This is a genomic window from Mycobacterium sp. SM1 (assembly GCF_018361265.1).
GTDB lineage: Bacteria > Actinomycetota > Actinomycetes > Mycobacteriales > Mycobacteriaceae > Mycobacterium.
On record NZ_JAFLNH010000004.1, the window covers coordinates 1 to 56,977 of the forward strand.

General features: G+C 66.1%; 54 protein-coding genes, 3 pseudogenes and 1 CRISPR repeat array (1 of these 58 cut by a window edge). Of the genes and pseudogenes, 42 read left to right on the forward strand and 15 right to left on the reverse strand.

Features of this window, described 5'->3' with window-relative positions:
• The first annotated feature begins 160 nt into the window (after positions 1–160).
• The 5 genes from cobO to MSM1_RS16465 all read left to right on the forward strand — a co-directional run bounded on the left by cobO (position 161) and on the right by MSM1_RS16465 (position 6,900).
• Entirely contained in the window at positions 161–775 is a 615-nt protein-coding gene (gene cobO / locus MSM1_RS16445; protein ID WP_213444572.1) for a cob(I)yrinic acid a,c-diamide adenosyltransferase, read from the forward strand.
• A complete protein-coding gene (locus MSM1_RS16450) occupies positions 772–2,205 on the forward strand; it encodes a cobyrinate a,c-diamide synthase (protein WP_213444574.1) in 1,434 nt (477 codons plus the stop codon). Before cobO ends, MSM1_RS16450 begins: the two co-directional genes overlap by 4 nt.
• Entirely contained in the window at positions 2,202–3,398 is a 1,197-nt protein-coding gene (gene cobA, locus MSM1_RS16455; protein WP_213444576.1) for a uroporphyrinogen-III C-methyltransferase, read from the forward strand. The genes MSM1_RS16450 and cobA overlap by 4 nt, the downstream gene beginning before the upstream one ends.
• Before the next feature lie 33 nt (positions 3,399–3,431).
• On the forward strand, positions 3,432–5,000 hold the full coding sequence (locus tag MSM1_RS16460; RefSeq protein ID WP_213444578.1) for an MFS transporter: 1,569 nt from the start codon (positions 3,432–3,434) through the stop codon (positions 4,998–5,000).
• Positions 5,001–5,112: 112 nt separating this feature from the next.
• Positions 5,113–6,900, forward strand: a complete 1,788-nt coding sequence (locus tag MSM1_RS16465) for a proline--tRNA ligase (RefSeq protein ID WP_213444580.1) — start codon at positions 5,113–5,115, stop codon at positions 6,898–6,900.
• Between the two features lie 42 nt (positions 6,901–6,942).
• Here MSM1_RS16465 and MSM1_RS16470 read toward each other — a convergent pair whose 3' ends face one another.
• A complete protein-coding gene (locus MSM1_RS16470; RefSeq protein ID WP_213444582.1) occupies positions 6,943–7,437 on the reverse strand; it encodes a ferritin-like domain-containing protein in 495 nt (164 codons plus the stop codon).
• Positions 7,434–7,868 carry a hypothetical protein gene (locus tag MSM1_RS16475; RefSeq protein WP_236056952.1) on the reverse strand — a complete coding sequence of 145 codons (435 nt, stop codon included), beginning with the start codon at positions 7,866–7,868 and terminating at the stop codon, positions 7,434–7,436. The genes MSM1_RS16470 and MSM1_RS16475 overlap by 4 nt, the downstream gene beginning before the upstream one ends.
• Positions 7,869–8,152: 284 nt before the next feature.
• Between MSM1_RS16475 and rimP the strand changes: the two genes are divergently transcribed.
• The 6 genes from rimP to MSM1_RS16505 all read left to right on the forward strand — a co-directional run bounded on the left by rimP (position 8,153) and on the right by MSM1_RS16505 (position 14,381).
• Positions 8,153–8,680, forward strand: a complete 528-nt coding sequence (gene rimP, locus MSM1_RS16480; protein ID WP_213444584.1) for a ribosome maturation factor RimP — start codon at positions 8,153–8,155, stop codon at positions 8,678–8,680.
• The gene (gene nusA / locus MSM1_RS16485) at positions 8,677–9,720 is read left to right on the forward strand and encodes a transcription termination factor NusA (RefSeq protein WP_213444586.1); all 1,044 of its coding nucleotides are present in this window, start codon (positions 8,677–8,679) and stop codon (positions 9,718–9,720) included. The genes rimP and nusA overlap by 4 nt, the downstream gene beginning before the upstream one ends.
• A gap of 71 nt (positions 9,721–9,791) precedes the next feature.
• Positions 9,792–10,157 (forward strand): YlxR family protein, encoded by a 366-nt coding sequence (locus MSM1_RS16490; RefSeq protein WP_213444588.1) that lies wholly within the window; start codon positions 9,792–9,794, stop codon positions 10,155–10,157.
• A gap of 67 nt (positions 10,158–10,224) precedes the next feature.
• The gene (gene infB, locus MSM1_RS16495) at positions 10,225–12,915 is read left to right on the forward strand and encodes a translation initiation factor IF-2 (protein WP_213444590.1); all 2,691 of its coding nucleotides are present in this window, start codon (positions 10,225–10,227) and stop codon (positions 12,913–12,915) included.
• Between the two features lies 1 nt (position 12,916).
• Positions 12,917–13,405, forward strand: coding sequence for a 30S ribosome-binding factor RbfA (rbfA, locus tag MSM1_RS16500; RefSeq protein ID WP_213444592.1), 489 nt, complete (start codon positions 12,917–12,919; stop codon positions 13,403–13,405).
• Positions 13,380–14,381, forward strand: coding sequence for a bifunctional oligoribonuclease/PAP phosphatase NrnA (locus MSM1_RS16505; RefSeq protein ID WP_213444594.1), 1,002 nt, complete (start codon positions 13,380–13,382; stop codon positions 14,379–14,381). The genes rbfA and MSM1_RS16505 overlap by 26 nt, the downstream gene beginning before the upstream one ends.
• 47 nt (positions 14,382–14,428) lie before the next feature.
• On the opposite strand, the gene MSM1_RS16510 is transcribed toward MSM1_RS16505, so the two are convergent.
• Positions 14,429–15,499, reverse strand: a complete 1,071-nt coding sequence (locus MSM1_RS16510; RefSeq protein WP_213444595.1) for a hypothetical protein — start codon at positions 15,497–15,499, stop codon at positions 14,429–14,431.
• A complete protein-coding gene (locus tag MSM1_RS16515) occupies positions 15,496–17,283 on the reverse strand; it encodes a DEAD/DEAH box helicase (RefSeq protein WP_213444597.1) in 1,788 nt (595 codons plus the stop codon). Before MSM1_RS16515 ends, MSM1_RS16510 begins: the two co-directional genes overlap by 4 nt.
• Positions 17,284–17,460: 177 nt before the next feature.
• Between MSM1_RS16515 and MSM1_RS16520 the strand changes: the two genes are divergently transcribed.
• Positions 17,461–18,900: a recombinase family protein gene (locus MSM1_RS16520; RefSeq protein WP_213444599.1), complete on the forward strand. Its 1,440-nt coding sequence runs from the start codon at positions 17,461–17,463 to the stop codon at positions 18,898–18,900.
• Positions 18,901–19,187: 287 nt separating this feature from the next.
• Here the strand turns inward: MSM1_RS16520 and MSM1_RS16525 are convergent, their stop codons facing one another.
• Positions 19,188–19,400, reverse strand: a complete 213-nt coding sequence (locus MSM1_RS16525; protein ID WP_236056808.1) for a hypothetical protein — start codon at positions 19,398–19,400, stop codon at positions 19,188–19,190.
• Positions 19,401–19,447: 47 nt separating this feature from the next.
• Here MSM1_RS16525 and MSM1_RS16530 point away from each other — a divergent pair, with 47 nt between their 5' ends.
• From MSM1_RS16530 to MSM1_RS22045, 3 genes are read left to right on the forward strand one after another with little or no spacing between them, the layout of a single operon-like run.
• Positions 19,448–19,759, forward strand: coding sequence for a transposase (locus tag MSM1_RS16530; protein WP_213444601.1), 312 nt, complete (start codon positions 19,448–19,450; stop codon positions 19,757–19,759).
• On the forward strand, positions 19,756–20,229 hold the full coding sequence (locus tag MSM1_RS22040; RefSeq protein WP_307857423.1) for an IS3 family transposase: 474 nt from the start codon (positions 19,756–19,758) through the stop codon (positions 20,227–20,229). The genes MSM1_RS16530 and MSM1_RS22040 overlap by 4 nt, the downstream gene beginning before the upstream one ends.
• A 3-nt stretch (positions 20,230–20,232) precedes the next feature.
• Positions 20,233–20,649 carry a DDE-type integrase/transposase/recombinase gene (locus MSM1_RS22045; RefSeq protein WP_307857271.1) on the forward strand — a complete coding sequence of 139 codons (417 nt, stop codon included), beginning with the start codon at positions 20,233–20,235 and terminating at the stop codon, positions 20,647–20,649.
• A gap of 30 nt (positions 20,650–20,679) precedes the next feature.
• Here the strand turns inward: MSM1_RS22045 and MSM1_RS16540 are convergent.
• Positions 20,680–21,006: pseudogene (locus tag MSM1_RS16540) on the reverse strand (IS607 family transposase); the annotation flags it as partial.
• 251 nt (positions 21,007–21,257) lie between these two features.
• Here MSM1_RS16540 and MSM1_RS16545 point away from each other — a divergent pair.
• From MSM1_RS16545 to MSM1_RS16555, 3 genes are all read left to right on the forward strand, one after another.
• Positions 21,258–21,539, forward strand: coding sequence for a type II toxin-antitoxin system Phd/YefM family antitoxin (locus tag MSM1_RS16545; protein WP_213444603.1), 282 nt, complete (start codon positions 21,258–21,260; stop codon positions 21,537–21,539).
• A 19-nt stretch (positions 21,540–21,558) separates the two neighbouring features.
• The gene (locus MSM1_RS16550) at positions 21,559–21,822 is read left to right on the forward strand and encodes a type II toxin-antitoxin system RelE/ParE family toxin (RefSeq protein ID WP_213444605.1); all 264 of its coding nucleotides are present in this window, start codon (positions 21,559–21,561) and stop codon (positions 21,820–21,822) included.
• Between the two features lie 121 nt (positions 21,823–21,943).
• Positions 21,944–22,807, forward strand: coding sequence for a pentapeptide repeat-containing protein (locus MSM1_RS16555; protein WP_213444607.1), 864 nt, complete (start codon positions 21,944–21,946; stop codon positions 22,805–22,807).
• 358 nt (positions 22,808–23,165) lie between these two features.
• Here MSM1_RS16555 and MSM1_RS16560 read toward each other — a convergent pair whose 3' ends face one another.
• From MSM1_RS16560 to MSM1_RS16575, 4 genes are all read right to left on the reverse strand, one after another.
• Entirely contained in the window at positions 23,166–23,378 is a 213-nt protein-coding gene (locus tag MSM1_RS16560) for a CopG family transcriptional regulator (RefSeq protein WP_213444609.1), read from the reverse strand.
• The gene (locus tag MSM1_RS16565; RefSeq protein WP_213444612.1) at positions 23,375–23,623 is read right to left on the reverse strand and encodes a hypothetical protein; all 249 of its coding nucleotides are present in this window, start codon (positions 23,621–23,623) and stop codon (positions 23,375–23,377) included. Before MSM1_RS16565 ends, MSM1_RS16560 begins: the two co-directional genes overlap by 4 nt.
• Before the next feature lie 581 nt (positions 23,624–24,204).
• Positions 24,205–25,605, reverse strand: coding sequence for an IS1380 family transposase (locus MSM1_RS16570; RefSeq protein WP_213439993.1), 1,401 nt, complete (start codon positions 25,603–25,605; stop codon positions 24,205–24,207).
• A gap of 48 nt (positions 25,606–25,653) precedes the next feature.
• Entirely contained in the window at positions 25,654–26,064 is a 411-nt protein-coding gene (locus MSM1_RS16575) for a hypothetical protein (RefSeq protein ID WP_213444614.1), read from the reverse strand.
• 208 nt (positions 26,065–26,272) lie between these two features.
• On the opposite strand from MSM1_RS16575, the gene MSM1_RS16580 reads away from it, so the two are divergent.
• From MSM1_RS16580 to MSM1_RS16600, 5 genes and pseudogenes are all read left to right on the forward strand, one after another.
• Complete coding sequence (locus tag MSM1_RS16580) at positions 26,273–26,515, forward strand: transposase (protein ID WP_213444615.1); 243 nt, start codon at positions 26,273–26,275, stop codon at positions 26,513–26,515.
• A pseudogene (locus tag MSM1_RS22540) lies at positions 26,512–26,619 on the forward strand (IS3 family transposase); the annotation flags it as partial. The gene MSM1_RS16580 and the pseudogene MSM1_RS22540, both read left to right, overlap by 4 nt.
• 586 nt (positions 26,620–27,205) lie before the next feature.
• Positions 27,206–28,468: a group II intron reverse transcriptase/maturase gene (ltrA, locus tag MSM1_RS16590; RefSeq protein WP_213444617.1), complete on the forward strand. Its 1,263-nt coding sequence runs from the start codon at positions 27,206–27,208 to the stop codon at positions 28,466–28,468.
• Positions 28,469–28,608: 140 nt separating this feature from the next.
• On the forward strand, positions 28,609–29,031 hold the full coding sequence (locus MSM1_RS16595) for an IS3 family transposase (protein WP_213444620.1): 423 nt from the start codon (positions 28,609–28,611) through the stop codon (positions 29,029–29,031).
• Positions 28,941–29,342 (forward strand): integrase core domain-containing protein, encoded by a 402-nt coding sequence (locus MSM1_RS16600; RefSeq protein WP_236056966.1) that lies wholly within the window; start codon positions 28,941–28,943, stop codon positions 29,340–29,342. Before MSM1_RS16595 ends, MSM1_RS16600 begins: the two co-directional genes overlap by 91 nt.
• Here MSM1_RS16600 and MSM1_RS16605 read toward each other — a convergent pair.
• The gene (locus tag MSM1_RS16605) at positions 29,277–29,786 is read right to left on the reverse strand and encodes a hypothetical protein (protein WP_213444621.1); all 510 of its coding nucleotides are present in this window, start codon (positions 29,784–29,786) and stop codon (positions 29,277–29,279) included. The two genes, MSM1_RS16600 and MSM1_RS16605, sit on opposite strands and share 66 nt — an antisense overlap.
• 22 nt (positions 29,787–29,808) lie before the next feature.
• A pseudogene (locus MSM1_RS16610) lies at positions 29,809–30,108 on the reverse strand (recombinase family protein); the annotation flags it as partial.
• Positions 30,109–30,186: 78 nt separating this feature from the next.
• On the opposite strand from MSM1_RS16610, the gene MSM1_RS16615 reads away from it, so the two are divergent.
• The 6 genes from MSM1_RS16615 (at position 30,187) to cas3 (ending at position 36,146) form a co-directional block, all read left to right on the forward strand.
• On the forward strand, positions 30,187–31,974 hold the full coding sequence (locus MSM1_RS16615; RefSeq protein ID WP_236056813.1) for a hypothetical protein: 1,788 nt from the start codon (positions 30,187–30,189) through the stop codon (positions 31,972–31,974).
• A 58-nt stretch (positions 31,975–32,032) separates the two neighbouring features.
• Positions 32,033–32,290 (forward strand): hypothetical protein, encoded by a 258-nt coding sequence (locus MSM1_RS16620; RefSeq protein WP_213444623.1) that lies wholly within the window; start codon positions 32,033–32,035, stop codon positions 32,288–32,290.
• Positions 32,291–32,515: 225 nt separating this feature from the next.
• On the forward strand, positions 32,516–32,788 hold the full coding sequence (locus MSM1_RS16625) for a hypothetical protein (protein WP_236056815.1): 273 nt from the start codon (positions 32,516–32,518) through the stop codon (positions 32,786–32,788).
• Between the two features lie 260 nt (positions 32,789–33,048).
• Entirely contained in the window at positions 33,049–33,195 is a 147-nt protein-coding gene (locus MSM1_RS22050; protein ID WP_374101737.1) for a hypothetical protein, read from the forward strand.
• Between the two features lie 22 nt (positions 33,196–33,217).
• Positions 33,218–33,778, forward strand: a complete 561-nt coding sequence (locus MSM1_RS16630; protein WP_213445650.1) for a DUF1802 family protein — start codon at positions 33,218–33,220, stop codon at positions 33,776–33,778.
• Positions 33,779–33,962: 184 nt separating this feature from the next.
• Positions 33,963–36,146, forward strand: coding sequence for a CRISPR-associated helicase Cas3' (gene cas3, locus MSM1_RS16635; protein ID WP_213444625.1), 2,184 nt, complete (start codon positions 33,963–33,965; stop codon positions 36,144–36,146).
• 224 nt (positions 36,147–36,370) lie between these two features.
• On the opposite strand, the gene MSM1_RS16640 is transcribed toward cas3, so the two are convergent.
• Entirely contained in the window at positions 36,371–37,693 is a 1,323-nt protein-coding gene (locus MSM1_RS16640; protein WP_213444627.1) for an ISL3 family transposase, read from the reverse strand.
• Positions 37,694–37,977: 284 nt separating this feature from the next.
• Here MSM1_RS16640 and csx17 point away from each other — a divergent pair, with 284 nt between their 5' ends.
• Genes csx17 through cas2 form a run of 5 tightly spaced genes read left to right on the forward strand, consistent with a single transcriptional unit; the run spans position 37,978 to position 44,379 of the window.
• On the forward strand, positions 37,978–40,074 hold the full coding sequence (csx17, locus tag MSM1_RS16645; RefSeq protein ID WP_213444629.1) for a type I-U CRISPR-associated protein Csx17: 2,097 nt from the start codon (positions 37,978–37,980) through the stop codon (positions 40,072–40,074).
• Positions 40,071–41,030 (forward strand): type I-U CRISPR-associated RAMP protein Csb1/Cas7u, encoded by a 960-nt coding sequence (gene cas7u, locus MSM1_RS16650; protein WP_213444631.1) that lies wholly within the window; start codon positions 40,071–40,073, stop codon positions 41,028–41,030. Before csx17 ends, cas7u begins: the two co-directional genes overlap by 4 nt.
• A gap of 2 nt (positions 41,031–41,032) precedes the next feature.
• Positions 41,033–42,451, forward strand: coding sequence for a type I-U CRISPR-associated protein Csb2 (csb2, locus tag MSM1_RS16655; protein WP_213444633.1), 1,419 nt, complete (start codon positions 41,033–41,035; stop codon positions 42,449–42,451).
• Between the two features lie 3 nt (positions 42,452–42,454).
• Complete coding sequence (gene cas1 / locus MSM1_RS16660) at positions 42,455–44,095, forward strand: CRISPR-associated endonuclease Cas1 (RefSeq protein WP_213444636.1); 1,641 nt, start codon at positions 42,455–42,457, stop codon at positions 44,093–44,095.
• Positions 44,096–44,112: 17 nt separating this feature from the next.
• Positions 44,113–44,379, forward strand: a complete 267-nt coding sequence (cas2, locus tag MSM1_RS16665; protein ID WP_236056817.1) for a CRISPR-associated endonuclease Cas2 — start codon at positions 44,113–44,115, stop codon at positions 44,377–44,379.
• 172 nt (positions 44,380–44,551) lie between these two features.
• Positions 44,552–45,662: direct repeats of the CRISPR family, unit length 35 nt; unit sequence CTGATTCCGGTCATTTTGGCCGGACACCATTGAAG.
• A gap of 32 nt (positions 45,663–45,694) precedes the next feature.
• Here cas2 and MSM1_RS16670 read toward each other — a convergent pair.
• Positions 45,695–47,380 (reverse strand): CocE/NonD family hydrolase, encoded by a 1,686-nt coding sequence (locus MSM1_RS16670; protein WP_307857424.1) that lies wholly within the window; start codon positions 47,378–47,380, stop codon positions 45,695–45,697.
• Positions 47,381–47,832: 452 nt separating this feature from the next.
• Here MSM1_RS16670 and MSM1_RS16675 point away from each other — a divergent pair, with 452 nt between their 5' ends.
• Genes MSM1_RS16675 through truB form a run of 3 tightly spaced genes read left to right on the forward strand, consistent with a single transcriptional unit; the run spans position 47,833 to position 50,359 of the window.
• Entirely contained in the window at positions 47,833–48,810 is a 978-nt protein-coding gene (locus MSM1_RS16675; protein WP_213444639.1) for a metallophosphoesterase, read from the forward strand.
• Entirely contained in the window at positions 48,807–49,478 is a 672-nt protein-coding gene (locus MSM1_RS16680; protein WP_213444641.1) for a 4'-phosphopantetheinyl transferase, read from the forward strand. The genes MSM1_RS16675 and MSM1_RS16680 overlap by 4 nt, the downstream gene beginning before the upstream one ends.
• On the forward strand, positions 49,475–50,359 hold the full coding sequence (truB, locus tag MSM1_RS16685; protein ID WP_213444643.1) for a tRNA pseudouridine(55) synthase TruB: 885 nt from the start codon (positions 49,475–49,477) through the stop codon (positions 50,357–50,359). Before MSM1_RS16680 ends, truB begins: the two co-directional genes overlap by 4 nt.
• A gap of 98 nt (positions 50,360–50,457) precedes the next feature.
• Here truB and mntR read toward each other — a convergent pair whose 3' ends face one another.
• Positions 50,458–51,150 carry a manganese-binding transcriptional regulator MntR gene (gene mntR / locus MSM1_RS16690; RefSeq protein WP_213444645.1) on the reverse strand — a complete coding sequence of 231 codons (693 nt, stop codon included), beginning with the start codon at positions 51,148–51,150 and terminating at the stop codon, positions 50,458–50,460.
• A gap of 115 nt (positions 51,151–51,265) precedes the next feature.
• Here mntR and MSM1_RS16695 point away from each other — a divergent pair, with 115 nt between their 5' ends.
• The 5 genes from MSM1_RS16695 to MSM1_RS16715 form a co-directional block, all read left to right on the forward strand.
• Positions 51,266–52,240: a bifunctional riboflavin kinase/FAD synthetase gene (locus tag MSM1_RS16695; RefSeq protein ID WP_213444647.1), complete on the forward strand. Its 975-nt coding sequence runs from the start codon at positions 51,266–51,268 to the stop codon at positions 52,238–52,240.
• Between the two features lie 206 nt (positions 52,241–52,446).
• The gene (rpsO, locus tag MSM1_RS16700) at positions 52,447–52,716 is read left to right on the forward strand and encodes a 30S ribosomal protein S15 (RefSeq protein ID WP_213444650.1); all 270 of its coding nucleotides are present in this window, start codon (positions 52,447–52,449) and stop codon (positions 52,714–52,716) included.
• Positions 52,717–53,048: 332 nt separating this feature from the next.
• Positions 53,049–55,352 (forward strand): polyribonucleotide nucleotidyltransferase, encoded by a 2,304-nt coding sequence (locus tag MSM1_RS16705; protein ID WP_213444652.1) that lies wholly within the window; start codon positions 53,049–53,051, stop codon positions 55,350–55,352.
• The gene (locus tag MSM1_RS16710) at positions 55,330–56,679 is read left to right on the forward strand and encodes a pitrilysin family protein (protein WP_213444654.1); all 1,350 of its coding nucleotides are present in this window, start codon (positions 55,330–55,332) and stop codon (positions 56,677–56,679) included. Before MSM1_RS16705 ends, MSM1_RS16710 begins: the two co-directional genes overlap by 23 nt.
• 4 nt (positions 56,680–56,683) lie before the next feature.
• Positions 56,684–56,977, forward strand: partial view of a nitronate monooxygenase gene (locus MSM1_RS16715; RefSeq protein WP_213444657.1) — the start only. The gene runs 732 nt beyond the window's last position; the window shows 294 of its 1,026 coding nt (coding positions 1–294); it begins with the start codon at positions 56,684–56,686; the stop codon falls past the right edge of the window.

The window sequence follows — 56,977 nt, forward strand, 5'->3', positions numbered from 1 at the left end:
CGTCGTCGTCGATTGCGAGACCGCGTCCGTGCGGCTGGGGCTTGCCGGGGAGCTCGCCCGCCGGCTCGGCGCACCGAGCGTGCGGTTGCAGCAGTTGCGCGCCGATCACCTGACCCAAGCCGTGCGCGGCGCAGCGTGAGTTAGCCGGGGGTGCATAGCCATGCCACGTGGGCGTCCGCTTGAGATCCCCGACGACGGCCTGACCACCCGGGCCAGGCGCAACACGCCGGTGCTGGCGGTGCACACCGGGGCGGGCAAGGGGAAGTCGACGGCAGCGTTCGGAATGGCGCTGCGGGCCTGGAATGCCGGACTGGCCGTCGCGGTGTTTCAGTTCGTCAAGAGCGCCCGGTGGAAGGTCGGCGAGGAGCAGGCGTTTCGCGAGCTCGGCCGGCTGCACGACGAGCACGGGTTGGGCGGCTCGGTGGAATGGCACAAAATGGGCGCAGGCTGGTCCTGGTCGCGCAAGGCCGGGGCCGAGGGCGATCACGCGGCCGCCGCCGCAACCGGCTGGGCCGAGATCGCCCGTCGGCTCGCCGGGCAGCGCCACGACTTCTACGTGCTCGACGAGTTCACCTACCCGCTGCAATGGGGGTGGGTCGACGTCGACGACGTGGTGGACACGCTGCTGTCGCGCCCCGGCCGCCAGCACGTGGTGATCACCGGGCGTGGCGCCCCGCAGCGCCTGGTCGACGCCGCCGATCTGGTGACCGAGATGACCAAGATCAAGCACCCGATGGATGTCGGGCGCAAGGGCCAAAAAGGCATCGAGTGGTGAGTGTTCCCGCCGTGATCGTCGCCGCGCCCGCGTCGGGAAGCGGAAAGACAACCATCGCAACGGGTCTGATAGGCGCGCTGCGGCAGGCCGGCTATGCCGTCGCACCGTTTAAGGTGGGGCCGGATTTCATCGATCCGGGCTACCACGCCCTGGCCGCCGGGCGGCCCGGGCGCAACCTGGACCCGGTGCTGATGGGGGAGGAGCTCATCGGTCCGCTGTATGCGCACGGCGCAACGGGAGCGGACGTCGCGGTCGTCGAAGGGGTCATGGGCCTGTTCGACGGGCGCATCGGCGCCGACGCCAGCACGCCGACACCGGGATCCACCGCGCACGTGGCCGGCCTGCTGGGCGCCCCGGTGATCCTGGTGGTCGACGCCCGCGGCCAAAGTCACAGCATCGCGGCGCTGCTGCACGGTTTTTCGACGTTTGACACCGCAACCCGTGTCGCCGGTGTCGTTCTCAACCGGGTCGGGTCCGCGAGGCACGAGCAGGTGTTGCGCCAGGCCTGCGGGCAGGCCGGCGTCCCGGTAGTGGGCGCCATTCCGCGCAGCGACACGGTGGAGGTGCCCGCTCGGCATCTCGGTCTCGTCCCGGCCGTCGAGCACGGCCGGCCCGCCCGCACCGCGGTGGCGGCGATGACGGCGCTGGTCGCTCGCCACGTCGACGTGGCCGCGGTGATGACGGTCGCCGAGAGCCGGGTGGTAGCTCCGGCGTGGGATCCGGGGGCGGCGGTGGGCGGGGCTGCCGGGCAACACGCCCGCCCGGCGGCGACCCGGCCGCGGCGCCCCGGGGCACAGCCGAGCTCCCGGGCCCGGATCGCCGTGGCCGGCGGGAAGGCGTTCAGCTTTGGCTACACCGAGCATGCCGAGCTGTTACGGGCCGCCGGCGCCGAGGTGGCCGAGTTCGATCCGCTGCGCGACCCGCTGCCCGACGACACCGATGGGGTGGTGCTGCCGGGCGGGTTCCCCGAGCAGTATGCCGCCGAGCTCTCGAGCAACGACATTGCCCGCCGTCAGCTCACCGCCCTCGTGGCCGCCGGTGCGCCCGTGCATGCCGAATGCGCCGGGCTGACCTATCTGCTTTCCGAACTCGACGGCTACCCGATGTGCGGTGTGCTGGCCGGATCGGCGCGGTTCACCACCCGCCTCACGCTGGGCTATCGCAACGCCGTCGCGGTGGCAGACTCGGCGCTGTACACCGCGGGGCACCGGGTGGTCGGGCACGAATTTCACCGAACCGAAGTCACATTCGCCGAAAGCTATCCACCGGCGTGGGTGTACCGGGAGCCCGGGGGAGGTGCGGTGCGAGACGGGGCGGTGCATGCCGGTGTGCACGCGTCGTACTTGCACACCCATCCGGCGGTGACCGCGAATGCGGTGGCGCGCTTCGTCGGCCACGCCGCCGCCGCGGGGAAACACGGTGGCCGGTGACCGATAAGCCCTATCTGGTCGGTTTGCGGCTGTCCGGCAAGAAAGTCGTCGTGGTCGGCGGCGGCACGGTCGCCCAGCGCCGACTGCCGCTGCTGATCGCCAGCGGCGCCGACGTTCACGTCATCGCCCGCAGAGCCACCCGTGCGGTCGAGGCGATGAGCCGAATTACGTTGTTGCTGAGGGATTATCGCGACGGCGACCTCGAGGGGGCGTGGTATGCGATCGCCGCCACCGACGACGCGGAGGTGAACTCCGCCGTGGTCGCCGAGGCCGAGCGGCGCCGAATCTTTTGCGTGCGCGCCGACGTCGCCGTGGCGGGCACCGCGGTCACCCCGGCGTCATTCGAGTACGCCGGCCTCTCGGTGGGGATACTGGCCGGCGGTGAGCACCGTCGCTCGGCGGCCATCCGCTCGGCGATCCGGGAAGCATTGCAGCAGGGCGTCATCGCCGCCGACACCGACGACGTCGTGCCCGGCGGGGTGGCGCTGATCGGTGGGGGTCCGGGCGACCCCGAGCTGATCACCGTCCGCGGGCGCCGGCTGCTCTCCCGGGCCGACGTCGTCATCGCCGACCGGCTGGCCCCACCCGAACTGCTGGCGGAGCTCTCGCCGCAGGTGGAGGTGGTCGACGCCGCCAAGATCCCCTACGGGCGCGCCATGGCCCAGGAGGCCATCAACGCGGTGATGATCGAGCGGGCCAAAGCCGGCAAGTTTGTGGTCCGGCTCAAAGGCGGTGATCCGTTCGTGTTCGCCCGCGGCTACGAGGAACTGCTGGCCTGCGCCGACGCCGGGATCCCGGTGACCGTGGTGCCGGGTGTGACGAGCGCCATAGCGGTGCCCGCGTTAGCGGGTGTCCCGGTGACCCACCGCGGCCTTTGCCACGAGTTTGTGGTGGTCAGCGGCCATCTCCCGCCGGGGCACCCCGAATCGTTAGTGAATTGGGACGCTGTGGCGGCGATGTCGGGCACCATCGTGTTGTTGATGGCGGTGGAGCACCTCGAGCTTTTCGCCGCGGCTTTGCTGCGGGGCGGCCGGCCTGCGGATACGCCGGTGCTGGCGGTGCAACACGGGACAACGGCCTCCCAACGCACCGTGCGGGCCAGCCTGGCCGACGCGCCGGAGAAGATCCGCGCAGCAGGTATTCGCCCTCCCGCGGTCATCGTGATCGGCGCGGTGGCCGCGTTCGGCGCTTAAATAATTCTTAAGATTGCTGTAAGGTGGCCGGTTATGACGGCCGTCGACGACGCGGAATGGGCAGCGCCACACCGCAGGGCCCCGCGCGCGGGACGTGCGACCCCGGTGCCCGTCGAAGCGGCCGCGCTCGGCCCCGCACGCAGGTATCTGCCGTCGCGCTGGTTTGTGGCCGCGGTTATCGCCATCGGCGGCATGCAGCTGATGGCGACCATGGACGGCACCATCGCGATCGTCGCGCTTCCCAAGATCCAAAACCAGCTGGGCCTGTCTGACGCCGGACGGAGCTGGGTGATCACCGCCTACGTGCTGACTTTCGGCGGGTTGATGCTGCTCGGCGGCCGCCTGGGTGACACCATCGGGCGCAAGCGCACCTTCATCGTGGGCGTCGCGCTGTTCACCATCGCCTCCGCCATGTGCGGTATCGCCTGGGACGCGGGCACCCTCGTGTTGGCCCGGCTGCTGCAGGGCGTGGGAGCCGCCATCGCCTCGCCCACCGGCCTGGCGTTGGTGGCGACAACCTTCCCGAAGGGTCCGGCGCGCAACGCCGCGACGGCGGTGTTCGGCGCGATGACCGGCGTGGGCTCGGTGATGGGCCTGGTCGTCGGCGGGGCGCTGACCGAGGTGTCGTGGCGGCTGGCGTTTGTGGTGAACGTGCCGATCGGACTGCTCATGGTGTACCTGGCCCGCGCGGCGCTGCGGGAAACCCAGAAAGAGCGGATGAAGCTGGACGCCACCGGCGCCGGGCTGGCCACGTTGGCCTGCACCGCGGCGGTGTTCGGCTTCTCGATGGGACCGGAGAAAGGCTGGCTGTCGGCCCCGACGATCGGCTCGGGTGTGGTGGCCCTGGGCGCTTTCGTGGCGTTCGCCGTGGTGGAGCGCACCGCCGAGAACCCCATCGTGCCGTTCAGCTTGTTCCTTGACCGCAATCGGCTGGCCACGTTCGCGGCCATCTTCCTGGCCGGCGGGGTGATGTTCACCCTGACCGTGCTGATCGGCTTGTACGTGCAGGACATCATGGGCTACAGCGCCCTGCGGGCGGGCATCGGATTCATCCCGTTCGCCATTGCGATGGGGATCGGGCTGGGCGCGTCGTCGCAGCTCGTGACGTGGTTCCCGCCGCGAGTCGTGGTCATCGGCGGGGGAATCCTGGTGCTGGGCGCAATGCTCTACGGCTCAACGCTCAACCGCGGGATTCCCTACTTCCCCAATCTGGTGATGCCGATCGTCGTGGGCGGCATCGGCATCGGCATGATCATCGTCCCGCTGGCGCTCTCGGCGATCGCCGGCGTCGGTGTTGACCGGATCGGGCCCACCTCGGCGATCGCGCTCATGCTGCAGAATTTGGGTGGGCCGGTGGTGCTCGCCGTCATCCAGGCCGTTATCACCTCCCGCACCTTGTACCTGGGCGGCACCAACGGCCCGGTGAAGTTCATGAGCGCTGCCCAGTTGCACGCGCTGGATCAGGGGTACACCTACGGCTTGTTGTGGGTGGCCGGGGTGGCCATCCTGGTCGGCGCTGCGGCGCTGCTTATCGGCTACACGGCGCAGCAGGTGGCACAGGCGCAAGAAGTCAAGGACGCGGTCGAGCACGGAGAGCTCTAGCCCGCCAGCCGGCCGATGATGCGCACCGCGCAGTGATGTGCGCAGGCGGGCGCCGGGGGTCTCGGCCGGGCGTGTCCGGACCCCGGCCCACGGCTCACTAAGCTCGTTTGCTGTGATCACCCGGATGTCCGAGCTGTTCCTGCGTACGCTGCGCGAGGATCCCGCCGACGCCGAAGTGCCCAGCCACAAGCTGCTGATTCGCGCCGGCTACATCCGGCCGGTGGCGCCCGGGCTGTACAGCTGGCTGCCGCTCGGGCTGCGGGTGTTGCGCAAGATCGAACGTGTCGTCCGGGAGGAGATGAACGCCATTGGCGGGCAGGAGATTCTGCTTCCCGCTCTGCTGCCGCGGGCGCCGTTCGAGACGACTAACCGGTGGACCGAGTACGGCGAGGGGGTGTTTCGGCTTCGGGATCGCCGCGGACACGACTACCTGCTGGGGCCGACGCACGAAGAGTTGGTCACCCTGATGGTGAAAGGAGAGTACAGCTCCCACAAGGATTTTCCGCTTCTGCTGTACCAGATCCAAAACAAGTACCGAGACGAGCCACGGCCGCGGGCCGGTATTCTGCGGGTGCGGGAGTTCCTGATGAAAGACTCCTATTCCTTCGACACCGACGACGCCGGGCTCAAGGCGGCCTATTACGCGCACCGCGAGGCCTATCAGCGCATGTTCGACCGGCTGCAGGTGCGCTATGTCATCGTGTCCGCGGTTTCCGGCGCGATGGGCGGCAGCGCGTCGGAGGAGTTCTTGGCCGAGAGCCCGATCGGTGAGGACACCTTTGTGCGCTGCCCGCAGTCCGGATACGCCGCCAACGTCGAGGCGGTGGTCACCGCCCGCCCGGAGAGCCGGCCCATCGAGGGCCTGCCCGAGCCGGTGGTCTACGACACCGGCGACACCCCGACCATTGCGACCCTGGTTGACTGGGCCAACAGCGCGGGCCTGGGGCGCGCCGTCACCGCCGCCGACACGCTAAAAAACGTGGTGCTCAAGGTTCGCTGGCCGGGCCGGGACTGGGAGTTGCTGGCCATCGGGCTGCCGGGTGACCGCGAAATCGACGAGCGGCGGCTAGAGGCCGCGCTCGCCCCCGCCGAGTACGCGTTGCTCGGTGACGAGGACTTCGCCAGGTACCCGTTTTTGGTGAAGGGTTACATCGGGCCAAAAGCGTTGCGCAAAAACGGTATTCGTTATCTAGTTGACCCTCGGGTGGTGGACGGCACCAGCTGGATCACCGGCGCCGACCAGCCCGGCAGGCATGTTGTCGGGCTGGTGGCGGGCCGGGACTTCACCGCCGACGGCACGATCGAGGCCGCCGAGGTCCGCGATGGCGACCCGTCTCCCGACGGGGCCGGCCCGCTGGTGTCCGCCCGCGGCATCGAGATCGGCCACATCTTCCAGCTCGGCCGCAAATACACCGACGCCTTTGCCGTCGACGTGCTCGGCGAGGACGGCAAGCCGGTGCGGTTGACCATGGGCTGCTACGGCATCGGGGTATCGCGGCTGGTGGCCGTCATCGCCGAGCAGCACCACGACGAGCTGGGCCTGCGCTGGCCGTCCACGGTGGCGCCGTTCGACGTCCACGTGGTGATCGCGACCAAAGACGCCGAGGTGCACGACGGGGCTACCGCTTTGGCCACGGACCTGGACCGCCTCGGTGTCGAGGTGCTGCTCGATGACCGGCAGGCCTCACCGGGGGTGAAGTTCAAAGACGCCGAGTTGCTGGGCATGCCGTGGATCGTCGTGGTGGGCCGCGGCTGGGCGAAGGGCGTCGTCGAACTGCGCGACCGCTTCAGCGGCCAGGTCCGCGAGCTGGCCACCAGCGCTTCGCCGGCCACCGAGATCGCGGCCATCGTGTCCGGCCGCCGGCGCGGTGCCGACGCCGGGGCTGCGGCAGCCGGCTGAGCTGCGGACCACCGTGCTCGCGTGCTACCGGGCTTGCGCGCCTCATCCGCCGGCACCGGGGAAAGCCGTGGTGATCGGCCACGCCCCCAGCACCCGGTTCCACTGCGCCGCCAGGACCGCGCTTTGGGTCAGCGCCGTCACGCCGAATCCACGCTCGTCGGGCCCCTGGGCCTGTTCGACGACCGCGCGCCAGGCCACCGCGGCATCGTTCTCCATCCGCGCGGCCAGGCGCGCGGCGGAGCGCGGGCCGTTCACCGCCATCGGCAGCTGGTAGCCCGCGGCGGCCACCGGCGCGGCAACCTTGCGGGCCGCCAGCATCGCAATGACGCGGTCCCGACGCTCTCGATGCTCGCCAAGCGCGGTGGACACCAGGGCGTTGACGTCGCCAGCGCAGCGCGCGGACACGATGCCGTAGCCGTAAATGATGGCGTGTTCGGTGGCCAGCGCATCGCAGAGGGCGGCGTCATCGGCGCCGGTTTTGCCCCCGGGGCGTTGCGACGGTGACCGGACGCCCGAGGTGGGCTCGACGGAGGTCATGGTTTCGGCCCCCCGACGACCAGGGCGACCGTGTAGGCGGCGGTGCAGGAGGCGGCGATGGAGCCCAGCAGCCCGGCCCGGTAACCCGACAACGTGGCGGCGAGTCGGGCGGCGCTCTCCGCGGAGTTGTGCAACGCGTCGACCACATCGGACAGCGAGGGCAAAGGCGCCGCCGGACCGGTCGCGACCGGGCCGGGCGGCGCGCTCGAGGTTGTCGTGGATCGTCCGGCGACGCGGTCGATTTCGGTGGCCAACGCTTGCGCATGGCGGGAACGTTCCAGCGCGACTTCCCTCAGCGCCGCGGCGAGCTGACCCAGTTCGGCGGCGGCCGCCGCGGTGGCAAGCTCACTGTCCCTGCGGGCCAGCTCCAGCTGGGACTGTAATTCGTCCACCGCGGGCGGCGATGGGGAGGAGCCGCACCCCGGTGCCATCGCCCCGAGCACCGCGAGGGCGGCGCCACCGGCAAGCAGGTTCCGCCTGCTGACACCAAGAGCAGTGCTTGACACAGCCACATCCTGCCATCGCGAGGCGCGTCAGCGTACCGGGTGACCCGCGCCGCCGTCCCGGTCAATAGCCGATTGCCGAGCCGATTCCTGGCGTATCGTTGGTAGCTGGCCCCTATGAAACGCTCGCCGGGACGTGTCGTGGGGCCGCTCGGAGCCGCCGCCAGCGACATCGAGCCGATGACCGGACAACTCAAGATGAGGAGCTCGCCGTGGCCACCGGGCTACCTTCGCAGACGCAGGTGATCGAGCTACTTGGTGGGCTTTTTGCGCGCGCCGGCTACGACATCGAAGATGTCGTTATCGACACTCGAGCCCGCCCGCCGCGAATTTCGGTGATCGCCGACGGCGATACCCCGCTCGACGTGGAAACCATAGCCACGCTGTCTCGCTCGGCGTCGGCTTTGCTGGACACCCTGGACGGCATTACCGGCAGTTATGTCCTCGAGGTCAGCTCACCCGGCGTGCACCGCCCGTTGACCACCGAGAAGCACTTTCGCCGCGCCCGCGGTCGCAAAGTCGAGTTGTCGCTGTCGGACGGATCGCGGCTGACGGGCCGCGTGGGGGAGATGCACAGCAACGCGGTGGCGCTGGTGATTCGCGACGGACGTGGGTGGGCCGTTCGGCAGATCCCGCTCGATGAAATCGCAAAAGCCGTTGTTCAGGTTGAGTTTTCGCAGCCCGCCACACGGGAGTTGGAACTGGCGGGACGGGCTGCGGGGACGGAGGCCGGGGCATGAACATCGACATGGCCGCCCTGCACGCGATCGAGGTGGACCGGGGAATCTCGGTGACCGAGTTGCTCGAGACGATCAAGTCTGCGCTGCTCACCGCCTACCGTCACACCGAAGGCCACCAAGACGACGCGCGGATCGAGATCGACCGCAAAACCGGCGCGGTGCGGGTGATCGCCCGGGAAACCGACGCCGACGGCAACGTCGTCAGCGAATGGGACGACACCCCTGAGGGTTTCGGCAGGATCGCAGCCACCACCGCGCGCCAGGTGATGCTGCAGCGATTCCGCGACGCCGAGAACGAGCGCACCTATGGCGAGTTCTCCACCCGGGAGGGGGACATCGTCGCAGGGGTGATCCAGCGTGACAGCCGGGCCAATGCCCGCGGTTTGGTCGTGGTCAGGATGGGCAGTGAGACCAAGGCGTCCGAGGGTGTCATCCCGGTGGCCGAGCAGGTTCCGGGTGAGAGCTACGAGCACGGTAACCGCCTGCGGTGCTATGTGCTGGGGGTGAGCCGTGGGATCCGCGAGCCGGTGATCACGTTGTCGCGCACCCATCCCAACCTGGTGCGCAAGCTGTTCGCACTGGAAGTTCCGGAGATCGCCGACGGCTCGGTGGAGATTGTCGCGGTCGCCCGCGAGCCCGGGCACCGCTCGAAGATCGCGGTGAGGTCGAATGTCCCCGGGCTGAACGCCAAGGGCGCCTGCATCGGCCCGATGGGGCAGCGGGTGCGCAATGTGATGAGCGAGCTTTCCGGGGAGAAGATCGACATCATCGACTATGACGAGGATCCGGCCCGCTTCGTGGCCAACGCCCTTTCCCCCGCCAAAGTGGTCTCGGTGGCGGTGATCGACCAGACCGCCCGGGCCGCCCGCGTGGTGGTCCCTGATTTCCAATTGTCGCTGGCCATCGGCAAGGAGGGGCAGAATGCGCGGCTGGCCGCACGGTTGACCGGATGGCGGATCGACATCCGGGGCGACTCGCCGGCGCATCCGGGGCCCCGGCAGGAGCATGGCGCCGGCCACGGAATGGCGCACGACCGGTAGCAGCGCGGCGGCCCGGTGGTGCCGAAGATTGGGTGGTTCTGCACGACGACGGGCTGAAGGTAGACTAAGCCGTGATCCAGCGCGAGACTTCGGCCTCGGCGCAGCGACGCACCGAGGGGCCGGTGCGGACATGTGTCGGGTGCCGAAGGCGAGAGTTGGCTGTCGAACTGCTTCGCGTGGTGGCGGTGTCGAGCGGGAATGGCGGGTACGCCGTGATCGTTGATACGGCCGGTAACATGCCGGGGCGGGGCGCGTGGCTGCATCCCGTTCAGCAGTGTGCGCGGCAAGCGATTCGGCGGCGAGCGTTCGCGCGAGCGCTGCGCATCACCGGTGCACCGGACCCATCCGCGGTGGTCGAGTACATCAACGCGCTCGGCTCACCCGGCAACAGAACAGGCAGCACAGAACATGAGCACACCGTGAAGCCCCGACGATGATCATGCGTCGCAGCTAAACCCGAGGCGCGGCCCACCACACGCCGTCGCCTCATGGACAGGAGATGGAGTGGCAGGCAAGGCCCGCGTACACGAGTTGGCTAAGGAACTCGGTGTAACCAGCAAGGAAGTTCTCGCCCGGCTGAGCGAACAGGGCGAATTCGTCAAATCGGCGTCGTCGACGGTGGAGGCACCCGTCGCCCGGCGGCTGCGCGAATCGTTCGGCGCCGGCAAGCCCGCGGAGCCGAAGACCGCCGGCAACGGCGAGGTCGCGGCCGGTAAGCCTGCCGGTGCCGGCGTGGCTGCGGCCAAGCCCGCCGGGCGTAAGCCGTCCCCCGCCCCGGCGGCCGAGCCGTCCGCTTCCCTGGCGGCCAAGCCGTCCGCCCCGGTGGCGCCCAAGCCGTCCGCGCCGGTGGCGGCCGAGCCCCCGGCGCCTCCCCGCGCGCCGTCGGCCCCGGGCGCCCGGCACCCGGCGCCCGGCGCGATCCCCGGGCCGCGTCCCAGCACCGCGCCAAAGCCGGGAATCCGGACCCCGCGCGTCGGAAATAACCCGTTCTCCTCGGCGCAACCCGTCGACCGGCCCATTCCGCGTCCCCAGATACCCCGCCCGGGAGCCGTTCGGCCCGGGGCCCCGCGCCCGGGTGTCACGCCGGGCAGCATGCCGCCCCGGCCCGGTGCGCCCGGCGGTCAAGCTCGTCCGGCTCGTCCGGGGGTGCCGCGTCCCGCTCCCGGTGGCCGCCCCGGCGGAGGCGGCGGCGCCTACCGGGGCGGGGTGGGGGCCCCGCCCGGTGCGGGTTACCGCGGCCGTCCCGGCACCGGTGGCCGCCCCGGGCAGCGCGCCGGCGCCGCCGGCGCGTTCGGCCGTCCCGGCGGCGCGCCGAAGCGTGGCCGCAAGTCCAAGCGGCAAAAGCGTCAGGAATACGACTCGATGCAAGCCCCGGTCGTCGGCGGCATCCGGTTGCCGCACGGCAACGGCGAGACGATCCGGCTGGCCCGCGGCGCTTCGCTGGCGGAGTTCGCCGAGAAGATCGACGCGAACCCGGCGGCGTTGGTGCAGGCGCTGTTCAACCTGGGGGAAATGGTGACCGCCACCCAGTCGGTCAGCGACGAGACGCTGGAGCTGCTGGGCAACGAGATGAACTACAACGTCCAGGTCGTCAGCCCGGAGGACGAGGACCGCGAACTGCTCGAGTCATTCGACCTGACCTACGGCGAAGACGAGGGCACCGAGGAAGACCTGCAGATCCGCCCGCCGGTGGTGACCGTCATGGGCCACGTCGATCACGGCAAGACCCGGCTGCTGGACACCATCCGCAAGACCAACGTGCGCGAGGCCGAGGCCGGCGGCATCACCCAGCACATCGGTGCCTACCAGGTGACGGTCGAGCACGAGGGCACCCAGCGACCAATCACCTTCATCGACACCCCGGGTCACGAGGCGTTCACCGCCATGCGCGCCCGCGGCGCGAAGGCCACCGACATCGCGATCCTGGTGGTCGCCGCCGATGACGGCGTGATGCCCCAAACGGTAGAGGCCATCAACCACGCCCAGGCCGCCGACGTGCCGATCGTGGTGGCCGTCAACAAGATCGACAAGCCGGGCGCCGATCCGGCCAAGATCCGCGGTCAGCTCACCGAATATGGTTTGGTGCCTGAGGAATTCGGTGGTGACACCATGTTCGTCGACATCTCCGCGAAAGTCGGCACCAATATCGACCAGCTGCTCGAGGCCGTGCTGCTGACCGCGGATGCCGTCTTGGACTTGCGGGCCAACCCGGACATGGAGGCGCAGGGCGTGGTGATCGAGGCGCAGCTGGATCGTGGCCGCGGTCCGGTGGCAACCGTGTTGGTGCAACGCGGCACACTGCACGTCGGCGACTCGGTGGTGGCCGGCGACGCCCACGGCCGGGTTCGGCGGATGCTCGACGAGTACGGCGAGGACGTCGACGCGGCGTTGCCGTCGCGCCCGGTGCAGGTGATCGGCTTCACCTCGGTGCCCGGTGCCGGTGACAACTTCCTGGTCGTCGAGGAAGACCGGATAGCCCGCCAAATCGCCGACCGGCGCAGCGCCCGCAAGCGCAACGCCCTGGCGGCGCGCACCCGCAAGCGGATCAGCCTGGAGGACCTGGATTCGGCGCTGAAGGAAACCCGCCAGCTGAACCTGATCCTCAAGGGCGACAACGCCGGAACGGTCGAGGCGCTGGAAGAGGCGCTGATGGGCATCCACGTCGATGGCGACGTGGCGCTGCGGGTCATCGACCGTGGGGTGGGCGCCATCACCGAGACCAACGTCAACCTGGCGTCGGCGTCGGATGCGGTGATCATCGGGTTCAACGTGCGCGCCGAGGGCAAGGCCACCGAACTGGCCAGCCGTGAAGGCGTGGAGATCCGCTACTACTCGGTGATCTACCAGGCGATCGACGAGATCGAGCAAGCGCTGCGCGGAATGCTCAAGCCGGTCTACACCGAGGTCCAGTTGGGCCGTGCCGAGGTGCGGGCGCTGTTCCGCTCGTCGAAGGTCGGCACCATCGCCGGCTGCCTGGTCACCTCCGGTGCCATCCGGCGCAACGCCAAGGCGCGACTGCTGCGGGACAACATCGTGGTTGCCGACAACCTGAGCGTGGCCTCGCTGCGCCGGGAGAAAGACGATGTCACCGAGGTCCGCGAGGGCTACGAGTGCGGTTTGACGCTGGGCTACTCCGATCTGCGGGAAGGCGACGTCGTCGAAACCTACGAGCTGGTGGAAAAGGAGCGCCGTTGACATGGCTGACCCGGCCCGGGCGCGCCGGCTGGCCAAACGGATCTCCACCATCGTGGCCTCGGCGATCGAACACGAGATCAAGGACCCGCGGTTGGACGGGGTGACCATCACCGACACCAAGCTGACCGGGGATCTGCACGACGCGACGGTGTACTACACGGTGATGGGCCGCACGCTCGACGAGGAGCCCAACTACGCGGCCGCCGCCGCGGCCCTGGAAAGCGCCAAGGGTGTGCTGCGCACCAAGGTCGGAGCCGGCACCGGGGTCCGGTTCACCCCCACCCTGACGTTCGTGCGTGACACGGTGCCCGACGCCGTGCACCAAATGGACGAGCTGCTGGCCCGGGCCCGCGCCGCCGACGCCGAGCTGGCCCGGGTGCGCTCCGGGGCCAAGCCGGCGGGGGAGGCCGACCCGTACCGCGTGAGCGGCGGCAATCACGCCAGCGTTAGCGCCGAGGACGGCGGTGACGACGATCGACCCCAAAACTGAGCCGGCCCCCACGGCCAGCCGTGTCGACGCCGCCGGCGCCGCCGAGCTGCTGGCCGCCGCTGCGACGGTCGCGGTGCTCTGTCATGTCTATCCCGACGCCGACACGGTCGGGGCCGCGTTGGCGCTGGGTCTGGCGCTCGAGCGGTGCGGCACGCAGGTGCAGATCGGCCTGGCCGCGCCGGCGACACTGCCGGAGTCGCTGCGGTCACTTCCCGGCGGTCGGCTGCTGGTCGGCCCCGATGCCCTGCGCCGGGACGTCGATCTTGTTGTGACCGTGGATATTCCGAGTGTCGATCGGCTCGGTGTGCTGGCCGGCCTGGCCGGGGCCGCCCGGAAGCTGTTGGTCATCGACCATCACGCCTCTAACCAACTGTTCGGCACTGCGAACTTCGTGGATCCCTCGGCGGACTCCACCACGATGTTGGTCGCAGAGCTGCTAGACGTGTGGGGCCAGCCCCTCAGCATCGAAGTGGCGCACTGCATTTACGCCGGGCTGGCGACCGACACCGGCTCGTTTCGTTGGGCCAGCGCGCCCGGGCACCGGCTGGCGGCCCGGCTCGTCGAGGTCGGCGTGGACAATGCCGCAATCAGCCGATCGCTGATGGACACTCACCCGTTCGCGTGGCTGCCGATGTTGTCACGGGTGCTGGGCTCGGCGCAGCTGGTGCCCGACGCCGTCGACGGTCGTGGGCTGGTCTATGTCGTTGTCGGCAACCGGGACTGGGTTGACGCCCGTCCGGAGGATGTCGAAAGCATTATCGACATCGTGCGCACCACGCAACAGGCCGAAGTAGCGGTGGTGTTCAAAGAGGTTGAGCCGCAGCGATGGTCGGTGTCGATGCGGGCGAAAAGCGCAGTGGATGTGGCCGCGGTCGCGGCGGTGTTCGGGGGCGGTGGGCACCGGCTGGCCGCTGGTTATTCGACCACCGGCACAGCGGCCGAGGTTGTGGCGTCGCTGCGCGCCGCTCTCGGCTGACCGGACGGCGTCCCGCGTCTTGCCGGCATTTCTTGTCGGCATTCCGGTCAGCGCCCAGGCGCGAGCTCGACGGCGCGCCGGGGAACGCAACCGGCGCACCCGAGCCTCGTCTTCGTCGCGAGAAGTCGTTCATCGGCGCCGCAATGCGGGCAGGCGATGTCGGCAAAACGGGCCAGCGGGATCAGCCAGTCGAGCGTCAGCGGGTAACGCCGGTCGCCACGGCGCACGTCGACCGGCAACCGCCATACCGGCACCTCGTAGATGTGCAGCCGATAGGGCCGGATCGCGTGACGCGCCTGGTATTTCTCCCACGTCTCGCCGATCCGCCGGGCACACTCGGCGCGGACAGTCTCGGCGCGGGCGTCCAGCAGCTCCCGGCGATCGGCAGGGGTCTGCGCGCGCCGACGCTCGATCGTCGCAAGCGCATCGCGATAATAGCTCTCCACGCGCTGCAGCTCTGCGTCGCGTGCCGCGTCGACGTCCCTGGCCAGTTCGCATCGTCGCCGCCGCGCGGCCTGCTCGATAACCCGGTCCGCGGCTCTGATCGCCGCGGGGAGGGCGGTGAGCGACGGCGGGCCGTCTTTCGGATCTGTCGGCAGGGCGGCGAGTTTCGCGCCGACGATTGCGGGCAGCTGGCGTTGTGACTGCACATCCACCCAGCATTCGACGCATTCCTGGTAGTGATCGTCGCTGGAGAGGGTGTAGTCGACCAGCGCCCCGACGCGCAGCATCGCGCGCATCGACCGCGTCGGTGCGCCCACGGCGTCGATTCGCCCGTGATCGACGGTGAGCTGATCACGCGCCAGGGTCTGCAGGTGCTCGGCCGGGGGTGGTGGCAGGGTGGCCACCGCGACCACCATCACGGCGACGTCACCGACCGCCAGCACCTCCTCGGCGCAGCGACTCAGCGCGGGATGCTCGGCCGACAGGAGGGTCACACCGTCCTCGCGGGCGACATCGGGGTCGGCGGTGACCTGCAGCACCTCCGGTAGCTCCAGCATCGCCTGCAGGGCCGGTGGCAGCATCACCAGCGCCGTATCGCCGGCCATTTCGGTGAGCCCGCCGCGCGCCTCGACGTAGCGCAGCCAGAAGTCCAGCCCCACAACGGCGCCCCTCACGCCGGCTCCCCCACCAGCAGATCGACGCCCTCCCTGCTGCGCAGATAACTGCGCCTCGCCTCGGCGAGCGCGGTGCCGAGAGCCTCGAGCCGTCTCTCGAACTCCGCATCGTCGACCGCATCGACGAAGGCATCGAAGACCTCGTTCTCGAAATCGAAGTCGTCGTCGACCCGGCCGAGGATCATGTCCAGCTCGCCGACGACGAGTTCGAACAGGTTGATCTTCGCCTCGAGCACGTGCATGATCCGTTGTTCGACGCTGCCCCGGCAGACCAGGTTGGTCAGCATCACGTCGTGATGCTGACCAACCCGGTGCAGCCGGCCGAGCCGCTGCTCGATCTGCATCGGGTTCCACGGCAGGTCGAAGTTCACCATCACGTGGCAGAACTGCAGGTTACGACCCTCGCCCGCCGACTCGGTGGACAGCAGGATCGGCGTTTCGTCCCGGAACGTGGCGATCGCCGACTCCTTCTCCGCCCGGGTGAGGCTGCCGTGATACACCGCGGGCGACAGCCCGGCGCCCCCGACCGCGGCGGTGAGCGTCTCCAGCGTCTGCCGAAACCCGGTGAACACCAACACCTTCTCGCCCCTGTTCACGTGGCGTCGCAGCAGTTCGACCAGCACTCGCACCTTGTGGGGTTCCCGGATGGCGCGGGCTCGTTCCGCGAGATCGTCCCAGCCGAGTTTCGCCAGCGTCGGCGCGGCGGCCGCCGGGCTGGAGCCGGCCAGCCGGGTCAGGCCGCGCAGGGCCAACCGGGCGCGTGGCGCGCAGTGTCCGGCTCTGCCCCGTAAACCGCAGCCGCCCTCACCGTCGGCCGATGCGCGGCCCGTGTCGCCGGAGGCCGACCCAGTTGCCGCCGCCCTGACTCGCCGGACGATGTCGGCGTAGAGGCCGGCCTCGTCGCTGCCCGGCGTCACCAAGACCGTCTCGGCCAGGCGCGCCGGCAGCATCACGGCAACCTCGCTTCGGCGATGTCTGACCATCACCTCTTTAGTCCGTGCGCGCAGCTCCTCGAGGTTGCGTGGTCTCGACTCCACCGATGCCGTGCCATGTTTGGCGCGAAACTGCGCGGGCGTGCCCAGCAGTCCGGGCGCCACGAGGCTGACCAGCTGATAGAGGTCCGACAGTTTGTTCTCCACCGGCGTAGCGGTCAGCATCAGCAGGTAGCGAGCGGACAAGGCGCGGGCGAGCCTGCCCGACGCGCTTCGGGGATTGCGGAGCCGGTGCGCCTCGTCGAAGATCACCAGGTCCCAGTCGGTGTGGGTCAGCCTGCCCAGCAGCGGATCGCGGCGAGCGGCGGCCAGCGAGGCGATGACGACCGGCCGGTCCATCCCCACCTCGCCGGCGGGGGCCGGCCCGGATTGGGCGATCGTGGTAGGCAAGCCGAACTTGCGCTCCAGCTCGTCGCGCCACTGGTCGACGAGTCCCGCCGGAGCGATCACCAGCGCCCGGTCGGCGAGGCCGCGCATGCGAAGCTCGGAGGCCACCAAGCCGGCCTCGATCGTCTTGCCCAGCCCGACTTCGTCGGCCAGGATGCCCCGTCCGCGCATCCGCCGCAGCACGGTGCGGGCGGCTTGCAGCTGATAGTCGAACGGCTCGAACCGCAACCGCGGTAACGCCAGGAAGGTGTCGAAGCCTGGTCGTGCCCAGATCTGGACGGCGGAATCGACGAGCGCGGACCACTGCGGCTGTGGCCGTGCGCCGTTGCGCAGCCGCTCCAGCAACGCCAGATAGGCGCACAGCCCTGCCTCGGATGTCTCGCTGGTGGCGATACCGACGCTCATGCGGCCTCCCAGGACCCGATGGGTGATTGCTTGTGCCGGACGCTACCGGCGACCAGTGACACGGCCGACGACCCACGCCGATGTGTGACGAATGAGGCGGATGCGATTTTCGGGGTAGGTAGCTCAGCGCCGGGTCAGAAACGTGTCAGAAAGGTGAGGTGTTGCGAATCTACCCTCATGTCTGCGAGGAAATCTGCTGTTCAGCGGGTCGGGGTGCGGTCGGCGGCGATTTATGCCCGGATTTCCTCGGATGCCGAGGGGACGGGGTTGGGGGTGGCGCGGCAGTTGGAGGATTGCCGCAAGCTGGCTGCTGATCGTGGGTGGCCGGTGGGGGCCGAGTATGTCGATAACGATGTGTCGGCGTTTTCGGGCAAGCCGCGCCGCGAGTACGCCCGGATGCTGGCCGATCTGGCATCCGGTGCTCGCGATGCGGTGATCGTCTACAACCTGGACAGGTTGCATCGGCGGCCGGTGGAGTTGGAAGAGTTCGTCACGCTGTGCGAGTCGGTGGAGGTGCGCGATGTGGCGACGGTGACCGCCGACATCGACTTGGGCAATGATGACGGGTGGTTCATGGCCCGCATCTTCGCCGCGTTCGCCGCCAAGGAGTCCGGGCGCAAGTCGGCCCGGATTCGCCGCAAGATGTTGCAGAACGCCCAGGCCGGGTTGCCGCACGGTTCAGCGCGCCCGTTCGGGTATGAAGCCGACAAGATCACCGTGCGCGAATCGGAGGCCGCGGTGGTCCGTGAGATGGTGGATCGGTATCTGGCGGGCCAATCCATCAAGTCGCTGACGGTGTGGCTCAACGACTCTGGTGTTGCTCCGGCGGCGTCGAGGGCGTGGCGCACCTCGGCGGTGCGCCAGATTTTGTGCTCGGGGCGCATCGCCGGATTGCGCGAGCATCGAGGTGAGGTGGTCGGCCCGGCCAAGTGGCCGGCGATCATCACCCCCGCCGAGCGGGATCGGGTGCTGGCACATATGGCGTCCCGGTCAGTGACCAAAACCCGAGCCGCGCGCACCTACCTGCTCTCGGGGATGTTGCGGTGTGGGCGGTGCGGGAGTCGGCTGGTGTCCAAGGCCCGTCACGTCAATCCGGATAGCCGGGTGCGCCGCTACGTGTGCTCCAACGGGCCCGATCATGGTGGCTGTGGCCGGTTGACGGTGGTCGCCGAACCGGTGGAACAGCTGTTGACTGAAGCCGTGCTGGCTCGACTCGACTCCCCGCATCTGGCCAAAGTGCTGGCCGGCAAATCCCACGCCGATCGTGATGTGGCGGCGTTGGCAGCGCAGCTGGAGGCGGATCAGGCGCGCTTGGATGAGCTGGCCGGGTTGTATGCGGAGGGCGCGATTACGGCGCGGGAGTGGATCGCTGCCCGCAACCCGATCACCGCCCGCATCGCCCATGTCCGCCGCGATATCGCCGCGGCCACCGACACCACCGCGCTCTACCAGCTGGTCGGGACGGGTGGAGCGTTGCGCCAGCAGTGGTCCGATCTAGGCTTGGATCGCCAGCAGGCCATCATCAAAGCCGTCCTTGATCATGCGGTGATCCAGCCGGGCAAACTCGGCGCCCGCGTGCTTGACATTAACCGCGTCCAACCGCACTGGCGCATCTAGACCCGTTGGCCGGGAGCGTCATCAGCTCTGGTCGGTCGGCAACCCGGTGCTGCGTGGTTGCTGGCCGTTTCCCCGGCAGCTGTCGAGGCTGCGTCTGCTCTGGTGAGCTGTCAAAGCCCAAAGCCGCACGCGGTCGAACCGAGGTTCGAGCCTTGACGGCTCACCAGGCCCGACATCACAAGGCGCTGCCGCGGGAAGCGGTTTCCGTACAGAGTTTTTCACGTTTCGCGGATTGACCGTCGCGGTGGTCCGTTGGTGTCATTTTGTCGACAATGTGCTGGCATGGTCTAGCGCAGCAGGGTAGCGATGGTGGCCAATAGGGTGGGGTCGGTGATGGTGACGGGGAGATTTTGGCGTTGGCATGATCCGACAAGCCACGCGGTGAACTCGTCGCGTGTTGCCGGGCATTCGGTGTGGTTACGCGCCTTTTTGGCCGTAACGTCTTGTGCGTCGACGCCTGCGTGGGTCACTGGCGCGTGCCCGGTGTTGGTGGCCGTCATGGGCTGGCCCCGGTGTGATCCGCGAAATCCCCCGAAAGTGTGGAGGCATGCACTATGAGGTAAGGGCATGTCAGAGACGCGCAGGAAGTTCGACCGGGAGTTTGGGGGAGGGAGCGGTACGGATAGTCCGGGATACCGGTAAGCCGATCGCGCAGGTGGCCCGAGACCTCGGGATCCATCCGGGCACCCTGGGTAATTGGGTTGCCAAAGATCGTGCTGAACGGGAAGGCGCCCAGGGGCTTTCCACCGGTGATATCGCCGAGTTGAAGCGGCCGCGAGCCGAGGTCGCCGAGCTGCGCATGAAGCGTGATGTGCTCAAGCGATCCGTGGTCGGCTGGGTAAAGGAGGCGACGAGGTGAGTGTGGCCCGCTTTATCGCCGACCAGAGGACCTTGCATCGGGTGCCACACACGGTGTGCTGCGCGCTTTTGGGGGTCAGCGTTTCCTGGTTCTATAAGTGGCTGGACCGCGAGCCCACTGAGCGGCAGCGGCGCCGCGCGCAGCTGGATGCGCGAGTGGCGGAGCTGTTCGAGCGCTCCCAGCGCACGTACGGCTCGCCGCGGATCCACGCCGACCTGCTCGCTGAAGGCTGGAAGGTCAGCGTGAACACGGTGGCCGACTCGATGCGCCGGCAAGGGCTGGCCGGGCGCAAGCCTAAGCGCCCCAGGGGGTTGACCCGCCAGGACAAGAAGGCACCTCAGTTCCCCGACCTGCTCAAACGGGACTTCACCGCCGCAGCGCCCAACCGTAAGTGGTGCGGTGATATCACCGAAATCCCCACCGATGAGGCCAAACTGTCTTTGGCTTCGGTCTTGGACCTGTGCGGGTGACGTTTGCTGGCTTGCCCGATGTCGGAGCACCCCGATGCGGAGCTGGCCAGCGACGCGATCAAGATGGCCGTCGCAGTACGTGGCGGGCGCGCAGCGATCGCTGGCGTGATCTTTCACACTGATCGCGGATCTACCTACACCGCCAATGATTTCACTAAGCTGTGCCGCAAGCTCGGGGTGCGCCAATCGATGGGACGTGTCGGGTCGTGCTTCGACAACGCCGCCAGCGAGGCGTTCTTTTCCACCCTCGAACACGAGGTGCTGTCCCGCCACCACTTCGCCACCAAGGCACAGGCACGCGAGGCAATCACCACCTGGTGCTACGAGTTCTACAACACCCGACGTCGGCACAGCTCAGCCGGGTTGCTGCCACCCGTCGAATACGAAAAAATCACGGCCATCCAACCGGAGGCCGCATAACGGAAACCTCCACGTTTTCAGGGGAAACCCATCGCGTAACAGAGTAAGAAACTTGCGGCGATGCCCGTTGAGCGCAAAACCAACCTCGGTCACGACCTTGTCGACGGCGATCTGCTGGGTCGTGGCCCACGCGGTCACCCGCGCCACCTGCCGATCCAGATCAGCTTTCCGATCCGCTGACGACACCCGCGCATACACCGCCGTCCGTCTACGCGGGGCCGTCTCGGCTACCGCATCGTTCACCAGAATGAGCCGACCCACTCGCTGCGCCGGGACAGGCAACAACCCAGCGCGAAACCAGCGATACGCAGTCACCCGCGCCACACCGTTTCGCTCCGCCCACGCCGCCAGATTCATGCTTCTGTTCCTACAGCACACCACCGACAACTACCGACCACTCAACCCGCAACAGCTAGCAGCCCCGTGAGCGCCGCGATACCTGTCGATCATCTCCACAAGACGGGCGATGGCCATACCGCCAAGATCCTGCGAAAGCCCAGCGGCGTCAAGCGTCGATTGTCATATATGCCAACTGTGAGTTGACATAAGGTGCGTTATCGGCACCGAATTAAGGTTATTAACAGACCTGAATACGGTACTATAGTGCTATGCGAGTCATACCTGTTACTCAAGTCAAGGCCAAGATCAACGAGTACATCGAGGCGGTACGCGACACCCGCGACCAGATCACCATCACCAAAAACGGAGCGCCCGCCGCAGTCCTGATCGGCGTCGAGGAATGGGAATCCATTCAGGAGACGTTGCATTGGCTGTCCCAGCCTGGTGTCGTGGAGTCGGTACGACAGTCCGAGGCCGACGTCGCAGCCGGCCGGACCTACGGCGAAGATGAGATCCGAGCCGAGTACCAGGTCCCGCGGCGGTCGCGCTGAGGTGGCCGACTCGGATCGTATGTACACGACCCGGTTCACGGCCTCAGCCAAACGCGACCTCGACAAGGTACCGCGGCGAATCCTCGCAGCAGTGATCGAATTCGCCTTCGGCGACCTCGCTCGCGAACCACGCCGGGTTGGCAAGCCGCTCCGCGGCGAGCTCGCCGGCTACCACAGCGCCCGCCGCGGCCCCTACCGCCTCCTCTACCGCATCGACGAAGAGGCACAGACGATCTGGGTTCACCGCGTCGACCACCGCGCCGACATCTACCGGCGCATGTGACCCGCTTATTCGTCACGGTGACGAAATGGTGGTCGCATGGGAGGAAGCCACGTCGGTACCACCGCAGCTCGACCGACAGTGTTTTGGCCGTGGTGTCGCACCTGTGCCTGACAATTTCGGTATGTACACAGATCGCGACTTTCAGGCCGTTGTCAGGGATTTGCGCGCAGAGGATGCCATGTCACATAGCCGTGGACTCCAAGCGCTGTATGAGCTGGTCGGTACCGAAGGCGCCTCAACGTCGGTCCTTCGGACAGCAGCGGACATGTGCTGTGCGATAGTTCGACACGACGGCGCTTATCCGGTTGCAGATCCCGTCCGAGACGGCATCGAGCAGGTGTTGGCTTTGTTGCTACGCAAACTCGCCGATTACACCTGCGCGGATCTGCGGGGCGCTTACATTACCCGCGCCGACTTTGATGGGTGCAACCTAGTCGGGGCCAACCTAACCGGAGCTAGCTTGGGCACGGCGCGTTTCGAGGGGGCAAAGCTGCCAGGGGCGCGGCTGATTGGTGCTTGTGCCTCGGCGGAGGCCGTCTTTGCAGGGGCGGACCTCACCGGAGCTGAACTCGACGGCTTCGGAGCGCCGCGGGCCAACCTGGCGTGTGTCACCGCGCCGGGTGCTCGAGGCTGCGAAATGAGCGTTCCCGAGGCACAGGCCGGCAACTCGGTATGGCTCGGCGCAGTCCTCGTCGGAGTCGATTTCTACAAAGCCGCGCTCGGCGGTGCCGATTTCCGGGGAGCGAACTTGACGAACGCGAAAATGCGACGATGCCAGTTGAATGGATCAAAGACGACCGACTTTCGCGGCGCGAACCTCACCGGTGTCGACATGGATGGCGCGACCCTTTACGACGTCGATTTTCGTGGTGCCAACCTTGCAGGTGCGAGGCTAACTGACGTCATGATTGAGAAAACCCGTTGGGATGGTGCGATTTTGAACGGAGCGCAGATAGCCATTCAAGGCGGTGGCTTACGACTTTAAACGCGGCATCCGTCATAACGTGGGTCAACCCCGACGGCTCCATAGGCTACGAGGAGCCCATCCCAACAGCCACGGCGGAGACACTAGCAACACAGATCAAGGGCCGCGTCACCTTCGCCATCCAGGCTCTCCGAGACGCGTAACGCCACGTCCGGGTCTCAGGTTGGCGCGAAACCGGGTTTCCCTGGACTCGAACTCTAAAAAGAATCCGAAACGCGGTTCGGGCATCAATTATGTTGAGAGACAAGGCGATAGCCCCGGCCCGTCAAGGAAGTTCTCGACATACTGCCACCCTCGCATAACAACATACCTATGGGTACACATAGGTATGCGTAAGAGGGCTGTTTCGGCGGTTTCTTTAGGTCGTGAGGTAACGGTCAATGGCCGAGCGAATCAGTTCCGACATCGTGCTGCCCTCGTCGAGCGCTCGCTGCTTAAGCTGCCGACGGGTCGATTTATCGAGAAAGATCGTCGTACGGACGGAATCGGCCGGCGGCGTGAGAATGTCTTTCGCGGACTTCACCGGTTCAGGCTGAACACGCTTACCTACTCGGTTTTTCAGATCACTCATGCCAGTACCTCCAGAACTTCCTTGAGCACGTCGTCGTAGCCGTACAGCGGCCAACTCGGGGCCGTCCCATACGCCTGCTTTAGCGCCTCGCGACGCGGGATCGAAGACGCAAACACCGGCACGCCCTCATCGGCAAAGGCTTCCACGGCGGCGGCCACGAGGTTGGTGCCCAACGCGACCGCCGTCAGCAGGACGACAGTCGGCCGCGCCGCCGTCACCTCCAACGTCGGCCACGCCCGCCGCATCTTCTTGGCCGCCCCCGGGCCTTGCCCGCGTCTTCCCGACCCCGCCCTTGGTGTGCACAATCGACACGACAGGCATATAAACACCCTAACATCGGTATGTTTATATGCCTGTATGGCGGCCCGAAGGGCTCCCGTAATGCCAGATTCGCTCCGCCGCTAAGGGAACCCGACATACTGTATACCTATGCGTCCACATACCTATGCGTAAGAGGGCTGTTTCGGCGGTTTCTTTAGGTCACGTTCGGGAGTCCGGGGCCTTTCGTGCCCGATTCGCTGCTTGGATGTCTGAATCATTCGGGTCGTGACAGCAGCGATGCGGCGAATGTGGCGGTCTTCTCGTAGGCTTTCACCGCATTGTCGAGGTTTGACATGGTTGCCGCGGTGTCGGTTTGCGGATCGTAGGCCTCAGAATTTCACGGTGGCCCGGGTTCTGCTGTGGCGGTCTGCGAGGTGGCAGCTTTGTCGAGGTTTTGAGGTTGGGGGTAGGCGGCGGCGCCGCGTGTCGTGCGGTGACGCCGGGTCCTTTATCCCGGGGGTGGTTACTCCTTTCTTGGGGTCGAGCGGGCACAGGGGCCTGTGGGTCAGGGTATGGCGCGGACCCTGTTGAGGGCGTCGGCGAATTCTTTTGCCCAGGGCCAGGTTTGGGGGATCCGCAGGATCAGGTAGCGGGATCGTTTGATCAGCCGGGCCGCGGCGTGCAGCAGCCGGTAGCGCAGGGTGGCGGGTTCGGCTTTGGCCAGTGGGCCGTCCAGCAGTAGCAGTCGCATCCAGCACAGCAGGTCGATGGCGATCGCGACGGCGGTGACCCAAGCGGTGTTGATGGCGAACGAGTGTGAGGGCCAGCGGGCCAGGCCGGTGTCTTTGCCGGTGCGGATGAAGCCCTCCACCCGGGCGTGGACGCGGTGGCGGGCTTCTAGTCGCTGGGGTTGTCCACCGGCAGTCGAGGTGGCGAGGACCTGGTAGCGGTAGCCGGCCAGCTGCTCGAACAACGACAACTGGGTGCCGTGTTCGATTTCTTCGCGCCGCACCAGGACGCGCATGCCGGCCGGCCAGCCGACCAGCTGATCCCCTCCGGTGCTGTGGCGCAGCAGCCCGGTCAACTCGGCGACCTGGGCGTCGTCGCGGGCCGCCCCGGTGGCATCCAGCGCGGCTTGCCATCCCGCATCGGGCATCTGGCCGATCGCGACCCGGACCCGCTCATCGAGGTCGAATCCGACCGAGTAGCCCACCGACATCCCCGGCCGGGCATTGAGTTTCTCCAGGTGTTCGACGACGGCGTGGCTTGAACCCGCGCCGTCGATGGTGACCAGCAACTTGCGGCGCCACGTGGCCGGGATCGCCGCGATCGCGGCGTCGATGATCGCGATATGATCGGCCGCGGTGTTCGAGCCGGCGTTGCCGGGACGGGCGATCACCGCCAGCAGTTCGCCGGTGTTGTCACACCACGCCAACAGCGGGTGGAAGCCAAACCCGCCTTTGAAATTGCCTGCGGCGTGCTGCTTATCGCTGTGCGACTGAATCAGCGAGGCGTCGATGCGGATCACGATCGTGTCCCCGAGGTCCCCATAGCAGGTCTGCGAAGCCGGGATCGCACCGTGGCGGGCCTCGATCGCCTCCCACACCCGAGAGCGGACCTTGTTGCGCACGGCCGTGACCTCGGTGATGCTCTGCTTGTCGATCTCGCCCAGGGACCGCCACATCGTCGGAACCGACGCCACCGCCTCAAACAACCGGTGCTGATCGCGCAGCACCGCGGTGCCGGCCAGGTTCTGTGCTCCGCCCGCGATCGATACCGCCACATCGCGCAACACCGCGCCTCGGTCGTGGGTGACTTCTGGGCGCGACAGCACCGACGACAAACCGCTGGTCAAACCCAGATTGTCGGCCAGCAACCGGGGTATCACGTTACCGGCGTGCCCGACCACGTCGTCGCCACGGACCTCAACTCGGACATTCTTCGACCAACCCGTAGTATCCTGCATCTGACAGGTGCACTCCCATCCTGGATAACCGTGCCTCGAATACTCCGATTATCCTTGCGGTAGTGCACCTTTCACGTTAGCGACACCCCTGAGCTCCACATTCGATGAAAAATCCAGGTAGGCTTGGAGCCCGGTCAGCGACGCCACTGTAGCGGCGATGTCGTACATCAGCGGAATCCGCGTGCTGCCGGTGCCGCACCGGTAGGGGCAGGACAGCGAAACACCCGTTGGTGTGTAGCCGAACGATATCCCGGTCGCGTCGTCGTCGAAGGCGACGCCGCCCGCTTCCTCGCGAATCTCCGCCTCGGGCAGCACCGATTCCGCTTGCGTGCGGACCTGCTGCAGCGCGGCCGCCAGTAGGTGTTGTTCCTGCGGGCCGTAGGTTCCCTCGAACGACTCGGCCCACTCATCGAATGTCTGCCCGGGCTTCGGCAACCAGAAATTGATGTCATACGACACGGGCCATCACGCCCTTTCGATGTCGTCGAGGAGCACGTTGAGAAGTATGCGGCGGCTGTCCTCCCGAAGCTCGTCTCTTACGATCCGCATACCCAGCATCGCAATTATCCTCCGGGAAATCCCCCGAAAGTGTGGAGGCATGCACTATGAGGTAAGGGCATGTCAGAGACGCGCAGGAAGTTCGACCGGGAGTTTGGGGGAGGGAGCGGTGCGGATAGTCCGGGATACCGGTAAGCCGATCGCGCAGGTGGCCCGAGACCTCGGGATCCATCCGGGCACCCTGGGTAATTGGGTTGCCAAAGATCGTGCTGAGCGGGAAGGCGCCCAGGGGCTTTCCACCGCTGATATCGCCGAGTTGAAGCGGCTGCGCGCCGAGGTCGCCGAGCTGCGCATGAAGCGTGATGTGCTCAAGCGATCCGTGGTCGGCTGGGTAAAGGAGGCGACGAGGTGAGTGTGGCCCGCTTTATCGCCGACCAGAGGACCGTGCATCGGGTGCCACACACGGTGTGCTGCGCGCTTTTGGGGGTCAGCGTTTCCTGGTTCTATAAGTGGGTGCGTCCCGAACGTGGAAGGGAGTGAGATGTAGGTAGAGCTTCCAGAAGCGGTGCTGTGCAGAAGATGAAGGATTGTCGGCCCTTCGGAGCCGCCCTGCGGGGGGAGGCTTCAAACCACCACATGCTGCGGAATCGGAGACGTGACCGTGGTGAGCGATGTGGACACGGCGCGCATGACGTGTCAGGTGGGGATCGGGAAGGCGAGCGCGAGCGAATCGCTGTTGACGTGTCGAAATAGAAACAGGTGGCATCGAAACCGGGGTGTCCATTTGATCCCGGGATCAGTCTGGCGGGTGCCCGCTGATTGGCCAGGCGGTGTCCGGCATGGAGGCGACGCGAGCCCGGTCTGCGGCTTCTGCATGGAACGGGAGAGAGCCGGAGCCGATACGTTTCGTTCGGGTTTCCGAGCGGGCGAGAGGGAGTAGCCCGCGCCTGGCGTGGGTGTGAGTACCGTCGCGGGTCCGGCTGGCGGACTGGCTCGTAGTAGTGATGAAGCTCCTGTAATGGGGGTGGAGCGAAGGGGCCGGGTCATCTGTGACGGTGTTCGTTAGAGCAACTGAAACCCGCTGGGGTTCAGGAGGAGTCGCATGAACGCGTTGAAGTTGCCGGACAAGCCATTCGAGATTTCGAAGTGGGCGGTCCAGGAGGCATGGGAGAAGGTCAAGGCGAACAAGGGCGCACCGGGCGTGGACGAAGTAACAATCGAGGCATTCGAGGCCGACCTGCAGGACAACCTGTATAAGGTGTGGAACCGGATGTCGTCGGGCAGTTACTTTCCGCCTCCGGTGCGTGCGGTGGAGATACCCAAGCCGCACGGCGGCGGGACCCGAATGCTGGGCGTGCCTACCATCGCTGACCGGGTGGCGCAAACGGTGGTCGCAGAGCAGTTGAAGCCGAGGGTCGAGACGATCTTCCACGACGACTCTTATGGCTACCGCCCGGGCCGCTCGGCAGTGGACGCGGTGGGCGTATGCCGGCAACGCTGCTGGAAAACCGACTGGGTGATCGATTTGGACATCCAAAAGTTTTTCGACAGCGTGTCTTGGGACCTGATGCTCAAGGCGGTGCAGGCCAACACCGATTTGCCGTGGGTGATGTTGTATGTGCGCCGGTGGCTGCAAGCCCCGGTGCAGTTGCCCGACGGCACCCTGCAACAGCGAGACCGGGGCACCCCGCAGGGTTCGCCGGTCTCGCCCGTGCTGGCAAACCTGTTCTTGCACTACGCGTTCGACGCGTGGATGGGTCGGGAGTTCCCGACCGTCCGGTTCGAGCGCTATGTCGATGACGCGGTGGTGCACTGTGTCAGCGAGCGCCAGGCCCACCGGGTGTTGGCCGCGCTGCAAGACAGGATGGTCGACGTCGGGCTGCGGCTGCATCCCGACAAGACCCGGATCGTGTACTGCAAGGACGGCAAACGGCGCGGTGACTATGCGCACACGTCGTTTACCTTCCTCGGCTTCACGTTCCGGCCACGGGGAGCGCGGGCCAAGGACGGGAGCATGTTCGTCTCGTTCTCGCCTGCGGTCAGCAGGGACGCCTTGACGAAGATCGGACGCGAAGTACGGTCCTGGCGACTGCACCAGCGCACCGGGCAATCCTTCTCCGAGCTCGCACGGTGGCTCAATCCCATCGTGCGCGGCTGGATGAATTACTACGGCGCTTTCTATCGGTCGGCGCTGTATCCCCTCCTGACACGCATCAATGCCTACCTGATGCGTTGGGTCCGCAAGAAATACCGGCGGCTGCAGGGACGCCGTGCGTTTCAGCAAGCGTGGCAGCGGGTCACCACTCAGTACTCGCGGTTCTTCGCCCACTGGGCCTGGACCACTGCCGTCCCGGCCGTCTGGTGATCAAGGTGACAAGAGCCGTATGAATCGAGAGGTTCACGTACGGTTCCGTGGGAGCCGGAGGGTGCGACCCCCTCCGGCCACCCGACCTGGACCGCGAGCCCACTGAGCGGCAGCGACGCCGCGCGCAGCGGGATGCGCGAGTGGCGGAGCTGTTCGAGCGCTCCCAGCGCACCTACGGCTCGCCGCGGATCCACGCCGACCTGCTCGCTGAAGGCTGGAAGGTCAGCGTGAACACGGTGGCCGACTCGATGCGCCGGCAAGGGCTGGCCGGGCGCAAGCCTAAGCGCCCCAGGGGGTTGACCCGCCAGGACAAGAAGGCACCTCAGTTCCCCGACCTGCTCAAACGGGACGCCACCGCCGCAGCGCCCAACCGGGCGTGGTGCGGTGATATCACCGAAATCCCCACCGATGAGGCCAAACTTCTTTGGCTTCGGTCTTGGACCTGTGCGGGCGACGTTTGCTGGCTTGCCCGATGTCGGAGCACCCCGATGCGGAGCTTGCCAGCGACGCGATCAAGATGGCCGTCGCAGTACGTGGCGGGCGCGCAGCGATCGCTGGCGTGATCTTTCACACTGATCGCGGATCTACCTACACCGCCAATGATTTCACTAAGCTGTGCCGCAAGCTCGGGGTGCGCCAATCGATGGGACGTGTCGGGTCGTGCTTCGACAACGCCGCCCGCGAGGCGTTCTTTTCCACCCTCGAACACGAGGTGCTGTCCCGCCACCACTTCGCCACCAAGGCACAGGCACGCGAGGCCATCACCACCTGGTGCTACGAGTTCTACAACACCCGACGTCGGCACAGCTCAGCCGGGTTGCTGCCACCCGTCGAATACGAAAAAATCACGGCCATCCAACCGCAGGCCGCATAACGGAAACCTCCACGTTTTCAGGGGAAACCCACTCCCGTATTCAACCGTGTAGAGTTTTGATGGCACTTTCGTGAACCCGGCTATTATCGGGCGATGATAGGAAAGGTCTTTTTTGCTTCTTGTCGACAACTCCCACCGCAGATGCGGCTTACGCCTGCGGAGAATCTCGCCAAGGTATGCCTTCATATCCAGAGCAACTGAATACCAGTCCGCGGTGAGTCCGCCGGGCCAGTTCTCCTGGTCGGGGTCGGGCTCTGCCCGGTCGACGAACCACTCGTTCAACGCCGCGACGGACTCGTCGGTGAAGTCCAGCTTCGGCCCCTCGTTGCGTGTGGTCAACCTGTTGAGCATCGCGATCCGCTCGTCGAGATGGCCGACGAAGTAGTCGAAGTTCTTCTCCGCATCAGAGCGCGACCACTGCTTGGGGGGGCCCGAAGCCCTCACACCGGAATCGAAAATCTCGTACCCGGTGCCCGTTGAGCGCAGAACCAACCTCGGTCACGACCTTGTCGACGGCGATCTGCTGGGTCGTGGCCCACGCGGTCACCCGCGCCACCTGCCGATCCAGATCAGCTTTCTGATCCGCTGACGACACCCGCGCATACACCGCCGTCCGTCTACGCGGGGCCGTCTCGGCTACCGCATCGTTCACCAGAATGAGCCGACCCACTCGCTGCGCCGGGACAGGCAACAACCCAGCGCGAAACCAGCGATACGCAGTCACCCGCGCCACACCGTTTCGCTCCGCCCACGCCGCCAGATTCATGCTTCTGTTCCTATAGCACACCACCGACAACTACCGACCACTCAACCCGCAACAGCTAGCAGCCCCTCCCAGTCGGCGGTGCGCGGCTACGATGTGTCGCATCTGGTCGAGCATGCCGCGCACTGGCGTGAGCTGGCGGAGCGCCGCCGCTCGGTGGTGGGCGCCATCAACGCGCAGGCCAACGCGCTGGACTGGGTGGGTCAGGGCGATGAGGCGATGACAGCGACGATGGCCCGGCACTTGTCCACCGCCGAGGAGGAGGCCGGGCTGCTTGACGCCGCCGCGCAGAGCGCCGAGGGCGGCGCGAGCGTGCTGCACCGGCAACAGCAAGCCCTCTTGTCGGGGGTCGATCAAGCCCACCGGTCCGGGTTCGCCGTCGGCGAGGACTGGATGGCTCATGATGCGATGTATCCGCCGGGCTCGATGGGCTGGTATGCCCGCCAGCCCACCGCACAGGCCATCTCCGCAACGCTTCGCGCCCAGGCGGGCGCGTTCGCCGCACAAGAGTTTCAGATTGCCACCGATGTGGTCAGCGCCGCCGCTGACCTGGGTGGGGAGGGCGCCGTCCACCGACACATCGAGGCGGTCGCAGCGACCACCGCCAGGCAGGTGCCGAACGCGGCGGTACCCCCACCACCAGGCCCCTCAGCACGGTCGGTGATCGATGCGCTGACCGGTGCCGATCGGCTGCTCCGGTACCTCTCACCGCCGCACATGTCCACCCCGCCACCAGCTCAGGTCTCGCCGACACCCGCCGGCAGTGCGGTGGCGGGCATCAGAACGCAGTTGTGGCCGCTGTTGCCCGGTGGCGGTGTGCTATCCGCGGCCGGTGGCGGCGGGATTGGTGTGGCCGGTGCTGGTCCTGCCGGCGGCGCAGCCGCGCCGGGCGGGGGGGTTCTCGCAATGCTGGCCCAGGCCGGTACAGGCGCGACCTCGGCGGCCACCAAGGTGATCACCACACCCGCCGCCCTGGGCGCAGCCTGGACAGCCGGGGTCATCGCAGCATCGCCGGTAGCGCATATCCAATCCGACCCGTTGCCGCCCAGCCCATCCCCGCCGGTGCAGTTTGCCGATCCCGGACACGCACAGCAGGAGCATGCGCCGCAACCCCCGCCCTCCACCGATGCCTCCCAAACGCCCCGACCCCCGCAGGCGCAGCCGTCGGCCGCCACACCTGCACCCGTCGCGCCCGCCAGCACCGGTGGCCCTGGCCCCGTGCCCGCTGACGGGGCACCTGCACCCAACACTGGCGGCGGCGGTGCGCAGATGCTGGGCTTCGGCCCAGCTGGGCTGGGACCGGCACCACAGGCTCCGCGCTTGCCGCTACCGCTGGACCCCACACCACCGGTTCCCCCGCCTGTGCCGCCGATCGACGAAATGACCAAAGAGCAAGCACTTGCCGCGTACGTCAAATTAAAAGAAGACCTCGCCCGCTACAGCGATGACTGTCTGAAGCGCCCGTTTGTGCTGCCCCAAGAACAGGGCGCATATGACAGTTGCGTCGCCAGAATGGGCGAGCTCAATGCGAGAAAGGCGGCACTCGAGTCCCGGCTACGGGACTTAGGCGTACAACTAGGAAATGAGCCCGCCCCGCCGCCCACGCAGCCGGGTGCACACGATACCCAGCCACCTGCGCAGGAATCACCCCAGATACCGCAGGAAACACCGCCATTTCCACCGCCAAACAGAGTCACAGGACTCACGGAGCATGGCGCGCAGCAAGTTAACAGCCGCGATGGTGGTCATGGAGTCAGCGACAGCGCAATGCAAGATACCTCGAGCACCCGATTGGGCCGCCCCAGTATGTGCCGGACCAGTATGGCGGCTTTTATAAGTACGTTGGCAAGGACGCGACAGTTGCCCTGAACAAAGACGGGCAAGTCATAACCGCCTGGGCCATCAACCGTGATGGTTGGAGAAACCCATGAACAACGTTCTCGACGCTATTCCACCGGAACACCGCACCGTTATTGTGGAAGAATTGACTCGTCTCAACCCGGACATGCTCGCTGAGCTTCGCGAAACACAAGAGCCAACCAATGAGCAGAGCGATGCCGTTGTGGACACCCTCATTCGCGCGATGAGCGAGAATTTTGGGCCAGGCCATATTCCGAATGAGCGCGGAAAAGCAATCGATAACGCAATTGGCGCTTACCTTCTGGCATGGCCAATATATCGGTGAGACAGTCGCTCTCCGCTGCTCGACCAGCCCGCCGCGACAGCAGGGGCTGCCCTCCACATCGCGAGGCACCGCTACGTCAATTCCGCGATGGTGCGCTCATGGTCGGCGGTGTGGCCCTCGATTGGGTCTGGAGCCTCGACGACGCCACACACTGTTCAGCCATACTCAACTGGGAGGGCACATGACCTACACATCCAGTGACAGAATAACATCGCCGCTGCCCGAATGCCTGCTGAGATGCGCTGGGTAGTGCTGGTGGACAAGCGCCAGATTGCGGTGCTGCTGCTGAAGAACGAGATTCCGGTCGCTTCGGCAACCGAAAGGCTGGAGCGAGACGCTGAACTCGACTACGAACACCAGCCGGTTGACGTGGTCGAGAAGGTGTGGAGGCGTCTGGCTGCCGAAGCGTCGCATCAATGGGGCTTCCTTCACGTCCTGAAGCAGAAACTCGGGCCGAGCGTCGACGTCCAAACGAGGCTGGTGGATTGGAACCACTAGGCTTTGCTACCAGTCAGAGGCTGTGGGGGTAGATTCCCAAGTTCTCAGCAACGTTGCGCTCCCGTGCCGAAAACTCCGATGTTTGCAGCGCGTCCCGTCCGCCTTAACGCCGCCGGGAGCGGCCGCGCCGCAACACGGCCTCGCGGCTGGCGGCGATGTCCTTGCCGGTGAGCTACTCATCCACTGCTGCGCGGCCGTCGCCACCAGCCAGAGCCCGTCGGCGGTCTGCGACTCGTCGACGGGGCCCTATCGTTGAAGGCATGCGCCGGAACATCACCGAGCTGCGGGGACTCGAGCCCGCGGCGGTCGCCGAGGTCGCTGCGACGGGGACGCCCTTGCCAAACGCCCTGCCGCCACGTCGTCAGCCGCCGAAAACCGTTGCGCCACTATGCCGGCCTCCGCGGTGACGACCCGATTGGCGGGAACATGATGACGCAGGCCGCCACCATGCCCGCGCTCAAGGAGTGGAGCGCGGCGGTGCACGCCCTCTTGGACGGACGCCAATGCGTGCTGTTGCGCAAGGGCGGAATTCGCGAGAAGCGCTTCGAGGTGGCCGCTGGCGAGTTCCTGTTGTTCCCGACGGTCGCGCATGCTCACGCCGAGCGGGTGCGCCCCGAGCATCGCGACCTGCTCGCTGCGGCGGCCGCCGACAGCACCGACGATCACGTCGTTCTGCGCGCTGCTGCGAAAGTCGTTGCGGCAGTTCCAGTTAACCGCACCGAAGGTCTTGAGTCGATAGCGGATCTACATATCTGGACCGCCGAGTCGGTGCGCGAGGATCGGCTGGACTTTCGGCCAAAACATCGGCTGGCGGTGCTGGTTGTGCAGGTTTTTCCGTTGGTGGAGCCGCTGCGTCTGGTGCGCACCGCTCGGTATGCCGGTTGCACCAGCTGGGTGCAGCTCCCGGTGACGCCGACACTGTCGGCGCCGGTGCATGACGACGTGGAGCTAGCCCGGGTGGCCGCCCGGGTCCGCGACGCCGTCGGGTGACGGGTGGGATCGTCCAGCTTCCGAGGTGCAGCAAACTGGCCGCAGCCAGTGGGCTGTGATTCGGGGGAGTGACCCGCCTCCCGTCGGGTCCAGCTAACAATTCTGTCGTTTCACCAACACTTGTCGGACCCCCGTTGTAGTTTCGGCCACGTATCGCTACACCCCGATATCCAGGAGAGAAGGTGTGACGTTCGAAGAGTTTGTCGCGGTGGCGACAGAAGGATCGGTCCGGCCGTACCCGTACCAAACGGCACTGGCGGAGTCGGGATTACCCGATGTACTCCGCGCGCCGACTGGCTCGGGAAAGACGCTGGCAGCGGTGTTGCCGTGGCTGTACCGACGGATGGCGCATCCCGATGCGGCCGTACGCTCAGAGACGCCCCACTGGCTGGTCGTCGTGTTGCCGCAGCGCACGCTAGTCGAACAGACTGTCGATGTGACGCGCCGGTGGGTCGTAGCGTTGGGCGCTCCCGTCGGGGTCCATGTATTGATGGGCGGAGAGGATAGCCGTGACTCCAAGTGGAAAACCCATCCAGACACCGAGCGCATCTTCATCGGTACCCAGGACATGGTGCTGTCACGGTTGCTGTTGCGGGGTTTCGCGGAAGCGCGCGCCGCCTGGCCGATAAGCTTCGGTCTGCTGCACGCTGGGACACAGTTCGTGTTCGACGAGGTGCAGCTGATGGGGCCGGGGCTGCCAACGTCGCTGCAATTACAGGGCTTACGGGATGCTTTCGGCACTGCATTGCCTTGTCGATCGATGTGGATGTCCGCGACGATCGACGTGACGGAGTTATCCACCATCGACATGCGTGGACCGTTGTCCGTGGTAGACGTGGCCGACGACAGCGAGGAGCTCGCCCAACGCATGGGCGCAACCCGCACCATCCGACAACTTCGTCTCGATGCCGATGCAAAAGGGTACTCGGCACGCCTTGCGGCAGGCGTCGTCGCCCAGCACTGCCCGGGCACTCGAACTTTGGTTGTACTGAACACGGTTGAGCGTGCCATGGACCTCCACGCTGAGCTGACACGCCGCAACCAAAGTGCCGAAATCGTGTTGTTGCATTCGCGATTCCGTCCCAGCGACCGCGCATCGCAGACAGCGGCCGCCTTGGCTGAACCCGGCCCACATGGAACGATCGTGATTGCGACTCAGGTTCTCGAGGCCGGCGTAGACGTGACTTCGGAGACGCTGATCACCGAAGTCGCACCGTGGCCGTCGATCGTGCAGCGCGCGGGCCGGTGCAACCGCGATGGCCGCGCAAGTGACGCGCGGCTCTTGTGGACGGTGCCTCTCGGAGCCAAGGCCCATTTGCCTTACGAAGCAGATGATCTTGAAGCGGCTAGAATGGCACTTGCTGGGCTTGAGGATCGCGCGGTGACCGGGCGGGAACTTGCAGAGCAGCGCGTAGCCTACACGCGCCCGATCCATCCGGTGCTCCGCAGACGCGACCTGCTGGATCTGTTTGACACGGCACCTGACCTCGCGGGCAACGATATCGACGTCAGTCCATTCATTCGCGACGCTTCCGATCGACTCGTGTCGGTCGCGTGGCGTGATCTCAACGCTCAAGAGATGCCCGCTATCGACCGAAGCGAACTCTGCCCGGCACCGATCGCCGACGTCCAAGAGATGGTCGCATCGGACCCTGAACGCGCCCGCATGTGGGACCAGGTAGAAGGGGTATGGCGGCCAGTGCGACGCGACGACATCCGCCCCGGTGCGGTCGTCGTCCTAGAGGCGCGATGCGGCGGCTACCTCTCCGACCGCGGCTTCGACCGGCGTAGTAGGCAGGCTGTCGAACCAATCCCCGTGCGGCCGATGTCGCCGGATGCCTTCGACCACGATCCGCTGTCGACCGGGCAGGGGCGATGGGTTGCTCTCGACGAACATCTCGTTGAGACTGAGGCTGCGGCAAGAGAACTGATATTGCGGTTCGGTCCAACACTTGCCCTCACCCCGCCGCAGCGCGACGCGATAGTGCGCGCCGCGTTGCTCCATGATCTTGGCAAGGCACATCCCACATTCGTCGCATCGTTGACGAGCGCGAATTCCGATAACCCACCTCCGCCTTCACCGGTGCCGTGGGCCAAATCACCTAGCCATCGCAGGTTGCACTACAACCCGCGTCATTTTCGCCATGAGCTGGCGAGCGCGCTCTGGTTGCTGGACGCTTCGACATCGTTGCTGGATGACCACCATGAGCGCGACCTGGTCGTCTACCTGGTCGCCGCTCATCACGGGAAGGTCCGCGTCACCATTCGTGGAAAGCCCGACGAGCGACCAGGTGTCATACTCGGTGTGGAAGAAGGCAGCAGAACAATCGGCTTCGCACTAAAAGACCGACAAATCCGGCCCTCCTGACGTATCCGTGGGTGGATGGGGCCGATTCGGGGCCGTGATCTGATGGTTGAATTCGTTTGTGCTCCCTTCCGCGATAGTTGCCTGTAGCGCTGCCCGGGTGGGAGGTGTCCATGTGGAGCCCCCGAGCGCAGCGAGGCGGAACGACATGGACACCGACGAGCGGGTAGCGCAGAATCGGCGACGTCTGAGAGGGGAAACCCGAGGGGTGCCCTGGTGGAGGGGTGTTAGCCGCGGCCGGGCAGGGTGGGGCGGTGCCCGCCGAGGGCGAGCATGGCCAGGGCGATCAGCGCGGCGGGGTTGTGGAATCCGAATGCGATGCGGGTGAGCAGGCGGATCTTGGTGTTGGTGGATTCGATCAATCCTTGGGACAGGCCGTGGTCGAGGGCGGCGTCGATGGCCTCGCGGTGGCGTTTGATGCGGCGGGCCAGCTCGACGAAGACCGGGATGCGGCAGCGCCGCGCCCAGGAGATCCACTTGTCGAGGGCGTCTTTGCCGTCCTGGCCTTTGACCGAAAACACATGCCGCAGGCCCTCTTTGAGCAGGTACGCGCGGTAGAGCCGGGTGTCGGTCTTGGCGATCCAGGCCAGTTTGGCGCTCTGGCGTTCGGTGAGGTCTTCGGGGTTTTTCCACAGCGCATAGCGGGCGGCTTTGAGCCGCCGTGCTCGTTCATGACCCGGCCGCGGCGCGGTGTTCCTGCTGGGCCGACCACGGCCCCATTTGGCCTCGCCACGCGCGATCGCTCGCGCGTCGTTCCAGGCCCGGCGCCGCTCGGCATCCAGCGCCTCGGTGGCCCAGGCCACCACATGAAACGGATCCGCGCAGCGGATCGCGCCCGGGCAGCGCTCGGCGACCACATCGGCGATCCACTCCGCCGCATCGGCGGACACATGGGTGATCAGCGCGCACCGCTGGGCGCCCAGAGCGTCGAAAAACCGCCGCAGCGTCTTGGTGTCGCGGCCCGGGGCGGCCCACACCAGCCGGCCGCTGTCGTGGTCAACCACCACCGTGAGGTACTTGTGGTGACGCTTATAGGAGATCTCATCGATGCCGATCCGACGCAGACCCGCAAACCGGTCGATCCTCTTCTCCGTGTCGGCCCACACCCTCGCCACGATCGCCCCTACGGTGCGCCAGGCGACCCGCATCAACTCGCACACCGCGGTTTTCGAGCACGCCACCGCCAGCCAGGCCACCGTGTCATCAAAGGCCAAAGTGTGCCCGGCATGGTGGCGCGCCCATGGCACCGCCACCACCGTAGGCCCATGGGCGGGGCAGTTCACCCGCGGCGCATCGGCCTCCAGCACCACCTGCATCGTGCCCCAATCCAGGCCCCGCCACCGGCGCCGACCCTCACCCCGGTCATACCAGGGCGCCCTGCGACCGCAGCGGCCACAACGGCGCGAAACACCACTTCGCGGCCGCACCCGCGCCACCACCAGCGTGTCGCCGTCGGCGTCTTCCTCCCCGAACTCCTCGAACTCGATGTCTTCGATCACGGTGCGCTGGTCGACACCCAGCAGCGCACGCCATAGCCTCACATTGCGCACGTCGTTGTTGGCTCCTTTGGTTCCTGACCTTTCACAAGCCAGAAACCTTAAGCCACAACGACGTGCGCCCCTTACATCAACAACCGGCCCACGGAAGCGTCAGAAGAGCCACAAATCCCGGCGGCCACCCTATCCCTGCGCGCGACAACACACGGCGTCGGTTCCCTGACCAGCCGCGCGCTCGCTCTGCGCGATCGAGCTGACCTCGGCCCCTTCCGACTTGCATTCTGCGAAGCGCTCGTTCGAGTCGCCGATTGGCAGGCCAGCGCGAACGGAGGCATTTAATGGCCGAACTTGTGCTAGAAGGCTGTCGGGTGACACCGCTGTCAGGATACTTGTCCGCTCTTGGTGTGCATCGTGCTGTGCATCGACTACTGGACTCCGAAGTGCAAGGATGCTGGAACCAAAGCGTATACGTTCTTCGTTGTCGATTCGACACACTCGTTGAGCTGACCGACGCGCTGCACGCCCGGTTCGAACCGGAATCGATTGTTTCACCGTGGAATTCTGGGTCGGGATTCGCTGCTAATGGCAAAAGTCCTGCAGCAGAGCGAATATTGCAGTGGGTTCGCGAGAGTACCGATTATCGGCTCAGGGCATTGCGACTCGCAGTGGGCGCAGGCGATCGTGTCGTGAGTGAGGGGCACCGGTTGGGTATTTCGGACCTGTGGGATAAAAAGCGCAAACCCGAAGTTTTGCGACTGTGCCGTAACGAGCTACCAGACGCCGCGGTGGCATGGCTGGACGCCGCGATTGCGCTCGGCCAAGATGGTAATCCATCGTGCGCCAGGTTGCTTGGCACAGGCGGCAACTTAAGACGCCGGGAGCTTTCGGTGGCGTATCTGCAACAGGTCCGGACCGTACTTGAGTCTTCTGGCAGCGCTGCGTGGTTGGCTTCCGCGCTTGATGGGCAGTCACGCCGCCCGCTGCTGCGAGAGTCGCTGGGTCAGTTTGACGCAGGTGCCGTCGGCGCTTCCGACGAGCCTAATCCAGTAGGAAATCCATGGACGTTTCTGTTAGTCATCGAAGGCGCGCTGCTGTTCGCAACCGCGGTGGTGCGCCGCTACGGAGCAGCGTACTCGGGTGCGGCGTTGCCGTTCCAGGTGGCGGGTTCGACCGCGGGCTTCGCGTCGTCTGCATCCGCAGAGCGTCCCCTTGCAGAACTATGGGCACCGGAATGGCCCGACCCCCTGTCCATCCCGGAGGTAGCACACCTGCTTGCCGAAGGACGGGCCGACTGGAACTCACACGCCGCACGATCCGGCCTTGATATGGCGCGTTCAGCAGCAACACTCGGCGTGGATCGAGGAATCAGGGCATTTCATCGGCATGTCTTCGTCGACCGGCTCGGTCAGAGCCCGATTGCAGTGCCCGCGGGCCGCATCGAGGTGGGCGTTCGCGGCGGGGTAGATCTGCTGGCTCCACTGGACCGCTGGCGCGAGGCGCTTCGCCGGATCAACCTGCCCTCGGACACCGCAGCGAGGCTGCGTGCCCTGGACCAAGCGATCTTCGACCACGCCGCCACCGGTCAGCCCGGCTCGCTTGTCGAGGTATTCGCCGCGCTCGGTAGATGCCGATCCACGGTGTCCAGATCGCGAAGGGTTCGCGAGGTCAAACTGCCAGCCCTGAGTTTCCCACACGGCGCCAAGCTATTCGATCAACTCCGTGATGTGACCCACCACGACCGTGAATTGCGAATCGCGTTGGCACTTGCAACATCCCGCGACGAAACCAGCACATTCGGGACGTGGCTGAAAGATCGGTTCTTTGCTGGAGGGCTGGCCGCGGGTCTTGCCGACATCGCGCGGCGCCGGGGTTTTCCGCTTGCGACCAAGGAAACGGTTATCGATTGTGTACCGTCGGTGCGCGGTGCGCGCATCGTGTTCGAACGCGGCATGAGCTTACGTGCTGGCGATGTACAGGCGTTTGTCGACCGCGCAATCGACGATGAACGAACGGCGGCACTTACGCTTAGCCTGTCTTGTGTCGACTGGCGGCATACAGGCAACGAGATCTTGCCCGGGTCGGCATCCATGAGCGATCCTGCCCTTGATCTGCTGCTGCTGTTCACTGGTGCTGCGCCCCTCGGCTATAGCAACGCAGATGGCGAACGACGATCGCTGTTCGTCCGGCCAGGCCATGAGTGGCCGTCACGCCTTATCGCCGGACACGTTCCGGCTGTCCTACAGGACGCATCGCGGCGGCTGCGTATCGCTGGTGTGCGGCATGTCGTGGGCGTTCCTGGCGCGCCCTACGAAGGAACTCGTCTGGCTGCCATGTTGTTACTCACTACCACGAATTCCGATCGACGCGCGGCCCTAAGCCGCGTCGCCGTAGTCGGGACACACCGAACCGAATTAGCACAGGAGGTGATCACATGATCAGGCGCTACATCTACGACGCCGAACTCACGCCACTATCCGGAAGCACGTTTCAACCCACCGGCTTTCCCGATATCGGTGCTGCTACCTTCACCAGATACGAACACGGCCACGAAGTCGACGCGCTGCTGGTCGAATCGGTGCAGTCGATGGCGAACAGGCTCGAGGCTACGGCATGGAATCAGGCGGAGAACCGACCAGTAAATGCGGTGGCTGGTATGCCATGGGTGCGTGTGGTAAGAGCGAAGACAGACGAGTTCCTCACGTCAAGCCGGCTCGAGGCGCACCGACTGGCGTCGCCGTATATTCATAAGTCGACTTTGGGCGGTAAGTCCATGTTCGACATCATCGGTAACCGGTTGGGCCTTGCTCCCGATACGCCTCTTGATTATCGAGCGATGGCCGCGGCGGTTGCGAAACTCGATCCGTTCTGCCTGTTGCATGGCGTGTTTTTCTCACACAGGCAGTGGCTGGGCCAACCAAAGTTTATGCGTGCGATCTCCGGAGTAATCGAAGCGCACGACGTGCAGCGTGCTGTTAGTGGGGGCCGGAAATCCGACCGTGTGCGTCATCAACTAGATAAGGATGGTGAAGGCGGAACCGCAGAAGGGTATGGTTCGGTGCCGTTCGCTCGAACGGAATGGACTGCGAGACGGATCATCGCCTCCTTCGTCGTCGATGTCGAACTGCTTCGATCTTATGGATTACCCAAGGTGGCAACCGAGGCGTTGGAGGCCTTAGCACTCTGGGAGATCAGCCACTTGCTTGAAGGCGGTCTGAGGCTGCGCACAGCTTGCGACTTTGAGCTGGTGTCGCCAGTCGCGGCCCGCCTCGGACCCGAACTGCCCACCGCCGATGAGATTACAAGTGCTCTGCAAGACAGTATCGCCCGGTCGGACGGGGTGTTCGGTGACGGTGATGAGATCACTGTCGAATGGTCTGGCAAGAAGGCTTAATCATGCCGACCACGTTGGTGCTCACCTTCCCACTTGGGCGGTATCACGCGACGCCTTGGGAACGGCACGTGAACGAAGGCGCAGTCGAGCTGCCACCGTCCCCATGGCGATTATTGCGCATGCTGTACGCGGTGTGGCAGACTCGTTGCCCTGATATTACGGAATCCGCTGTGCACCACCTTCTTTCCGATCTAGCCGTACCGCCCACGTTCTATGTTCCGGCCCATAACATCTCTCACAGCAGGCACTACTATCCGGATGCGAAGTACTACTATCCGGATGCGAAGTACGGAAAAGATCGCAGAAAAGATCGCACGCTTGATTCGTTCGCTGTATTTGGTACGGAGGAGCAGCTGGGCGCGCAATGGCCAGTTGAACTCGAACCGGACCGGCTTGGTGTGCTGCTTCGTATAGCGAAGTCGATTCCATACTTCGGCCGCGCGGATAGCATTTGCATTGGTGAAGTGGAAAAAAATTGGAACCCTACTGGACATGCAGTCTGGAAGCCGCTCGATGTTGCCGAACGTGTGGACAATTACGTCGAGGTCAATTCGGTTCTTACGCCGGAGATCCCCTTGGTTGTAGCCACGCTTCTCGCGCGTCCTGCTGAGGTGCGCCGAAGAGGGCTGAGGTTTCCGGTAGGCTCACGGCTTGTTCCGTACGGTCTTGAGTCGCGTCCTGAGACCTTGCTCACTGCTATGGAATCCCGGCGTGCAAGGACGGTCACTGCGGTGCGCTTTGATCTCTTGCATGCTGGGCTTCCACCTGAAACCGACGCCGTTATCTACACGGACCTAATACGTCAGGCGGCGATCAAGCATCTCGGTGAGATTGCAAAAGGCACCATGCTCGGCGGCAAAACCTCTGAAAACGCTCCGATGAAAGGCGGTCTGCATGCGCATTACCTGCCGATTCTTCGGGACAGACGATTGATCGGCCTTTTGGTTTGGGTGCCCGGCGCGCTTCCGGACAAAGAACTGAGCGCTTTGTGTGGTATTCGGGCGCTTTACGACTACAGACGTCGTGTCCGGGTGCGGGTCTCCGGGGTTGGCATCGTTGAGCAAGTCGCTCCGGAGCTTGTCGGACCGGCTAGAACATGGTGTGCCGTCACGCCATTCACGCCAGCTCGATACCCGAAAAAGAACCGTGACGAGTGGCGCAGTTTCGTTGTGGCCGAGATTCAACGCGAGCTTGAGCTACGTGGTCGCAAACCGACTGACGATATCGAGTTCGTTGACGGACCATGGACTGCGTTTGTAAGACACCGTCCTAGCGCGCGTATGCGCGGGGACAAGCGGCAGGGTCAGGCACGCCTACCTTCTGAGTTTCTTCGATTGCGATTCAAGCAACCAACTCAGGGACCGCTCACATTGGGTTGGTTGAGCCACTTCGGGCTCGGACTGTTCACGCCTGAGGGCTGAGCGATGGACGAAGACCTGTTGCCTGCGCGGATGGTCAATGAGTTCGTTTACTGCCCGAGACTCTTCTACATCGAATGGGTTGAGGCCCGATTCGCCGACAGCGACGACACCCGGGTCGGCCAGCAGATACACCGTCGTGTTGACACTGAAACTGGCGCCGCCCCGCTTCCCGACGAGGGTCAGTTGCGCACGGCGAGATCGGTAATGCTCAGTTCGCAGGAACTCGGTGTGATCGCCAAGATTGACGTGATCGAGGGTATCGACGGCAGCGTGATCCCGATCGACTACAAGAAGGGCGAGCCGCAGGCAGATGGCACACCGTGGCCGAGCGACGAAGTGCAGGTCTGCATCCAGGGGATGATATTGCGACACAATGGGTATCGCAGCGATCGAGCCGAACTCTACTACGCGAAGTCGCGACGACGTGTGGCCGTCGAACTAACCCCTGAACGGCTTGCGGGCGCCGCGGACATTGTCGTGGCTGCCCGGCGGGTTGCGCAGCAGGCTGCCGCGCCGCTGCCACTCGTGAACAGTCCAAAGTGTGTGCGGTGCTCACTGGTGGGCCTGTGCCTGCCTGACGAGACGAATGCGCTGCTCGCCCGCCAGGAACAACAACCGCGCCGGCTGGTCCCACGGGATCCCGACCAGCGGCCGGTGTACGTCACAGAGCCGGGTTCATTCGTCGGTGTTCGCAGCGCCCGACTCGAAGTCACACGAGACAAGGAGAAGATCGCGTCCTTTCGGCTGATCGACGTTCAGCAGCTGGTGGTGTTCGGGCGGGTCCAAGTCAGCACCCAGGCGCTTCATGAATGCTTTGCGCGAGAGATCCCGGTGTTGTGGATGAGCACCGGCGGCTGGTTGCAGGGTTTCGCGGTCGGACAGCTTTCCAGATATGTCGAGGTGCGGCGGCGGCAGACTGCCGCACATGCCCAGGGTGGAAACAGATTGGCGCAGCACATGATTGCTGGAAAGATTGCGAATTGTCGTACGCTGCTGCGCCGCGATGCCCGCGCCGATGTTGCTGCGACGGTGGCCATGCTGAAGCAGCTGTCTGCAGATGCTCGTGAGTGCGACAACTTCTCCGCTCTACTCGGTGTCGAAGGTACGGCGGCCCGGCTCTATTTCGCTGCATTTCCCAACATGCTGTCGGATGCTTGCTCTGAGTTCGCCTCGCAGTTCTCAGTGCTTGGGAGAAATCGCAGGCCGCCACCAGATCCCCTGAACGCGTTGCTGTCGTTCTGCTATTCGATGCTGATTAAGGACGTAGTCGCCGTTACCATAGGGGTTGGCCTTGATCCATATCTCGGCGTTTTCCACAGGTCTAGGTACGGACGGCCAGCGCTTGCACTGGATCTAGCTGAGGAATTTCGCCCTCTTATCGCCGACTCGGTGGTAATTCGCGTGGTGAATAACGGCGAGATCGGGCCGCATGACTTTATCAGGCGTGCCGGCGCTGTTGCACTGACCAGCGAGGGAAGGAAGAGGGTGCTGAAAGCATATGAACGTCGACTTGAGACAAAGATCCGACATCCTATTTTCGGTTACAAGATCAGCTACCGCCGAGTGCTTGACGTCCAGGCGCGACTCTTGGCGGCAGTGCTTGTTGGGGAACTTCCCGAGTACGTCCCAATGGTAACGAGATGACGCGGCGCCGTTACTTGATGGCTTATGACGTCGGCGACCCCAAACGACTGCGACGTGTGTGCAGCCTGATGGAAGATCATGGTGAGCGCCTGCAATATTCGGTGTTTCTGTGTGATCTGACCATCGCCGAGCTTGCGGAACTCGAAGCAGCGGTCGCTGCAGTTATGGACCTCGTTGAGGACAGCGTCGTTCGGATTGACCTGGGCCCTACGTCTTCAGCTGCCACTGTTAGCCAGATCGGTCGTCGCCGGCGCGTACCGCAGGAAGGACCGCAGATTGTATGAAACCGCGAGCGCTCCGGTGACGGGCCAGGTCCAGGACAGCGCTCGCGCCCAGGTAGCGCACGCAGGGATAGACGGTCAGCGTTGTTTCCACTGGGCCAGCAGATGGCTGACATGCTCACCGCTCGCCGGAGGAGGTATCGTAGCAGGTTATTGGGCTCCGATTCATCGAGCCCTGATTCCGGTCATTTTGGCCGGACACCATTGAAGGACCTGGATGGTGGTTTTCATCATCTCTCCCATCATCCTGATTCCGGTCATTTTGGCCGGACACCATTGAAGGGCGCTGCAAAACGGCATCGACCTCAAATGGCTCGAACTGATTCCGGTCATTTTGGCCGGACACCATTGAAGGGACGGTGCCGCCCTCGTGGGCGCGAGCCGCCGAGCGGCTGATTCCGGTCATTTTGGCCGGACACCATTGAAGGTCGCCTACCTGTCGGGGCTATCAATTTTACCGGCAGCTGATTCCGGTCATTTTGGCCGGACACCATTGAAGGGCCACGATTGCTTCGCTGGTTTTTATTGCAACCATCACTGATTCCGGTCATTTTGGCCGGACACCATTGAAGGGCGGCTCGAGGCGGCGTGCCGGCACTGCTGCGCCTGATTCCGGTCATTTTGGCCGGACACCATTGAAGGGGTTACCATTTTCCCGGGGTGGTGCCGTCCGCGCCGCTGATTCCGGTCATTTTGGCCGGACACCATTGAAGGGTGCCTTGGGGTAGGCGGCAGCGAACCGGTCTTGATCTGATTCCGGTCATTTTGGCCGGACACCATTGAAGGGCGGCGGCTCTTTCCCCGCGCCGAAAAGCGTCCTCCTGATTCCGGTCATTTTGGCCGGACACCATTGAAGCGTCCACAGCGACGGCAACCGTGACTTCAGCCACGGGACTGATTCCGGTCATTTTGGCCGGACACCATTGAAGCACAGATGGGGACCGCACGGGCACCTTCCACATCTTCCTGTCCGGTCATTTTGGCCGGACACCATTGAAGCAACCTGCCGTCCGCCTACCGCATCGACTACACCATCTGATTCCGGTTATTTTGGCCGGACACCATTGAAGCGCCGAGATGCTCGCCCAGACCGTCACCAACACCGCGCTGATTCCGGTCATTTTGGCCGGACACCATTGAAGCATTTTGATGACGCCCGGGGTGATGCCGTGGTGGGTTCTGATTCCGGTCATTTTGGCCGGACACCATTGAAGAAGGCCCAGCTGGATGCGACGAAACCATCCGTAGCCCCTGATTCCGGTCATTTTGGGCGGACACCATTGAGGCAACTGGGTACCGGTTGCAGGACGACGCTACGCTACGGCGGATCGCCGCCCGGGTCCGCGCCGCCGTCGGGTGACACCGGAAGCAGTAGCCGTGAGAAGCCGAAATGTACGGAATGGGTGGCCGGTTTCATGCGCACCCCCGTCACCAGCGGCTCGCCCGTCCCCAGGTTGCGGGCGTACCGGGGATGACAGCCGCCGGCGATCAGAACGCGGATGCGGGATCCGGCGCGGAAGCGGTGCGCGATGGGGTCGAGTTCGATGGTGAGGGTGCCCACCGGGCGGGACAGCCGCCGGTAGCCCTCGCTGATATTCACCGATCGGCCCCGCGCGCCAACTTCGCTCACCCGGACGAACACGTCGACATGGGGATTGTCGGCGGTGTGCGCCAGCTCGGCGACGGGGTTGCCGGCCACGCACAGATCGGCGGTGAGCACGTCGCCGGTGAAGCTGAGCACGTCGTTGCGCCGGGCCAGCCGAGTGTCGTCGCGGTAACCGCCCTGCGGCGACAGCATCCGGCCGCCGACGGTGGGTGTCGGGTCGGTGGGGTCGTAGCGGAACGTCGCGGGCGGCGAGATCGGCGGCGGTGCCGTCGCACCCAGGCCGCCGCCGGGTTGCAAGTACAACACACGCTGGGTGCTCGGCGGCGGCCACTCGGCCAGGTTGACCCAGCCCTGGCCGGTGACGAAGACCCGCACCGCGCTGGCTCGGGGGCCGATGCGTGCGCCGCGCAGGTGGGCGTCCAGCCAGGCCAGCGATTCGCGGCAGATGGTGCCCAGTCCCCTGGTCAGCAGCTGGGCATGGGTCCAGGGCCCGACCGTCAGGGCCACGTCGACGCCCCGCTCGCGCAGGCGGCGGTACTGCTCAAGGCTCTGCCGCAGGAACACGTCTTGCCAGCCGCTCAGCAGCAGCACCGGGATCCGCGCCCGCTCCAGCGCGGCGCCCATGCGCAGCGGGTCCCAGAACGGGTCGTCGCGGTCGGGGTGTTCGAGCCAGGATTCATACCACGGCGCCCGGTCGCCCAGCAGCGCCCGGCCCGCCGCGCCCACCGGCAGCCCGAGGGTCGCTCGGGCCAGCCGTCGTCGCGCCGTGAGCTGGCGGATCACCGTGCGTATCCGGGGTCGGTCTTCCTGGTGGGCTATCAGGTCGCTCCAGCCCAGGAAGTCGTTGACCGTGAACGAGCCGGTGCCCCAGGAGGAGGCGCTGAGATCGTGCGGGCCCGCGGTGATGACGGCGGCGGCCAGTTCCGGCGGTGGATCTTGCAGCAGCGCCCACTGGGTGAACCCCAGATACGAGATTCCGATGGTGGCGAACCGGCCGCTGAACCAGGGCTGCCGGCGCAGCCACGCCACGGTGTCCGCTCCGTCGGCGGCCTCGTGGGTCATCGGCTCGAACACACCCGCCGAGCCGAAGGTTCCGCGCACGCTCTGCAGGACGACGTGGTAGCCGCGGGCGGCGTAGAGTCCGGCGAACGCCAGCGAGAACGGAAACCCGCGGCCGTAGGGACCGCGAACCAGGATGGTGCCGGCGGACGGGGTCGCGGGTGTGTAGTGATCGGCCAGCAGGTCGACTCCGTCGCGCATCGGGACCCGAACGCGGTCGACGGTGTACTCGGTGGTCGCCGGCGGCAGGCCCAACAAACCGCCGAGGGCGCGGTCACCGACTCGCCCGGCCATGATGCGCCGCTGGACGCGCACGGGTTGCTCGGATGCGGCGGTCACGGGCCTAGGGTATGGGCTCTCGCTATTTGACGACGGAGCAGGGCGAAACCTCGTCGCTCGCCACGCAGGTTGGTGGCCGGGCGCCAACCCCCGCCGGGTGGTCGGGCCGCGGCCCTCAAGTGCCGTCGAGCATTGTCATACGGTCAGCCGATGGTCGCTCATCAGCCGCATGCGCTTTGGCGAACTTGGTGGTGATCGCCGTGCCCGCCGACATCGACAGCCCACGTTCGTCGGTCAGCCGTAGGCGCGCCCGCCCATCGACGGGATGGCAGGAAGTGCACTGCCGCGCGGCGCGATGGGGTGGCGGCTCAGGGGCGGGCCGTGGACCGCACGGGCCGGCCCCGGGCGACCAGCGCCATCGCCTGCCGCGGGCGGCTCCGGGTGGGCGGGCCCGGTGGTCGAGAGGCCATGGGCCAGCGTCGTAAAAACACCGGCCGTTAGGGTGGGTAGTCGTGGCTTGGCAGGAAGCGGGGCAAAAGCCGGCGAGTGCACAGCAGCCGACGCTGTGGGCGGTCTCCGACCTGCACATCGGCCACCTCGGCAACAAGGCGGTCACCGAGTCGCTGCGCCCGTCGTCGCCGGACGATTGGCTGATCGTCGCCGGTGACGTCGCCGAGCGCATTGACGACATCCGCTGGTCGCTGGAGCTGCTGCGCCGCCGATTCGCCAAGGTGATCTGGGTTCCCGGCAACCACGAGCTGTGGACCACCAACCGCGACCCGGTGCAGATCTTCGGCCGCGCGCGCTATGACTACCTGGTCAACATGTGCGACGAGATGGGGGTGGTCACACCCGAGCATCCCTTTCCGGTGTGGACCGAGCGGGGCGGCCCGGCCACCATCGTGCCGATGTTTTTGCTCTACGACTACAGCTTCTTGCCCGACGGGGCGACCAGCAAAGCCGAGGGCCTGGCGGTCGCGCGGGCGAGCAACGTGGTGGCCACCGATGAGTTTCTGCTGTCGCCGCGGCCGTACGCCACCCGGGAGGAGTGGTGTCACGACCGGCTCGCGGGGACCCGCGCCCGGCTGGAAGACCTGGACTGGATGACACCGACGGTGCTGGTCAACCACTTCCCGCTGGTGCGTGAGCCCTGCGATGCGCTGTTTTATCCGGAGTTCTCGCTGTGGTGCGGAACCACCGAGACCGCCGACTGGCACACCCGCTATAACGCCGTGTGCTCGGTCTACGGGCATCTGCACATCCCGCGCACCACCTGGCATGACGGGGTTCGCTTCGAGGAGGTATCGGTGGGCTACCCACGGGAATGGCGGCGTCGCAAGCCTTTCAGCTGGCTTCGTCAGGTGCTGCCGGAACCACGGTACGCGCCCGGCTATCTCAACGAGTTCGGTGGGCACTTCGTTATCACCCCGGAACTACGGGCACACGCCGAACGGCTTCGGAAACGGTTGCGTCAGCGCCAATCACGATGACGGTGAACACGCTGGTGGCGTCCGTGCTGCCCGACGACCCGGAGAACCTGGCGTTCGCCGAGCTGTACGCCGACCCACCCGGCCTGGCACTGCTACCCGAAGAGGAGCCCTTAATCGCGCGCTCGGTAGCCAAGCGGCGCAACGAGTTCACGACGGCCCGTCACTGCGCGCGGATCGCGCTGCGCCGACTGGGGCTGCCGGCAGCGCCGATCCTGAAGGGTGACAAGGGTGAGCCACTCTGGCCCGACGGTGCCGTCGGCAGCATCACCCACTGCACCGGCTATCGGGCAGCGGTGGTGGGCCGCGGCTCTACGGTGCGCTCGGTGGGCGTCGACGCCGAACCGCACGCCGTGCTGCCGGACGGGGTGCTGGAGGCGATCAGCCTAAAAGAGGAGCGCCGCGAAATCGCGGCGTTGCCGGGCAGCTTGCATTGGGACCGAATATTGTTCTGCGCCAAGGAAGCAACGTATAAAGCGTGGTTCCCGTTGACTAAACGGTGGTTGGGTTTCGAGGACGCCCATATCACCTTCGACGCCGCGGGAAGCGGCGGTGGCTTCATTTCGCGGATCTTGATCGACGCCTCAGCGCTATCGGGACCACCGCTGACGCAGTTAACCGGTCGCTGGTCGGTCGAGCGCGACCTGGTGCTCACGGCGATCGTGCTATGAGCGTGGGCCCGGGCATCGTTGTCGTCGACAAACCGGCCGGGGTGACCAGTCACGACGTGGTGGCTCGCTGCCGGCGGATCTTCGGGACCCGCAGGGTGGGCCACGCCGGGACGCTGGACCCGATGGCCACCGGTGTGCTGGTGATCGGGGTCGAACGGGCCACCAAGATCCTCGGACTGCTGAGCGAGGCCTCCAAGTCCTATGCCGCCACCATTCGCCTGGGCCAGTCCACCTCCACCGAGGACGCGCACGGCGCGGTGACGCGGCAGGTTTCGGCGGAACATCTGACCGACGCGGCGATTGCCGCGGCGGTTGCCGGGCTGCGTGGCGACATCATGCAGGTGCCGCCGGCGGTCAGCGCCGTCAAAGTGGGCGGTCGCCGGGCCTACCGGCTCGCCCGGGAAGGGCAGGCCGTCGAACTGGCCGCTCGGCCGGTGCGCATAGACCGGTTCGACATCACGGCCACCCACCGGCACGATCACCTCGTCGATCTTGACGTGGAGGTGGACTGCTCGCCGGGGACCTACATCCGGGCGCTCGCCCGCGATTTGGGCGACGGGCTGGGTGTCGGCGGGCATCTGGTCAGCCTGCGGCGCACCCGGGTGGGGCGGTTCGGGCTGGACCAGGCCCGAACCCTCGACGAGCTCGCCGAGCGACCGCGGCTGAGCCTGACCCTCGACGAGGTGTGTCTGCAGATGTTTCCCGCTCGCGACCTGGCCGGCGAGGAGGTCGAGGCGGCCGCCAACGGGCGTCCGCTGACGGCGGCCGGGCTCGACGGGATCTATGCCGCCGTCGCCGCCGACGGGCGGGTGATCGCGCTGCTGGAAGACGCCGGCGCGCGGACCAAGTCGGTGGTGGTGCTTCGCCCGGCCACGCTGTAGTTCGGGACAGATGGGCGGCGTCCATAGCCGTGGGTCGGGTCCCGAGGGCGGCGCCACTGTCGTCACGCCGCCAGCGAGCCGAACGCCGAACAAGGAGCTCAGGACACTACCCAGATCGCTTGGGCGGCAGGGCTTCCCAGGTCCACAGTGGTGTAAGTGCCGTCGGCCGACTCGATCGCCACCGAGATCACCCCGGCGAATTCGCGGCGAGCCAGAACCTTCAGCCGGGAGTCCAGGTTGATCCCGACGCTGTCGAAGTATCGCAGCATTTGCGGGTCGGCATCGGAGATGCGGGCCACCGTTGCGGTGTCGCCGTCGCGGCAGAACCATAGCTGACGTGCCGGCGGGGCCAGGAGCTGCCCGTCAGACGCCGGGATCGGGTCCCCGTGCGGGTCGCGCCGCGGGAACCCTAACTTCGCGTCGATTCGCGCCATCAGCCGGTCCGACACCGCGTGTTCGAGCACCTCGGCCTCGTCATGCACCTCGTCCCAGCCGTAACCGAGCTCGTTGACCAGGAAGGTCTCCAGCAGACGGTGCCGGCGTACCATCGCCAGCGCGGCGCGCCGCCCGGATTCGGTCAACGTCACCGCGCCGTATTTCTCGTGGTCGACCAAACCCTGCTCGGCGAGCTTACGAACGGATTCCGAGGCGGTGCTGGCCGACACCCCGATTTTCTCGGCCAGCATCTTGGTGCTGACCTTTTCCAACGACCATTCCTGCGCGGTCCAGATGACCTTCAGATAGTCCTGGGCAACCGCGGTGAGACCGCCGGGCTCGTCGTCAGGGCTCACAACCGGAAGTGTATGCATTGATCACCCCGGATGGGGACGCCCGCAGCGATCCTTCAGCCCGATCCGGCCGTCGTGGGCCAAGACCGCCACGGGCCACCCGCCGTAGGCTTGCGTTGTGCAACGGTGGCGGGGACAAGACGAGATCCCCACTGACTGGGGCAGATGTGTACTCACCATCGGGGTGTTCGACGGCGTGCACCGCGGACACGCCGAGTTGATCGCTCATGCGGTGAAAGCCGGGCGGACCCGGGGGGTGCCGACGGTGCTGATGACCTTCGACCCGCACCCGATGGAAGTGGTCTTTCCCGGCAGCCACCCGGCGCAGCTGACAACGCTGACCCGCCGAGCCGAGCTGGCCGAGGAATTGGGGATCGACGTCTTCCTGGTGATGCCGTTCACCGCCGACTTCATGAAGCTGACGCCGGAGCGCTACATCCACGAGCTGCTGGTGGAGCGGCTTCATGTGGTGGAAGTCGTGGTGGGCGAGAACTTCACCTTCGGCAAGAAGGCCGCGGGCACCGTGGACACCCTGCGCCGGGCCGGCGAGCGTTTCGGATTCGCGGTGCAATCGATGTCCCTGGTGGCCGAGCGCCACGACAGCGAAGTAGTCACGTTCTCCTCGACCTACATCCGAGCCTGTGTGGACGCCGGCGACGTGGCGGCCGCCGCTGAGGCCCTGGGTCGTCCGCACCGTGTCGAGGGCATTGTGGTCCGCGGCGACGGACGGGGCCGGGCGTTGGGGTTTCCCACCGCTAACGTGGCCCCCCCGATGTACTCGGCCATCCCCGCCGACGGCGTCTACGCCGCATGGTTCACCGTGCTGGGTCATGGGCCGGTGACGGGCCCGATGATCCCGGGCGAGCGCTATCCGGCGGCGGTTTCGATCGGCACCAATCCGACATTTTCCGGGCGCACCCGCACCGTCGAGGCTTTCGTGCTCGACACCAGCGCCGACCTGTACGGGCAGCATGTGGCGTTGGATTTCGTCGCGCGCATCCGCGGACAGCGTAAATTTGAGTCGGTGGCTGAGCTCATCGCCGCCATGGGCGCGGACACCGAGCGGGCACGCGCCCTGCTCGCGGCCCGGTGATGTGGTGGCATGCCCGCCGGGCCAGCTGAGGCGGGGTGCTCGGCCGGGAGCGGCGCCGGAAAGCAGGGCAATCACCTACCGCGCGGGCACAGGCCGGGAAGGCTTGCCAACCCGTTGCTAGACTTCCGGCGTAACGGAGCGTGCTGCGGTTCGCGGCGGCCGCATCCCGAACCCCAGTTTCGCGGACCAACAGATGGAGATGGCTCGTGGCGCTGACAGCCGAGCAGAAACGAGAAATCCTGAGCCAGTTCGGCCTTCATGACACCGATACCGGGTCGCCGGAGGCGCAGGTCGCGCTGCTGACCAAGCGGATCGCCGACCTCACCGAGCACCTCAAGGTGCACAAACACGACCACCACTCGCGGCGCGGCTTGCTGCTGCTGGTGGGGCGACGGCGCCGGCTGCTGAAGTATGTGGCCCAGACCGATGTGGAGCGGTACCGCTCGCTGATCGAACGGCTGGGTCTGCGCCGGTGACGCCCCGCCGCCGTGCGGGCGCAAAACCGGCAGGTAGGCGTGTAGAGTGGGGGCATTCTGGGGCAGACCGGCCCCGAGAATGGTGCGGCAGACGCGGCTTGCGTGTGCCGTTCCGGCGTGTCACGAACAGGAAAGGCTCAGTCTGTATCGGGGTCTGTATCGGGCGGTCTTCGGTAGTGGCTGCCGGGCGCTCCACAGCGGGGCAGGTCGGCCGCTTCGATCGACGGCCGTAACCGTTGCAGGCCGGACATCTGCAGGTTTCCTGAAACACCTCCGGGTTGTGCGTGACGACGCAAAACAGCTCAATACCCAGAGAGGCCCCACGGACGTCCATGTCTGTCGCTGAGATTGACCCAGGCGTGTTCGAATCAACCGCCATCATCGACAACGGGAGCTACGGCACCCGCACCATCCGTTTCGAGACCGGCCGGCTGGCCCGGCAGGCCACCGGTTCGGTCGTCGCCTACCTCGACGACGAGAACATGCTGCTGTCGGCGACCACCGCCAGCAAGACCCCCAAGGAGCAGTTCGACTTCTTCCCGCTGACGGTCGACGTCGAGGAGCGCATGTATGCTGCCGGCCGCATCCCCGGGTCGTTCTTCCGGCGCGAGGGCCGGCCGTCAAACGACGCCATTCTGACCTGCCGGCTCATCGACCGCCCGCTGCGCCCGTCGTTCGTGGACGGCCTGCGCAACGAGATCCAAATCGTGGTGACGATTTTGAGCCTGGACCCTAACGAACTCTATGACGTCCTGGCGATCAACGCCGCCTCGGCCTCCACCCAGCTGAGCGGGCTGCCGTTCTCGGGGCCCATCGGCGGGGTGCGGGTCGCGCTCATCGACGGCACCTGGGTGGCGTTTCCCACGGTCGAGCAGCTCGAGCGGGCGGTGTTCGACATGGTGGTGGCCGGCCGCTTGACGAGCACCGCCGACACCAAAGACGGCCAAGACGGCCAACCCGATGTGGCGATCATGATGGTGGAGGCCGAGGCCACCGAGAACGTCATCGACCTCATCGGGGCGGGCGCACAGGCACCGACGGAAAGTGTTGTCGCCCAGGGTCTGGAAGCGGCCAAGCCGTTCATCGCCACCTTGTGCGCCGCGCAGCAGGAACTCGCCCGGGTAGCCGGTAAGCCGACCGGCGAGTACCCGCTGTTTCCCGACTACGGTGACGATGTGTATGCCGCGGTGTCCTCGATGGCCGCCGAGGCGCTGGCCGCCGCCCTGACCATCGCGGGCAAAGTGGAACGCAACGACCGCACCAGCGAGATCAAAGCCGAGGTGCTCGCACGGCTCGCCGAGACCTATCCCGGGCGGGAGCGGGAGATCAGCGCGGCGTTTCGCGCGCTGACCAAAAAACTGGTGCGCCAGCGTATCCTCACCGACCATTTCCGCATCGACGGCCGCGGCGTCAGCGACATTCGCGCGCTTTCGGCCGAGGTTGCGGTGGTGCCCCGCGCGCACGGCAGCGCGTTGTTCGAGCGCGGCGAAACCCAGATCCTCGGTGTGACCACGCTTGACATGATCAAGATGGCCCAGCAGATCGACTCGCTGGGACCGGAGACCACCAAGCGCTACATGCACCACTACAACTTCCCGCCGTTCTCCACCGGCGAAACCGGGCGGATCGGCGCGCCCAAGCGGCGCGAGATCGGCCACGGCGCCCTGGCGGAACGAGCGCTGGTCCCGGTGCTGCCCAGTCTCGAGGAGTTCCCCTACGCCATCCGGCAGGTGTCGGAAGCGTTGGGCTCCAACGGCTCGACGTCGATGGGGTCGGTGTGCGCATCCACGCTGGCGCTGCTCAACGCCGGGGTGCCGCTCAAGGCCCCGGTGGCCGGCATCGCGATGGGCCTGGTCTCTGACGACGTGGAAGTAGAGACGGCGACCGGCCCTATTAAAGAGCGCCGCTTCGTGACGCTGACCGACATCTTGGGCGCGGAAGACGCGTTCGGCGACATGGACTTCAAGGTCGCCGGCACCCGCGACTTCGTCACCGCGCTGCAGCTGGACACCAAGCTCGACGGGATTCCGTCGCAGGTGCTGGCCGGGGCGCTCGCGCAGGCCCGTGACGCCCGGCTTACCATCCTGGACGTGATGGCCCAGGCGATCGATAAGCCCGACGAGATGAGCCCGTACGCGCCGCGGGTCACCACCATCAAAGTGCCGGTCGACAAAATCGGCGAGGTCATCGGGCCCAAGGGCAAGATCATCAACGCGATCACCGAGGAGACCGGCGCGCAGATCTCCATCGAGGACGATGGCACGGTGTATGTCGGCGCCACCGACGGGGCGTCGGCGCAGGCCGCGATCGAGCGGATCAACGCCATCGCCAACCCGCAGCTGCCCACGGTCGGGGAGCGGTACCTCGGAACCGTCGTCAAGACCACCGAATTCGGCGCGTTCGTGTCGCTGCTGCCCGGCCGTGACGGCCTGGTGCACATTTCCAAGCTCGGCAAGGGCAAGCGCATCGCCCGGGTCGAAGACGTGGTCAACGTCGGCGACAAGCTGCGGGTGGAGATCGCCGACATCGATAAACGCGGCAAAATCTCGTTGGTGTTGGTCCCCGAATCTGCCCCGGACGCGGACTCTGCCGACGGTGAAGCCGCGCCGGCCGATGCCGCGACGACCAGCGGTTAGGCCGGGGGCCTTACGGCGCAGCGCCGGGGCCAGGGCCGACGAGACGGCTGCGGTGCGCCGCACCACGCTGCCGGGCGGGCTGCGCGTGGTCACCGAGTATTTGCCCGCGGTGCATTCCGCCTCGGTCGGAGTGTGGGTCGGCGTGGGATCGCGCGACGAGGGCGCCACGGTGGCCGGCGCCGCGCACTTCCTGGAGCATCTGCTGTTCAAGGCGACCCCGACCCGCACCGCGGTGGACATCGCGCAGGCAATGGATGCCGTGGGCGGGGAGCTGAATGCGTTCACCGCCAGGGAGCACACCTGCTATTACGCGCATGTCCTCAACAGCGATCTGGAGCTGGCCGTCGACCTGGTCGCCGACGTGGTGCTCAATGGCCGCTGCGATCCCGACGACGTCGAGCTGGAACGCGACGTCGTCCTCGAAGAGATCGCCATGCGTGATGACGACCCTGAGGACGCGGCCGCCGACTTGCTGCTGGCCTCGCTGTTCGGTGACCATCCGATCGGCCGTCCGGTGATCGGCACCGTGCAGTCCGTGTCGGCGATCACGCGAACCCAGCTGCATTCGTTTCACAAGCGCCGCTATATCCCCGAGCGGATGGTCGTCGCGGTGGCCGGCAACGTCGAGCACGACGAGGTGGTCGCGTTGGTGCGCGAGCACTTCGGGCCGCGATTGGTGCGCGGCCGACGGCCCGTGGCGCCGCGGAAAGGTGCCGCACGGGTGCGGGGCCGTCCCTGTTTGACAATGGTCAATCGGGAGGCCGACCAGACCCATGTGTCGCTGGGGGTGCGCACACCCGGGCGTCACTGGCAGCACCGCTGGGCGCTGTCGGTGCTGCACACCGCGCTGGGCGGAGGCTTGAGTTCGCGGCTGTTCCAGGAAGTCCGCGAGTCCCGCGGGCTGGCGTACTCGGTGTACTCGTCGCTGGACATCTTCGCCGACAACGGTGCGCTGTCGGTGTATGCCGCGTGCTTGCCCGAGCGGTTCGCCGACGTAATCGGCGTGATCAGCGAGGTGCTCGACTCGGTTGCGCGCGACGGAATCACCGAGAAGGAGTGCCGGATCGCCAAGGGTTCGTTGCGTGGCGGGCTGGTGCTGGGTCTGGAAGACTCAAGCGCACGGATGAACCGGATCGGCCGCAACGAGCTGAATTACGGCGAGCACCGCAGCATCGAGCAAACGTTGCGGCAGATCGACGAGGTAACGGTGGAGGAGGTCAACGCGGTGGCCCGCCAGCTGCTGAGGAGGCGCTACGGGGCTGCTGTCCTGGGCCCGCACGATTCGAAGCGATCTTTGCCCCAACAACTTCGGGTGCTGCTGCGGTAGCACCATGGTATTGGGGTTCTGGGATCTCACGATGCCCGTGGTGGGCGCGCCGATGGCCGGGGGTCCGGGTACGCCGGCGCTGGCGGCGGCCGTGTCGAACGCCGGCGGCCTGGGCTGTCTCGCCGGGGGGTACGTGAGCCCGCAGCGCCTCGCCGATGACATCGCGGCGGCCCGCGCAGCGACCACCGGGCCGATCGGCGTCAATCTGTTTGTGCCGCAGCCCAGCGTCGCCGATTACCTGCAGTTGGATCACTACGCGGCGGCCCTCGATGAGGTTGCCGAGCACTACGGGGTCGAG

Excerpts from the sequence above, each read along its gene's own strand:
- cobO (WP_213444572.1), top strand. The coding sequence starts at position 161 with ATGCCACGTGGGCGTCCGCTTGAGATCCCCGACGACGGCCTGACCACC.
- MSM1_RS16460 (WP_213444578.1), top strand. The coding sequence starts at position 3,432 with ATGACGGCCGTCGACGACGCGGAATGGGCAGCGCCACACCGCAGGGCC.
- MSM1_RS16470 (WP_213444582.1), bottom strand. The coding sequence starts at position 7,437 with ATGACCTCCGTCGAGCCCACCTCGGGCGTCCGGTCACCGTCGCAACGC.
- MSM1_RS16475 (WP_236056952.1), bottom strand. The coding sequence starts at position 7,868 with ATGGCACCGGGGTGCGGCTCCTCCCCATCGCCGCCCGCGGTGGACGAA.
- nusA (WP_213444586.1), top strand. The coding sequence starts at position 8,677 with ATGAACATCGACATGGCCGCCCTGCACGCGATCGAGGTGGACCGGGGA.
- rbfA (WP_213444592.1), top strand. The coding sequence starts at position 12,917 with ATGGCTGACCCGGCCCGGGCGCGCCGGCTGGCCAAACGGATCTCCACC.
- MSM1_RS16515 (WP_213444597.1), bottom strand. The coding sequence starts at position 17,283 with ATGAGCGTCGGTATCGCCACCAGCGAGACATCCGAGGCAGGGCTGTGC.
- MSM1_RS16520 (WP_213444599.1), top strand. The coding sequence starts at position 17,461 with ATGTCTGCGAGGAAATCTGCTGTTCAGCGGGTCGGGGTGCGGTCGGCG.
- MSM1_RS16525 (WP_236056808.1), bottom strand. The coding sequence starts at position 19,400 with ATGACGGCCACCAACACCGGGCACGCGCCAGTGACCCACGCAGGCGTC.
- MSM1_RS16530 (WP_213444601.1), top strand. The coding sequence starts at position 19,448 with ATGCACTATGAGGTAAGGGCATGTCAGAGACGCGCAGGAAGTTCGACC.
- MSM1_RS16545 (WP_213444603.1), top strand. The coding sequence starts at position 21,258 with ATGCGAGTCATACCTGTTACTCAAGTCAAGGCCAAGATCAACGAGTAC.
- MSM1_RS16550 (WP_213444605.1), top strand. The coding sequence starts at position 21,559 with ATGTACACGACCCGGTTCACGGCCTCAGCCAAACGCGACCTCGACAAG.
- MSM1_RS16555 (WP_213444607.1), top strand. The coding sequence starts at position 21,944 with ATGTACACAGATCGCGACTTTCAGGCCGTTGTCAGGGATTTGCGCGCA.
- MSM1_RS16560 (WP_213444609.1), bottom strand. The coding sequence starts at position 23,378 with ATGAGTGATCTGAAAAACCGAGTAGGTAAGCGTGTTCAGCCTGAACCG.
- MSM1_RS16565 (WP_213444612.1), bottom strand. The coding sequence starts at position 23,623 with ATGCGGCGGGCGTGGCCGACGTTGGAGGTGACGGCGGCGCGGCCGACT.
- MSM1_RS16570 (WP_213439993.1), bottom strand. The coding sequence starts at position 25,605 with ATGCAGGATACTACGGGTTGGTCGAAGAATGTCCGAGTTGAGGTCCGT.
- ltrA (WP_213444617.1), top strand. The coding sequence starts at position 27,206 with ATGAACGCGTTGAAGTTGCCGGACAAGCCATTCGAGATTTCGAAGTGG.
- MSM1_RS16600 (WP_236056966.1), top strand. The coding sequence starts at position 28,941 with ATGTCGGAGCACCCCGATGCGGAGCTTGCCAGCGACGCGATCAAGATG.
- MSM1_RS16620 (WP_213444623.1), top strand. The coding sequence starts at position 32,033 with ATGAACAACGTTCTCGACGCTATTCCACCGGAACACCGCACCGTTATT.
- MSM1_RS16625 (WP_236056815.1), top strand. The coding sequence starts at position 32,516 with ATGCCTGCTGAGATGCGCTGGGTAGTGCTGGTGGACAAGCGCCAGATT.
- MSM1_RS22050 (WP_374101737.1), top strand. The coding sequence starts at position 33,049 with ATGCGCCGGAACATCACCGAGCTGCGGGGACTCGAGCCCGCGGCGGTC.
- MSM1_RS16630 (WP_213445650.1), top strand. The coding sequence starts at position 33,218 with ATGACGCAGGCCGCCACCATGCCCGCGCTCAAGGAGTGGAGCGCGGCG.
- csx17 (WP_213444629.1), top strand. The coding sequence starts at position 37,978 with ATGGCCGAACTTGTGCTAGAAGGCTGTCGGGTGACACCGCTGTCAGGA.
- cas7u (WP_213444631.1), top strand. The coding sequence starts at position 40,071 with ATGATCAGGCGCTACATCTACGACGCCGAACTCACGCCACTATCCGGA.
- csb2 (WP_213444633.1), top strand. The coding sequence starts at position 41,033 with ATGCCGACCACGTTGGTGCTCACCTTCCCACTTGGGCGGTATCACGCG.
- cas1 (WP_213444636.1), top strand. The coding sequence starts at position 42,455 with ATGGACGAAGACCTGTTGCCTGCGCGGATGGTCAATGAGTTCGTTTAC.
- cas2 (WP_236056817.1), top strand. The coding sequence starts at position 44,113 with ATGGCTTATGACGTCGGCGACCCCAAACGACTGCGACGTGTGTGCAGC.
- MSM1_RS16680 (WP_213444641.1), top strand. The coding sequence starts at position 48,807 with ATGACGGTGAACACGCTGGTGGCGTCCGTGCTGCCCGACGACCCGGAG.
- truB (WP_213444643.1), top strand. The coding sequence starts at position 49,475 with ATGAGCGTGGGCCCGGGCATCGTTGTCGTCGACAAACCGGCCGGGGTG.
- MSM1_RS16705 (WP_213444652.1), top strand. The coding sequence starts at position 53,049 with ATGTCTGTCGCTGAGATTGACCCAGGCGTGTTCGAATCAACCGCCATC.
- MSM1_RS16710 (WP_213444654.1), top strand. The coding sequence starts at position 55,330 with ATGCCGCGACGACCAGCGGTTAGGCCGGGGGCCTTACGGCGCAGCGCC.